The 57,105-nt window shown below is 61.4% G+C and carries 49 protein-coding genes, 1 other RNA gene and 2 pseudogenes (2 of these 52 only partly in view); 23 read left to right on the top strand and 29 right to left on the bottom strand.

What is annotated here, in order from left to right:
• Positions 1-187, bottom strand: the 5' end (the start) of a protein-coding gene (locus tag FIV38_RS07230; RefSeq protein WP_092231834.1) for a CmpA/NrtA family ABC transporter substrate-binding protein. It extends 1,040 nt beyond the left edge of the window; only the first 187 of its 1,227 coding nucleotides appear in the window; its start codon is at positions 185-187; the stop codon falls past the left edge of the window.
• Between the two features lie 245 nt (positions 188-432).
• Between FIV38_RS07230 and FIV38_RS07225 the strand changes: the two genes are divergently transcribed.
• The 4 genes from FIV38_RS07225 to FIV38_RS07210 all read left to right on the top strand — a co-directional run bounded on the left by FIV38_RS07225 (position 433) and on the right by FIV38_RS07210 (position 3,461).
• Complete coding sequence (locus tag FIV38_RS07225; protein ID WP_235860946.1) at positions 433-1,308, top strand: secretin N-terminal domain-containing protein; 876 nt, start codon at positions 433-435, stop codon at positions 1,306-1,308.
• Between the two features lie 168 nt (positions 1,309-1,476).
• Complete coding sequence (locus FIV38_RS07220) at positions 1,477-1,884, top strand: winged helix-turn-helix domain-containing protein (RefSeq protein ID WP_092231831.1); 408 nt, start codon at positions 1,477-1,479, stop codon at positions 1,882-1,884.
• On the top strand, positions 1,881-2,345 hold the full coding sequence (locus FIV38_RS07215; RefSeq protein WP_092231828.1) for a transglycosylase SLT domain-containing protein: 465 nt from the start codon (positions 1,881-1,883) through the stop codon (positions 2,343-2,345). The genes FIV38_RS07220 and FIV38_RS07215 overlap by 4 nt, the downstream gene beginning before the upstream one ends.
• 90 nt (positions 2,346-2,435) lie before the next feature.
• Positions 2,436-3,461 (top strand): quinone-dependent dihydroorotate dehydrogenase, encoded by a 1,026-nt coding sequence (locus FIV38_RS07210; RefSeq protein ID WP_092231826.1) that lies wholly within the window; start codon positions 2,436-2,438, stop codon positions 3,459-3,461.
• Positions 3,462-3,589: 128 nt separating this feature from the next.
• On the opposite strand, the gene rmf is transcribed toward FIV38_RS07210, so the two are convergent.
• Complete coding sequence (gene rmf / locus FIV38_RS07205; protein ID WP_002553055.1) at positions 3,590-3,805, bottom strand: ribosome modulation factor; 216 nt, start codon at positions 3,803-3,805, stop codon at positions 3,590-3,592.
• A 534-nt stretch (positions 3,806-4,339) separates the two neighbouring features.
• Here rmf and rlmKL point away from each other — a divergent pair.
• Both rlmKL and FIV38_RS07190 read left to right on the top strand, forming a co-directional pair.
• Positions 4,340-6,610 carry a bifunctional 23S rRNA (guanine(2069)-N(7))-methyltransferase RlmK/23S rRNA (guanine(2445)-N(2))-methyltransferase RlmL gene (gene rlmKL / locus FIV38_RS07195; protein WP_029298230.1) on the top strand — a complete coding sequence of 757 codons (2,271 nt, stop codon included), beginning with the start codon at positions 4,340-4,342 and terminating at the stop codon, positions 6,608-6,610.
• 135 nt (positions 6,611-6,745) lie between these two features.
• Positions 6,746-9,145: a sensor domain-containing diguanylate cyclase gene (locus tag FIV38_RS07190; RefSeq protein WP_092231823.1), complete on the top strand. Its 2,400-nt coding sequence runs from the start codon at positions 6,746-6,748 to the stop codon at positions 9,143-9,145.
• A gap of 104 nt (positions 9,146-9,249) precedes the next feature.
• On the opposite strand, the gene dacB is transcribed toward FIV38_RS07190, so the two are convergent.
• Positions 9,250-10,710: a D-alanyl-D-alanine carboxypeptidase/D-alanyl-D-alanine endopeptidase gene (gene dacB / locus FIV38_RS07185; RefSeq protein ID WP_092231820.1), complete on the bottom strand. Its 1,461-nt coding sequence runs from the start codon at positions 10,708-10,710 to the stop codon at positions 9,250-9,252.
• A 237-nt stretch (positions 10,711-10,947) separates the two neighbouring features.
• On the opposite strand from dacB, the gene FIV38_RS07180 reads away from it, so the two are divergent.
• On the top strand, positions 10,948-11,292 hold the full coding sequence (locus FIV38_RS07180; protein WP_003219101.1) for a YggL family protein: 345 nt from the start codon (positions 10,948-10,950) through the stop codon (positions 11,290-11,292).
• Positions 11,293-11,343: 51 nt separating this feature from the next.
• Here FIV38_RS07180 and FIV38_RS07175 read toward each other — a convergent pair whose 3' ends face one another.
• Positions 11,344-12,534: a benzoate/H(+) symporter BenE family transporter gene (locus tag FIV38_RS07175; RefSeq protein ID WP_029298221.1), complete on the bottom strand. Its 1,191-nt coding sequence runs from the start codon at positions 12,532-12,534 to the stop codon at positions 11,344-11,346.
• Positions 12,535-12,888: 354 nt separating this feature from the next.
• On the opposite strand from FIV38_RS07175, the gene FIV38_RS07170 reads away from it, so the two are divergent.
• Positions 12,889-13,653 carry a GntR family transcriptional regulator gene (locus tag FIV38_RS07170; RefSeq protein WP_029298219.1) on the top strand — a complete coding sequence of 255 codons (765 nt, stop codon included), beginning with the start codon at positions 12,889-12,891 and terminating at the stop codon, positions 13,651-13,653.
• 87 nt (positions 13,654-13,740) lie between these two features.
• Here FIV38_RS07170 and guaD read toward each other — a convergent pair whose 3' ends face one another.
• From guaD to xdhA, 4 genes are all read right to left on the bottom strand, one after another.
• On the bottom strand, positions 13,741-15,045 hold the full coding sequence (gene guaD / locus FIV38_RS07165; RefSeq protein WP_029298217.1) for a guanine deaminase: 1,305 nt from the start codon (positions 15,043-15,045) through the stop codon (positions 13,741-13,743).
• 7 nt (positions 15,046-15,052) lie between these two features.
• The gene (xdhC, locus tag FIV38_RS07160; RefSeq protein ID WP_092231817.1) at positions 15,053-15,895 is read right to left on the bottom strand and encodes a xanthine dehydrogenase accessory protein XdhC; all 843 of its coding nucleotides are present in this window, start codon (positions 15,893-15,895) and stop codon (positions 15,053-15,055) included.
• Positions 15,896-16,010: 115 nt separating this feature from the next.
• Complete coding sequence (gene xdhB, locus FIV38_RS07155) at positions 16,011-18,410, bottom strand: xanthine dehydrogenase molybdopterin binding subunit (protein ID WP_070994726.1); 2,400 nt, start codon at positions 18,408-18,410, stop codon at positions 16,011-16,013.
• Complete coding sequence (gene xdhA / locus FIV38_RS07150; RefSeq protein WP_092231814.1) at positions 18,403-19,851, bottom strand: xanthine dehydrogenase small subunit; 1,449 nt, start codon at positions 19,849-19,851, stop codon at positions 18,403-18,405. The genes xdhB and xdhA overlap by 8 nt, the downstream gene beginning before the upstream one ends.
• Before the next feature lie 267 nt (positions 19,852-20,118).
• On the opposite strand from xdhA, the gene FIV38_RS07145 reads away from it, so the two are divergent.
• The 6 genes from FIV38_RS07145 (at position 20,119) to ffs (ending at position 29,513) form a co-directional block, all read left to right on the top strand.
• Positions 20,119-20,778 (top strand): GntR family transcriptional regulator, encoded by a 660-nt coding sequence (locus tag FIV38_RS07145; RefSeq protein WP_029298208.1) that lies wholly within the window; start codon positions 20,119-20,121, stop codon positions 20,776-20,778.
• 2 nt (positions 20,779-20,780) lie between these two features.
• Complete coding sequence (smc, locus tag FIV38_RS07140) at positions 20,781-24,269, top strand: chromosome segregation protein SMC (RefSeq protein ID WP_092231811.1); 3,489 nt, start codon at positions 20,781-20,783, stop codon at positions 24,267-24,269.
• Positions 24,270-24,522: 253 nt separating this feature from the next.
• Complete coding sequence (gene zipA / locus FIV38_RS07135; protein ID WP_092231808.1) at positions 24,523-25,386, top strand: cell division protein ZipA; 864 nt, start codon at positions 24,523-24,525, stop codon at positions 25,384-25,386.
• Positions 25,387-25,474: 88 nt separating this feature from the next.
• Complete coding sequence (gene ligA / locus FIV38_RS07130) at positions 25,475-27,832, top strand: NAD-dependent DNA ligase LigA (RefSeq protein WP_092231804.1); 2,358 nt, start codon at positions 25,475-25,477, stop codon at positions 27,830-27,832.
• 192 nt (positions 27,833-28,024) lie between these two features.
• Positions 28,025-29,188, top strand: coding sequence for a zinc-binding metallopeptidase family protein (locus FIV38_RS07125; protein ID WP_092231801.1), 1,164 nt, complete (start codon positions 28,025-28,027; stop codon positions 29,186-29,188).
• 228 nt (positions 29,189-29,416) lie between these two features.
• Positions 29,417-29,513, top strand: an RNA gene (ffs, locus tag FIV38_RS07120) — signal recognition particle sRNA small type.
• A 131-nt stretch (positions 29,514-29,644) separates the two neighbouring features.
• On the opposite strand, the gene FIV38_RS07115 is transcribed toward ffs, so the two are convergent.
• Together FIV38_RS07115 and FIV38_RS07110 are read right to left on the bottom strand one after the other, a co-directional pair.
• Positions 29,645-30,547, bottom strand: coding sequence for a DUF2167 domain-containing protein (locus FIV38_RS07115; RefSeq protein WP_092231798.1), 903 nt, complete (start codon positions 30,545-30,547; stop codon positions 29,645-29,647).
• Positions 30,548-30,737: 190 nt separating this feature from the next.
• A complete protein-coding gene (locus tag FIV38_RS07110; protein ID WP_029298195.1) occupies positions 30,738-31,052 on the bottom strand; it encodes a helix-turn-helix domain-containing protein in 315 nt (104 codons plus the stop codon).
• Positions 31,053-31,510: 458 nt separating this feature from the next.
• Here FIV38_RS07110 and FIV38_RS30855 point away from each other — a divergent pair.
• From FIV38_RS30855 to FIV38_RS07100, 3 genes and pseudogenes are all read left to right on the top strand, one after another.
• Positions 31,511-31,792, top strand: a pseudogene (locus tag FIV38_RS30855) (PAS domain-containing protein); the annotation flags it as partial.
• A gap of 792 nt (positions 31,793-32,584) precedes the next feature.
• Positions 32,585-33,076, top strand: a pseudogene (locus tag FIV38_RS30850) (methyl-accepting chemotaxis protein); the annotation flags it as partial.
• Positions 33,077-33,094: 18 nt separating this feature from the next.
• A complete protein-coding gene (locus tag FIV38_RS07100; RefSeq protein WP_050492965.1) occupies positions 33,095-34,792 on the top strand; it encodes a putative bifunctional diguanylate cyclase/phosphodiesterase in 1,698 nt (565 codons plus the stop codon).
• Here the strand turns inward: FIV38_RS07100 and FIV38_RS07095 are convergent.
• Complete coding sequence (locus tag FIV38_RS07095; protein WP_092231789.1) at positions 34,765-35,532, bottom strand: substrate-binding periplasmic protein; 768 nt, start codon at positions 35,530-35,532, stop codon at positions 34,765-34,767. The genes FIV38_RS07100 and FIV38_RS07095 overlap by 28 nt on opposite strands.
• Before the next feature lie 134 nt (positions 35,533-35,666).
• Here FIV38_RS07095 and dnaX point away from each other — a divergent pair, with 134 nt between their 5' ends.
• From dnaX to FIV38_RS07070, 5 genes are all read left to right on the top strand, one after another.
• Positions 35,667-37,706, top strand: a complete 2,040-nt coding sequence (gene dnaX / locus FIV38_RS07090; protein ID WP_092231786.1) for a DNA polymerase III subunit gamma/tau — start codon at positions 35,667-35,669, stop codon at positions 37,704-37,706.
• Between the two features lie 66 nt (positions 37,707-37,772).
• Positions 37,773-38,111, top strand: a complete 339-nt coding sequence (locus tag FIV38_RS07085; protein WP_003193199.1) for a YbaB/EbfC family nucleoid-associated protein — start codon at positions 37,773-37,775, stop codon at positions 38,109-38,111.
• 139 nt (positions 38,112-38,250) lie between these two features.
• A complete protein-coding gene (locus tag FIV38_RS07080; protein WP_092231783.1) occupies positions 38,251-39,276 on the top strand; it encodes an NADP-dependent oxidoreductase in 1,026 nt (341 codons plus the stop codon).
• A gap of 58 nt (positions 39,277-39,334) precedes the next feature.
• Positions 39,335-39,937, top strand: coding sequence for a recombination mediator RecR (recR, locus tag FIV38_RS07075; protein WP_070994718.1), 603 nt, complete (start codon positions 39,335-39,337; stop codon positions 39,935-39,937).
• Between the two features lie 199 nt (positions 39,938-40,136).
• Positions 40,137-41,285: an acyl-CoA dehydrogenase family protein gene (locus FIV38_RS07070; RefSeq protein WP_092231781.1), complete on the top strand. Its 1,149-nt coding sequence runs from the start codon at positions 40,137-40,139 to the stop codon at positions 41,283-41,285.
• Positions 41,286-41,389: 104 nt separating this feature from the next.
• On the opposite strand, the gene FIV38_RS07065 is transcribed toward FIV38_RS07070, so the two are convergent.
• A complete protein-coding gene (locus tag FIV38_RS07065; protein ID WP_092231779.1) occupies positions 41,390-41,938 on the bottom strand; it encodes an adenine phosphoribosyltransferase in 549 nt (182 codons plus the stop codon).
• 90 nt (positions 41,939-42,028) lie between these two features.
• Positions 42,029-42,763 carry a fumarate/nitrate reduction transcriptional regulator Fnr gene (fnr, locus tag FIV38_RS07060; RefSeq protein ID WP_029298173.1) on the bottom strand — a complete coding sequence of 245 codons (735 nt, stop codon included), beginning with the start codon at positions 42,761-42,763 and terminating at the stop codon, positions 42,029-42,031.
• A 154-nt stretch (positions 42,764-42,917) separates the two neighbouring features.
• Here fnr and FIV38_RS07055 point away from each other — a divergent pair, with 154 nt between their 5' ends.
• Entirely contained in the window at positions 42,918-43,388 is a 471-nt protein-coding gene (locus tag FIV38_RS07055) for a hypothetical protein (RefSeq protein WP_092231776.1), read from the top strand.
• A gap of 6 nt (positions 43,389-43,394) precedes the next feature.
• On the opposite strand, the gene hemN is transcribed toward FIV38_RS07055, so the two are convergent.
• The 16 genes from hemN to ccoN (FIV38_RS06975) form a co-directional block, all read right to left on the bottom strand.
• Complete coding sequence (gene hemN / locus FIV38_RS07050) at positions 43,395-44,777, bottom strand: oxygen-independent coproporphyrinogen III oxidase (protein ID WP_029298169.1); 1,383 nt, start codon at positions 44,775-44,777, stop codon at positions 43,395-43,397.
• Positions 44,778-44,879: 102 nt separating this feature from the next.
• Positions 44,880-45,563, bottom strand: a complete 684-nt coding sequence (locus FIV38_RS07045) for a sulfite exporter TauE/SafE family protein (RefSeq protein ID WP_092231773.1) — start codon at positions 45,561-45,563, stop codon at positions 44,880-44,882.
• Positions 45,556-45,783 carry a cbb3-type cytochrome oxidase assembly protein CcoS gene (ccoS, locus tag FIV38_RS07040; RefSeq protein WP_029298166.1) on the bottom strand — a complete coding sequence of 76 codons (228 nt, stop codon included), beginning with the start codon at positions 45,781-45,783 and terminating at the stop codon, positions 45,556-45,558. Before ccoS ends, FIV38_RS07045 begins: the two co-directional genes overlap by 8 nt.
• Before the next feature lie 22 nt (positions 45,784-45,805).
• Positions 45,806-48,256 (bottom strand): heavy metal translocating P-type ATPase, encoded by a 2,451-nt coding sequence (locus tag FIV38_RS07035; RefSeq protein ID WP_092231770.1) that lies wholly within the window; start codon positions 48,254-48,256, stop codon positions 45,806-45,808.
• A gap of 114 nt (positions 48,257-48,370) precedes the next feature.
• Complete coding sequence (locus tag FIV38_RS07030; RefSeq protein ID WP_029300032.1) at positions 48,371-48,910, bottom strand: FixH family protein; 540 nt, start codon at positions 48,908-48,910, stop codon at positions 48,371-48,373.
• A 14-nt stretch (positions 48,911-48,924) separates the two neighbouring features.
• Positions 48,925-50,340 carry a cytochrome c oxidase accessory protein CcoG gene (gene ccoG, locus FIV38_RS07025; protein ID WP_092231767.1) on the bottom strand — a complete coding sequence of 472 codons (1,416 nt, stop codon included), beginning with the start codon at positions 50,338-50,340 and terminating at the stop codon, positions 48,925-48,927.
• 207 nt (positions 50,341-50,547) lie between these two features.
• Positions 50,548-50,958, bottom strand: a complete 411-nt coding sequence (locus tag FIV38_RS07020; RefSeq protein ID WP_092231764.1) for a type II toxin-antitoxin system VapC family toxin — start codon at positions 50,956-50,958, stop codon at positions 50,548-50,550.
• Positions 50,958-51,212, bottom strand: a complete 255-nt coding sequence (locus tag FIV38_RS07015) for a type II toxin-antitoxin system Phd/YefM family antitoxin (protein WP_092231761.1) — start codon at positions 51,210-51,212, stop codon at positions 50,958-50,960. The genes FIV38_RS07020 and FIV38_RS07015 overlap by 1 nt, the downstream gene beginning before the upstream one ends.
• A 157-nt stretch (positions 51,213-51,369) precedes the next feature.
• On the bottom strand, positions 51,370-52,344 hold the full coding sequence (ccoP, locus tag FIV38_RS07010) for a cytochrome-c oxidase, cbb3-type subunit III (RefSeq protein WP_029300040.1): 975 nt from the start codon (positions 52,342-52,344) through the stop codon (positions 51,370-51,372).
• Complete coding sequence (locus tag FIV38_RS07005; protein ID WP_003175465.1) at positions 52,341-52,526, bottom strand: CcoQ/FixQ family Cbb3-type cytochrome c oxidase assembly chaperone; 186 nt, start codon at positions 52,524-52,526, stop codon at positions 52,341-52,343. The genes ccoP (FIV38_RS07010) and FIV38_RS07005 overlap by 4 nt, the downstream gene beginning before the upstream one ends.
• Positions 52,527-52,531: 5 nt before the next feature.
• Entirely contained in the window at positions 52,532-53,140 is a 609-nt protein-coding gene (gene ccoO, locus FIV38_RS07000) for a cytochrome-c oxidase, cbb3-type subunit II (RefSeq protein WP_029300047.1), read from the bottom strand.
• On the bottom strand, positions 53,140-54,582 hold the full coding sequence (gene ccoN / locus FIV38_RS06995; RefSeq protein WP_057439486.1) for a cytochrome-c oxidase, cbb3-type subunit I: 1,443 nt from the start codon (positions 54,580-54,582) through the stop codon (positions 53,140-53,142). Before ccoN (FIV38_RS06995) ends, ccoO (FIV38_RS07000) begins: the two co-directional genes overlap by 1 nt.
• A 545-nt stretch (positions 54,583-55,127) precedes the next feature.
• Positions 55,128-56,051, bottom strand: coding sequence for a cytochrome-c oxidase, cbb3-type subunit III (gene ccoP, locus FIV38_RS06990; protein WP_029300050.1), 924 nt, complete (start codon positions 56,049-56,051; stop codon positions 55,128-55,130).
• A complete protein-coding gene (locus FIV38_RS06985; RefSeq protein WP_029300053.1) occupies positions 56,048-56,266 on the bottom strand; it encodes a cbb3-type cytochrome oxidase subunit 3 in 219 nt (72 codons plus the stop codon). The genes ccoP (FIV38_RS06990) and FIV38_RS06985 overlap by 4 nt, the downstream gene beginning before the upstream one ends.
• A gap of 3 nt (positions 56,267-56,269) precedes the next feature.
• Positions 56,270-56,878 (bottom strand): cytochrome-c oxidase, cbb3-type subunit II, encoded by a 609-nt coding sequence (gene ccoO, locus FIV38_RS06980; RefSeq protein ID WP_029300055.1) that lies wholly within the window; start codon positions 56,876-56,878, stop codon positions 56,270-56,272.
• 10 nt (positions 56,879-56,888) lie between these two features.
• A protein-coding gene (gene ccoN, locus FIV38_RS06975) for a cytochrome-c oxidase, cbb3-type subunit I (RefSeq protein WP_029300057.1) crosses the window boundary here: on the bottom strand, positions 56,889-57,105 show its 3' portion. The gene runs 1,208 nt beyond the window's last position; only the last 217 of its 1,425 coding nucleotides appear in the window; its start codon lies off the right edge, out of view; the stop codon is at positions 56,889-56,891.

The raw sequence follows: 57,105 nt of genomic DNA, 5'->3' as shown, positions 1-57,105 counted from the left end.
ATTGGCGCTTGAGGTTCAAGGTCAGGCCATACGGTTGGGCAAACCCCTGCGTCGCCGCGACCACCAGCGAGGCGCAATCGCTCAAGGCCATGAAGCCCAGGTCGAGGCTGCTCTTTTCCGGGGCATCGCTGCCGTTGACCCAGGCCAGGGGATTGGTTGCCTGGCTGTAGCCGACCTGATCACTCATCAACACCTACCTTCTGTGTGAAAAAAGGCGTCGCTCCGTAGGGTGTCTTACAAGCCACCTGCGGTAACGACGCCTTTGTCCTTGAGCCCGTTCCGTCATTGGCGCGGGCTGCCCTGGGCAAGGTAAAGCAAGGCACATGCCACGGCGTGTGGCATGGGGTAGGCCGTCAGGCTTTCATCAAGATTGCGCCGTGGGGGCCTTTCACTATGGCGCCCCTTCAGGCAACACCGTCCAGGAAACCCAGCGTGCTCCTTGCCCGATTTACCACAGCGACCGTCCAGGGCCTTTTGCAGCGCTGGCTGCTGGCCGCTCTGCTGATGCTCAATGCCTTGCCGGCGATGGGCGAGTCCTATCTGGCGTGGGACGAAAGCCTGCAAGGCTTCTTCGGTCGGCTTGCGGTGCCCCTCGGCCAGCCCATCGTGGTCAGCAAGTTGGCGGCGGGCAAACGTATCAGCGGGCAGTTTGATTTTGCCAACGCGCAAGCCGTCCTCGAGGCCGTGGCGTTGCAGCATGAATTGATCTGGTACAGCGACGGCCAGGTGCTGCATCTCTACGACGCTGGCGAGGCCAAGAGTTCCGGGGTAGCCCTGCGACACATGACGGTCGACCGCCTGCGCGACGTCATGGGGCGCACGGGGCTCGACGAGGCGCGCTACCCCCTGCGCAAGGCCGGCCCCCGTCTGTTTTACGTGTCGGGGCCCGCCAACTATGTCGATCACGTCATGCGCCTGGCCCAGTTGATGGACCGCCCGCGCCCGGCGCGGCGTGAGGACATGCAAAGAGTTGGGGTCATCCAGGTGCTCAACGCCGATGTAGCAGACCGCCAGTACGACAGAGGCGCGCAGACCATCACCGTACCCGGTCTCGCCACGCTCCTCGAGAAGCAGCTCGCCGAACTGGGTGGCAAGGCGCGCACCGGCATCACGGTGATTGCTTATCCGCAGGTCAACAGCCTGTTGATCAGTGGCAGTGAGCAGCAACTAAGGATGATCAGGGAACGGGTGGCGGAACTGGATGTGCCCCCGCGTTCTTTTGCCCAGGGGCAGGGCGCTTCGACATCCCTGAGCGCCGATCAGTACGAACGTGTACGGCGCGCGTTTGCCCGGGTCGGCGAGCAGTAGCGCCAGGCTTCGAAAGTTCCTACGCAAAACTCCTGCAAAACTTCGACGCATCGGGCTTTTTCCTAACGTGAAATTGATGACGGGTTTCTATAGTCGCGCCTCTCCCAGACGGTGCGTGACGCAATCCTCAGGCGCTGTGAATGCCCGCAGACAGGTACAGAGGTTTGAATGGTTGTTGCAGTTGAGGGCTTGATGACGGCGTCCCTCGCCTTTGGTCAGTGGACGTTGCAGGAGGATGGCAGGCTGACCACCGAAGGTCGCGACATTCAGCTACCGCCCAAAGAGAGTCACGTGTTGCGCCTGTTGTTGACCACGCCTGGGGTGCTGGTCACCAAGGATTGCCTGCTGGAGCATGTGTGGCCGGATATCGACGTTGCCGAAGAATCCCTGACCCGCTGCATCTACTCATTGCGCAAACAACTGGAGGGCGATCGTGGGTTGATCGCAACGGTGTATGGCCGCGGTTATCGCTTCAATGGCCGGGTGCGGGTGGTCGCGCGCCCTGGGCTGGTGCAGGCGGTGGGGGCACACACCGCTGCGTGCCCGGCCTGTGGATGGTGTGGTGAGCGGGTATGAGGCGTGCTTGCCGGCTGGGACTGATGTTATTGAGCCTGGGTGGAGTCGGTCAGGCCCAGGCGTATTGCTGGGCCGAGGCCGCCCGCCAGTACGATATCGAGCCAGAGCTGTTGCAGGCGATTGCCGCAGTAGAGTCCGGCTACCGCGCCGAAGCCATGAACCACAGCAACAACAATGGCACCCGCGATATTGGCCTGATGCAAATCAACAGCATTCATCTGCCACGCCTGCTTAAACAGGGGATTACCGAACAACGGTTATTGGATGAACCGTGCCTGTCGGTGGAGGTGGGGGCATCGATCCTGGCCGACTTTATCAAGCAGTTTGGCTACAACTGGACCGCCGTGGGCGCCTATAACGCCGGGCCGGGAGCCGGGGCCGAACGTGATGAATTGCGCCTGCGCTATGCGCGCAAGATCTGGGCGCGCTACGAAGAGTTGATGGCCTCCCGCAGCGGATGATCGACCGACGGTGTGCCATGCCTCGCGCGCACCCGCCACCCCGGCTATAATCGCCGCCACCTTTCGCCGCCATCCGAGTCAAGCCCGCCCATGTATACCCTGGCCCGCCAGCTGTTGTTCAAACTCTCCCCGGAAACTTCCCACGATCTGTCCCTGGACCTGATCGGCGCGGGCGGCCGCCTGGGGCTCAATGGCCTGGTGTGCAAGGCGCCGGCGCAAATGCCGGTCTCGGTGATGGGGCTCGACTTCCCCAACCCGGTTGGCCTGGCCGCTGGCCTGGACAAGAACGGCGCGGCCATCGACGGCTTTGCGCAACTGGGGTTCGGCTTTGTGGAGATTGGCACGGTCACGCCGCGCCCGCAGCCGGGCAATCCCAAACCGCGCATTTTCCGCCTGCCGGAAGCCGAGGCGATCATCAATCGCATGGGCTTCAACAACCTGGGCGTTGACCATCTGCTGTCGCGGGTGCAGGCCGCCAAGTACAAGGGCATCCTGGGGATCAATATCGGCAAGAACTTCGACACCCCGGTGGAACGTGCGGTGGATGACTACCTGACCTGCCTGGACAAGGTTTACGCCCATGCCAGCTATGTGACGGTCAACGTCAGCTCGCCCAATACCCCGGGCCTGCGCAGCCTGCAGTTTGGCGACTCCCTCAAGCAACTGCTCGAGGCCTTGCGCCAGCGCCAGGAAGACTTGGCGGTGCGCCATGGCAAGCGTGTGCCGTTGGCGATCAAGATCGCCCCGGACATGAGCGACGAAGAGACCGTGCTGGTGGCCCAGGCCCTGGTGGATTCGGGGATGGACGCGGTGATTGCCACCAACACCACCCTCAGCCGTGCTGGCGTTGAAGGCCTGGCCTACGGTGACGAGGCCGGTGGGCTTTCCGGCGCGCCAGTGCGCGAACAGAGCACCCATATCGTCAAGGTGCTCGCGGCCGAGCTGGCCGGGCGTTTGCCGATCATCGCCGTGGGCGGGATCACCGAGGGCAAGCACGCCGCCGAGAAAATCGCCGCGGGCGCCAGCCTGGTGCAGTTGTACTCCGGGTTTATCTACAAGGGGCCGGCGTTGATTCGCCAGTCGGTGGACGCCATCGCGGCCTTGCCAAAACCCTGATGCGAACGTCCGGCCATAAAAAAGGGCTCCTCGAAGGAGCCCCTGGGCCGAAGCCCGCCGCCCGGATGGGGCGTGCGTGGTTAAGTCGTTACATTCTTCAAGGTGGTTGTCGGAATTAAGTGCCCTGATTAGCCGACGGCGTGAAGTTCGTTGAGTCTGTGGATCCCCGCAGTGCCGGTCATACCGTCCCAGTTGTCGCCGCGTCCTTCGCGCCACCCATTAATCCAGGCCTGGCGTACCGACGGTAGAGTAAATGGGCAAAGCTCACGGGATTTGCCATGAACGCCATACTGATATCCGCGTAAAAATGCTCTTTCCAACGGATCACGCTTAAGTCTTCTCATAGGGTGTTTCCCTCACTTGTTGACTGTCTTGATATCCTTCGACCTCATGCGAGGCCGGGCAGAGTTTTTCTGCCGTTGGTGCGGCTCGCTGCCGGCGTGGCGAGCCAATGTGTCAGCGTCGTTGCGGCGCTAACCTGTGTTGAGTTCTAACCAATAGGTCACATGGATTCAATGATCGTTTTGTCATAAGCACGTAACGATAACGATGCTATAGCCATAAGCTGGGATGGCTTTTCGCCCCTTTTTTTGGCCAAAGCCAGCTATGATGTGCCCTGTATAGAGGATGGGTTTAATCCTTTAGTGAGAATACCCGCCGCCTGCAGTCGGTTATTATTCGACGAAGGGTCGGAATATTTCCTTTTGTTGCAAAAATTATCTCTCTGCGCCGGCAATCAAGGCCCACAAAGCCTGGACGCCGGGGTGGAACGGCACACATTCGTGCCACGCGAGCGCTCTTCAAGAAAAGCGCTTGATTGAAAATCGAACGCGCGATGCGTCGCCCGTTCACTTATTGCTGAAAAGCCTGGAATGCCCATGTCGGACCGTTACGAACTCTTCCTCACTTGCCCCAAGGGCCTCGAAGGCCTGCTGATCGAGGAAGCCGTCGGGCTTGGCCTTGAAGACGCCCGCGAGCACACCTCGGCCGTGCGCGGCATGGCCGACATGGAAACCGCCTACCGCCTGTGCCTCTGGTCGCGCCTGGCCAACCGTGTGTTGCTGGTGCTCAAGCGCTTCCCGATGAAGGACGCCGAAGACCTGTACCACGGCGTACTGGATATCGAATGGCAAGACCATATGGTCCCCGATGGCACCCTCGCGGTGGAATTCAGCGGCCATGGCTCGGGCATCGACAACACCCACTTCGGCGCGCTGAAGGTCAAGGATGCGATTGTCGACAAACTGCGCACCCCGACCGGCGAACGCCCGTCCATCGACAAGATCAACCCCGACCTGCGCATTCACCTGCGCCTGGACCGTGGCGAAGCGATCCTCTCCCTCGACCTGTCCGGCCATAGCCTGCACCAGCGCGGTTACCGCCTGCAGCAGGGCGCCGCACCGTTGAAGGAAAACCTCGCGGCGGCGATTCTGATTCGTGCCGGCTGGCCGCGCATTGCCGCAGAAAACGGCGCGCTGACGGACCCGATGTGCGGCGTCGGTACCTTCCTGGTGGAAGGTGCGATGATTGCTGCGGACATGGCGCCCAACCTCAATCGCGAGCAGTGGGGCTTCACCGCCTGGCTCGGCCACGTGCCGGCGCTGTGGAAAAAACTCCACACCGAGGCCAGCGAACGTGCGGCCATCGGCATGAACAAACCGCCGCTGTGGATCCGTGGCTACGAAGCTGACCCGCGCTTGATCCAGCCCGCGCGCAACAACATCGAGCGTGCCGGCCTGAGCCACTGGATCAAGATCTACCAGGGCGAAGTCGGTACCTTCGAGCCGCGCCCGGACCAGAACCAGAAAGGCCTGGTCATCTGCAACCCGCCGTACGGCGAGCGCCTGGGTGACGAAGCCAGCCTGTTGTATCTCTACCAGAACCTCGGTGAGCGTCTGCGCCAGGCGTGCATGGGCTGGGAGGCGGCGGTATTCACTGGCGCACCTGACCTGGGCAAGCGCATGGGGATCCGCAGCCACAAGCAGTATTCGTTCTGGAACGGCGCGTTGCCGTGCAAGCTGCTGCTGATCAAGGTCAACCCGGACCAGTTCGTGACCGGCGAGCGCCGCACCCCGGAACAGCGCCAGGCCGAACGTGAGCAAGCCGCTTACGATCAGGCCCCGACCGAGCCGCAAGAGCGCCAGTACAACAAGAACGGTAACCCGATCAAACCCGCGCCGGCACCGGCTCCGGTGGTCGAGCAGGCGCGCTTGAGCGAAGGCGGGCAGATGTTTGCCAACCGCCTGCAAAAGAACCTCAAGTTGCTGGGCAAGTGGGCCAAGCGCGAGGGTGTCGATTGCTACCGCGTGTACGACGCCGATATGCCGGAATACTCCATGGCTATCGACCTGTACCACGACTGGGTGCACGTCCAGGAATACGTGGCGCCCAAGTCCATCGATCCGGAAAAGGCTTCGGCGCGCATGTTCGATGCCCTGGCTGCGATTCCCCAGGCGCTGAACATCGACAAGAGCCGCGTAGTGGTCAAGCGCCGCGAGCGCCAGAGCGGTACCAAGCAGTACGAGCGCCAGAGCGCCCAGGGCAAGTTCACTGAAGTCAGCGAAGGCGGGGTGAAGCTGCTGGTCAACCTGACCGACTACCTGGATACCGGGCTGTTCCTCGACCACCGCCCGATGCGCATGCGCATCCAGAAAGAAGCGGCCGGCAAACGCTTCCTCAACCTGTATTGCTACACCGCCACGGCCAGTGTGCATGCGGCCAAGGGCGGTGCGCGCAGCACCACCAGTGTCGACTTGTCGAAAACCTACCTGGACTGGGCGCGCCGCAACCTGTCCCTCAATGGCTTCTCCGACAAGAACCGCCTGGAGCAGGGTGATGTGATGGCCTGGCTGGAAGCCAGCCGTGATGAATTCGACATGATCTTCATCGACCCGCCGACCTTCTCCAACTCCAAGCGCATGGAAGGCGTGTTCGACGTCCAGCGCGACCACGTGCAGTTGCTCGACCTGGCCATGGCCCGTCTGGCACCGGGCGGGGTGCTGTATTTCTCCAACAACTTCCGCAAGTTCCAGTTGGAGGACAACCTGGGCGAGCGCTATGCGGTCGAGGAAATCAGCGATAAAACCATCGATCCGGATTTTGCCCGTAACCCGAAAATCCACCGGGCCTGGAAAATCACCGCACGCTGATCGACCTTGAAGCCGCGGGCCCGGATTTTTCCGGGTTCGCGGCTTTTTTACGCTGGTCAAAAGTGGGCTCGATGGCTATAACTAATCTCTTAGCCAAAGTGGCGCCCCTGCACGCTGGTGTTTCGAGTTTTGCCTATGCCGTTGCAAGACGTCCGCCCGAAAATACTGGGATTTATCAGCGAACAGGCGTCGGCTTGGCTGGTAGCGTCGGTAGTATTGCTGGTGGGTGTGGTGCTCACCGTCGTGCTGGCGCTGGCCACGGCCGATTTGCATCAGCAGGAAGTCCGCCAGCGTTTTCAGTTGTTGGTCAACGAACGCTATAGCCGCCTGGAAGAGCGTTTTGAAGACCAGGAACAGCGTCTGGGCAGCCTGCGGCGTTTTTTCGTCAATTCCAATACGGTTTCCCGTGAAGAGTTCGATGGGTTCGCCCAGCCGTTGCTCATGCGCGCGCGGGCCTATGCCTGGGCGCCACGGATATTTCGCGATCAGCGCCAGGCTTTCGAACAACAAGTGTCACTCCAGCGTGGCGCGCCTTTCTCCATTCGCGAACTGAACGACAACGGGACCCTGCTGCCGGCAGGCGAGCGCGACGAATATGTGCCGGTGTTGTATAGCCAGACCCAAAGCCTGATCGGCTCGCCCCTGGGGTTTGACTTGCTGGCCCAACCACTGCGCCGCTCAACCGTCGAGCGGGCGTACCGGTCCGGGAGCATCGCCGTGTCCCAACCCATGTTGCTGGTGGGTGTGGAGCCGGCGTATGCCATGGGGGTGTTGCTGGTAGCGCCCGTCACCCGGCCGCACACCGCGCAAATGACCTACAACGAACCCTATGGTTTCGTCATGGCGGTGATCAGCATGCGCCAGTTGGTGGCCGACGGCTTGCCCAAGCCCGCGCGGGACAACCTGGTCATGCAGATTGTCGATACTTCCGACACCCAGCAGCGAGTGTTGTACGAGTCGGATAACGCCGTGGCCGATAGCGGCCTGGAGGCGATCCGCCGGCTTACCCTGGGTGATCATGTCTATGCCCTGAGCCTGCGCCCCAGTCAGGTATTTGCCCAGGCCAATCACTCTGCGGTCACCAGTATCCTGGTCATGGGTGGCTTGCTTAGCCTGTTGCTCAGTGCCTTGCTCTACGTGCTGGTCAGCCAGCGCCAGCGGGCGGTGAGGCTGGTACAACAGCGCACCGGGCAATTGCACCAGCGTGAGTATGAGTTGCGCGGCGCCCACGGCCAGTTGCGCAGTGTGCTCAATGCCGCGACCCAGGTGGCAATCATTGCCACGGATCTGCGGGGGGTGATCAACACCTTCAATGCCGGTGCCGAGCAGATGCTGGGTTATCCGGCGCAGCAGGTGCTCGGTCACATGACCCTCGAAAGCCTGCACCTGGCGTCGGAACTGGAAACCCGTGCCATGCAGCTGAGCCAAGCGCTGGGCAAACGGATCATGCCGGGCCAGGCGATGCTGGTGGAGGGGGCCGACAGCCTGCATGAGGCCCGGGAATGGACGCTGGTCCGCCAGGACGGCAGCCAGTTGACCGTGAATATGCTGGCCACGGCATTGCTTGATGACCATGGCTTATGGATCGGACACCTGGCGATCTGCCTGGATGTCACCGAGCAGAAACGCGCCTACGAGGCCCTGGCAGCACGGGATCGGTTGCTGAAAAAACTCAGTGCCCATGTGCCGGGTGGGATTTTCCAGTTCACCCTGGAGCCCAACGACAATTGGCGGTTTATCTACGCCAGCGACGGTATGCGCGATATCTATGAAATCGATCCGGGGCTGTTGCAACAGGATGCCAAGCAAGTTTTCGAACGTATTCACCCCCTCGATGCTGAACGCATCCGCGCTTCTATCCGCTTGTCAGCGCTGCAATTGAGCCATTGGCGCGAAGAATATCGGGTGCAACTGCCAGGCCGCGGCCTGCGATGGATCCGTGGCGAGGCGACGCCGGAAGAGTTACCCGGCGGCGGTACCTTATGGCATGGCTACGTGTCGGATATTTCCGATCTAAAGCGGGTGGAGGAGGAGCTGCGGGCGCTGTCGATCACCGACTCATTGACGGGTATCCATAACCGCCGCTACTTCCAGGACCGGCTGAAGGCCGAGATGAGCCGGGTGCGGCGCACGGCGGGTACGCTGGCCGTGATCATGCTGGATATCGACCATTTCAAGCGCATCAATGACCAGCACGGGCACGCTGCCGGGGATGGGGTGTTACAGGAGCTGTGTCGGCGGATCAGCCAGCGTTTGCGCCGCAGCGATGTGTTCTGTCGCCTGGGCGGCGAGGAGTTCATGGTGCTGTGTCCGAACACCGATGGCGTTCAGGCCTACAGCCTGGCAGTTGAATTATGGGAAGTGCTGCGCAGTACACCGATGGAAGGCGTTGGCACCGTGACGGCCAGTTTTGGCGTGGCCAGTTGGCGGGTCGATGACGGTGTGGATGGCTTGTTGTTGCGCGCGGATTCGGCGGTGTACGCCGCCAAGCAAGCGGGCCGGGATCGGGTTGAGTCGCAGCGGTTGCCTGCTTGACGGGTTGGTTGTGACAAGCAGGTTGTTGTGGCAAGCCCGCTCGCCACAACAAGCCTGCTTGCCACAGTAAGCCCGTTGGCAAAGCCACAATCACAACAAGCTGTTTACAGGCCCGGTGCAGCCGCCGCCAGCTTCGGCTGGCGATACAGGTCCAGCAATACCTGGTCCAGCACCGATGATGCACCCCACGGCTTCGGATCGTTGAGGATCGCCACCACTGCCCAGGTATTGCCATTGTTGTCGCGGCTGAAGCCGGCAATGGCGCGCACGGTGTTCAGGGTGCCGGTCTTGACGTGCGCTTCGCCGCGCAGGGCCGTGGTTTTCAGGCGCTTGCGCATGGTGCCGTCACTGCCGGCAATCGGCATCGAGCTGATGAATTCTGCCGCGTACGGGCTTCTCCAGGCGGCTTGCAGCATGGTCGCCATTTCCCGGGCGCTCACGCGTTCGGCACGGGACAGGCCGGAGCCGTTTTCCATCACCAGGTGCGGTGCCGTTATGCCTTTTTTCGCCAGCCACTGGCGGACCACGCGTTGCGCCGCCTTGGCATCGTCGCCGTCGGCATCGTTGCGGTATTGCGCGCCGAGGCTGAGGAACAGTTGCTGGGCCATGGTGTTGTTACTGTATTTATTGATGTCGCGAATGATCTCTGCCAGGTCCGGGGAGAACGCACGGGCCAGGACCTTGGCGGTTTTCGGCACCGGGGCCAGTACGTCGCGGCCCTGGATAGTGCCGCCCAGCTCTTTCCAGATCGCCCGCACGGCACCGGCGGTGTAGGTGGCATGGTCGAGCAGCGACAGATACGTCTGCGAGCTGCAGCCGTCGCCCAACTGGCCGCTGACCGTCACGGTGACGCTGCCATCGGCGGCGGTGACCGGGTTGTAGCGCACGTCACCGGTGCACTGCTTGGCGTTGGTGGCCTTGACCTGATTGTCGATCTGGATGCTGGCAATCGGCGGTTCGACCGAAACCAGCACCCGGCCCGAGTCATTGCGGGTGACGAAACGCAGGGCCTTGAGGTTGACCAGCAGGGCGTCCGGCTTGACCAGGAACGGTTTGTTGGCATCGTTGCCGTCGTCGTTGAATTCCGGCAATTGCGGCTGGATGAAGAAACCACGATCCAGTACCAGGTCGCCGGTCACTTGCTGTACGCCATTGGCGCGCAGGTCGCGCATCAGCAACCAGAGTTTCTCCATGTTCAACTTGGGATCGCCACCGCCCTTGAGGTACAGGTTGCCCCGCAGGACGCCGCCGCTCAGGGTGCCGTCGGTGTAGAACTCGGTCTTCCACTGATGGTTGGGGCCGAGCATTTCCAGGGCGGCGTAGGTGGTGACCAGCTTCATGGTGGATGCCGGGTTGACCGAAACGTCAGCGTTGAACACCGTGGCGGTGCCGGGGCCATTGAGCGGAATCATCACCAGGGACAGCGCATTGTTCTGCAGCTTGGCTTTCTGCAGGGCTTCCTGGACTTTAGGTGGCAAGGTGGTATTGATCGGTGCGGCGGTGACGGAGAGGGCCAGGGGCAAGAGGAAACTGGCGAGTAACAATGGACGCAAGGATTTGACCATAAGAAGTAAGACCCTACTGCATAGGAGGGTGAATGTAGCGGGGGCTATGTAAGAAAATCCCCCAGTGGTCATGAAAGTGTCGGCATTATGCCCCAAGGTGGGGCTACTTGTGCCTCAACGATAGCTGCAAATGGCGGTTTTTTTTAGCCCTGACGTGCCACCCGTCTTGGATTGCCGGGCATTCAGCGCCTTAAACTGGTAGAGTGCCGGCCGTTAATACTTAAGAGGATTGTTCCAATGGCGACTAACCGTTCCCGGCGTCTGCGCAAAAAACTGTGCGTTGATGAATTTCAAGAGCTGGGTTTCGAACTGAACCTGGACTTCAAAGAAGGTTTGGACGATGAAGCGGTTGACGCTTTCCTCGAAGCATTCCTGACTGAAGCGATGGACGGCAATGGCCTGGACTACGTTGGCGGTGATGACTTCGGTCTGGTCTGCAAAGCCACCCGTGGTTCGGTCAACGAAGAGCAGCGTGCCGCTGTTGAAGCGTGGTTGAAGGCTCGTCCAGAGCTGACCCGCGTTGAAGTCAGCGCACTGCTGGACGCCTGGCACCCAGAAAAGCCGATCAACCCGGCTGTCTGATGGCATGAAAAAGCGACCCGCCCGGGTCGCTTTTTCGTTTCAGGGTATTTATCAGGCCTTGCGCCAGTTCAGAATCACCAGCGTCAACACCCCCGCCACAATCCCCCAGAATGCCGAACCGATGGAGAACAGCGTCAGCCCCGACGCCGTGACCATAAAGGTGATCAGCGCTGCTTCCCGTTCCTTGGGCTCATTCATGGCAACGCTCAGGCCATTGATGATCGAGCCAAACAGCGCCAATGCCGCGATCGACAGCACCAGCTCCTTTGGCAGTGCGGCGAACAAGGCCGCCAATGTGGCCCCAAATACCCCGGCGACCCCGTAGAAAATCCCGCACCACACGGCGGCGGTGTAGCGCTTGTTGCGATCCTCATGGGCGTGGGGCCCGGTGCAGATGGCCGCACTGATGGCGGCCAGGTTGATACCGTGGGAGCCAAACGGGGCCAGCACCAGCGAGGCCAGGCCGGTGGTGGTGATCAGCGGTGAGGCCGGCACGTCGTAGCCATCGGCACGCAGGACCGCGACCCCCGGCATGTTCTGCGAGGTCATCGCCACCACGAACAGCGGAATACCAATGCTGATGGTCGCCGCCAGGGAGAAGTGCGGTGTGGTCCATACCGGCGTCGCCACTTCCAGGCTGAACCCGCTGAAGTCCAGTAGCCCCATCAATCCGGACAAGGCGGTGCCGATCAGCAGCGCGGCCAGCACGGCATAACGGGGCGACAGGCGCTTGATGATCAGGTAGGTAAAAAACATGCCCAGCACCAGGGCGGTGCGGTGCTGCGCGGCGACGAAAATCTCGCTGCCGATCTTGAACAGAATCCCGGCCAGCAGCGCGGCGGCCAGTGAAGCGGGAATCTTCTTGACCAGCTTTTCAAAGCTGCCGGTGAGGCCGCAGATCGTCACCAGCACCGCACAGGTGATGTAGGCGCCGATCGCCTCGCCGTAGCTGACCCCGCCCAGGCTGGTAATCAACAGTGCCGCGCCGGGGGTCGACCAGGCGATGGTGATGGGCGTGCGGTAACGCAGGGACAAGCCGATGCTGCACACCGCCATGCCGATGGAAATTGCCCAGATCCATGAGGAGATTTGCCCGGTGGTCAGGCCGGCGGCCTGGCCGGCCTGGAACATCAGCACCAGCGAGCTGGTGTAGCCGGTCATCATGGCGATAAAGCCGGCAACGATGGCCGAGGGCGAAGTGTCGGCCAGTGGGCGCAGGGGCGCCTGGGTCGCGTCGGTCATGGAAAAGTCTTCCTTGTACCCGGCAACTTGTAGGCGCCGGCTTGCGGGCGAAGATCTTCAACGATGGCGCGGGCATTCTGGTGGAAGGCGGCGCTCTCAGGTTCTTCGCGAGCAAGCTCGCTCCTACAGGGGCATCGGGGCAGCATTGATGGGTGGGGAAATCGTGGAATCAAGCCTAAACTCAAACGTAACTGACTGTTGCAATACAGCCGGCCGCGCAAACAGCCGTACAGTGTGTTGGCGCAACGGGTTGTGTACAATGTGCGCTGTTTTTACGCGATACTTGCCAGCGACCCGCTGTACCTTTATTACAGTCAACGTCAATTCGCCGCCGTTCTCCCGACCCGAGTGCCCATGAACGAACAGTTGCAGCCCCTCAAGAAACAGCCGCGAGCCGGTAAGGCCGGTCGCAGTGGAACCCAGGACGATATCGTTTACGCGCATATCTTCGAGGCCATCCTCGAACAACGCCTGGCGCCCGGTACCAAATTGAGTGAAGAAGCACTGGGCGAGATCTTTGGCGTCAGCCGCACCATCATCCGCCGCGCCTTGTCGCGCCTGGCCCATGAAGGCGTGGTGTTGCTGCGCCCCAATCGTGGTGCGGTCGTGGCAAGCCCTAGTGTCGAGGAAGCCCGCCAGGTGTTCCTGGCCCGGCGTTTGGTGGAGCGGGCGATCACCGAACTGGCGGTGCAGCATGCATCGACCGAAGAGCTGGCCGAACTGCGCCAGATGGTCAACGACGAGCGCGACAGCTTCTCCCGCGGGGATCGCGGCGCGGGTATCCGGTTATCCGGCGAGTTCCACCTGAAACTGGCCGAGGCGGCAAAGAATGCCCCGCTGATCAGCTTCCAGCGCAGCCTGGTGTCCCAGACCTCGCTGATCATCGCCCAGTATGAAAGCGGTAACCGCTCGCACTGTTCCTATGACGAACACACCCAGTTGATCGACGCGATCGAGGCCCGGGATTCGGCGTTGGCGGTGAACCTGATGATGCATCACATGGATCACATCGACAGCAAGCTCAACCTCGATGAGGAAAGTGCGTCGGATGATTTGCATGCGGTGTTCTCGCATCTGCTGCAAACCAAGAAGCCGGGCCGCTCCTCAATCAAGCTGTAAACCCGATCAAGCTGTGTAGGGGCTGGCTTGCCAGCGATGCAGGCACCGCGGTGTATCTGTTCACCGCGGTGAAGCCCCTACAGGGGATCAGCGTTGGTGCACCAGATTGCCCGCTGCATACGTCTGCATCACCGCCCGATCATCCCCCAGCGTCATCAGTACAAACAACGTCTCGGCAATGTTATTGGCCTGCTTCAAGCGATAGCTGAGCAGGGGCGTGGCGTTGTAGTCCAGTACCAGGAAATCTGCATCGGTGCCCGGCTGCAAGGTGCCGATCTTGTCTTCCAGGCGCAGCGCTTTTGCACCGCCCAAGGTCGCCAGGTACAGCGATTTGAACGGGCTCAGCCGTGCGCCCTGCAATTGCATGACCTTGTAGGCTTCGTTCAGCGTCTGCAGCAGCGAGAAGCTGGTGCCGCCCCCCACATCGGTGCCCAGGCCCACATTGAGTTTGTGCTTCTCGGCCATCGGCAGGTTGAACAAGCCGCTGCCCAGGAAGAAGTTCGACGTCGGGCAGAACGCCACGGCTGAACCGGCTTCGGCCAGCCGCGCGCACTCGTCGTCGCACAGGTGCACGCCGTGGGCGAATACCGAGCGCTCCCCCAGCAGCTTGTAGTGGTCGTACACATCCAGGTAGCCACTGCGCTCTGGGAACAACTCCTTGACCCATTGCACTTCCTGCAGGTTTTCACTGATGTGAGTCTGCATGTACAGGTCCGGGTATTCCCCCAGCAATTGGCCGGCGAGGGTCAGTTGTTCCGGTGTGCTGGTGGGGGCGAAGCGCGGTGTTACGGCGTAGTGCAAGCGGCCCTTGCCGTGCCAGCGCTCGATCAGCGCCTTGCTTTCCTGGTAGCCGGACTCGGCGGTGTCGGTCAGGTAGTCCGGTGCATTGCGGTCCATCATCACCTTGCCGGCGATCATGCGCAGGTCGAGCTTCTCGGCGGCTTCAAAGAATGAGTTCACCGATTGCGGATGCACGCTGCCGAACACCAGGGCAGTGGTGGTGCCGTTGCGCAGCAGTTCCTTGATAAAGATATCCGCGACTTCTTCGGCGTGGGCCTTGTCGGCGAACTGGCTTTCGCAAGGGAAGGTGTAGGTGTTCAGCCAATCCAGCAGTTGTTCGCCGTAGGCACCGACCATGCCGGTTTGCGGCAGGTGGATGTGGGTGTCGATCAGGCCGGGAGTGATCAGCGCATCCTGGTAATGGGTGATTTCGATGTCGGCGGGCAGCGTCGGCAGCAGGTCGCTGGCGTGCCCGAGGGCACTGATCTGGCCGTTGTCGATCACCAGCAGGCCGTCTTCGAAATACTCATAGGAGGCTTCGATCCCGACGATGGCCGGGTCGGCGAGGCTGTGCAGGATGGCGGCACGGTAGGCTTTGCGAGTCAAAGGCATGGTCGTCTCAATTGATAGCTTGGCTGCGGCGCGAAATCGGCAGCAGTTTGGCAATGGGTTCGGCACTCGCGGTGTGCTGGCCGAAGTTGGCGTTATAGGTGGCGATGATCTCGCCGGCGATGGAGATGGCGATTTCCACCGGCAGTTTGCCCTTCACCTCGGTGAGGCCCATGGGGCAGCGCATGCGTTGCAACTGCGCGGCCTCGAAGCCGCGCTCACGCAGGCGGTGTTCGAACTTGACGCGCTTGGTCTGCGAACCGATCAGGCCAAAGTAGGCAAAGTCATTGCGTTTGAGCAGGGCGGCGGTCAGTTCCAGGTCTAGCTGATGATTGTGGGTCATGACGATGCAATAACTGCCGGCGGGCAGGTCGGCAATTTCATCCACCGGCTCTTCGCTGACGATTTTACGCACGCCCTGGGGGATATGCTCCGGGAATTCCTGCTCCCGCGAATCGATCCAGCGCACCCGGCACGGCAGGCTGGCCAGCAGCGGCACCAGCGCGCGGCCGACATGGCCGGCGCCGAATACGGCAATCTGCGCCTGCACCTGGCCCATGGGTTCGAACAGCAGCACGGTTACGCCGCCACAGCACTGGCCGAGGCTGGCGCCCAGACTGAAGCGCTCCAGGTGGGTGTTGTGCTGGCCACGCACGAGCATGTCGCGGGCGATCTGCATGGCCTTGTATTCCAGGTGGCCGCCGCCGATGGTGTCGAAGGTGTGGGTGGCGCTGACGACCATCTTGGAGCCTGAGTTGCGCGGCGTGGAGCCCAGCTCTTCGATGATGGTCACCAGCACGCAGGGCTCGCCCTGGGTTTGCAGGTTGGCGAGGGCACTGATCCAGTTGTTCATGTCTACCTCAACATTTCTGTTGTCAGTTCGGCCGTCATCGCGGGCAAGCCCGCTCCCACAGGGGAATGCATGCCAAATGTGGGAGCTGGCTTGCCTGCGATGGCAGCACCTCGGTCTAGAGCGAAGCCATCTCGGCCTGTGCCTCAACCGCCTTCGCCGCCTGCAACTGGCGCATCTGCTCACAGCCCCACAACACCCGCTCCGGCGTGGCCGGCGCATCGATCTTGGGTTGATGGCGATAGTCACCCAGGCTCGCAACGGCATCCTTGATCGCGCACCACGAGGCAATCCCGAGCATGAACGGCGGTTCACCCACGGCCTTGGAGTGGAACACCGTGTCTTCCGGGTTCTTGCGGTTTTCCACCAACTTCACCCGCAAATCCAGGGGCATGTCCGCCACCGCTGGGATCTTGTAGCTGGCCGGGCCATTGGTCATCAGCTTGCCCTTGTTGTTCCACACCAGCTCTTCCATGGTCAGCCAGCCCATGCCCTGGATAAAACCGCCCTCGACCTGGCCGATATCGATGGCCGGGTTCAGCGAGGCGCCCACATCGTGGAGGATGTCGGTGCGCAGCATCTTGTATTCGCCGGTCAGGGTATCGACGATCACTTCGCAGCAAGCCGCGCCGAAGGCGAAGTAGTAGAACGGTCGGCCCCGTGCCTGGCTGCGGTCGTAGAAGATTTTCGGGGTCTTGTAGAACCCGGTACTCGACAGCGAGACCTGGGCGAAATACGCCTGCTGGATCAGCTCCTCAAAGGTCAGGATCTGCTCGCGCACCCGCACATGGCCGTTGTGGAACTCAACGTCGGCTTCGCTGACGTCGTATTTGCGCGCGGCAAATTCCACCAGGCGTTGCTTGATGGTCTCGGCGGCGTTCTGCGCGGCCTTGCCGTTAAGGTCGGCACCGCTGGAGGCGGCGGTCGGCGAGGTGTTGGGCACCTTGTCGGTATTGGTCGCGGTGATCTGCACCCGGTCGATTTCCACCTGGAAAATCTCGGCCACCACCTGCGCGACCTTGATGTTCAAGCCCTGGCCCATTTCGGTGCCGCCGTGGTTCAGGTGGATGCTGCCGTCGGTGTAGATATGGATCAACGCGCCGGCCTGGTTGAGGAAGCTGGCGGTGAACGAAATGCCGAACTTGACCGGGGTCAGCGCCAGGCCTTTTTTCAGGATCGGGCTGTTGGCGTTATAGCGGCGAATGGCCTCGCGGCGCTCGGCGTATTGGCTGCTGGCTTCCAGTTCGGCAGTCATCTCTTCGAGCATGTTGTGCTCGACGGTCTGGTAGTAATGGGTGACGTTGCGCTCGGTCTTGCCATAGTAGTTGGCCTTGCGCACGGCCAGCGGGTCCAGCGCCAGATGGCGGGCGATGGCGTCCATCACTTCCTCGATCGCCACCATGCCTTGCGGGCCGCCGAAGCCGCGATACGCAGTGTTGGACGCGGTGTTGGTCTTGCAGCGATGGCCGTTGACCGTGGCGTCGCCCAGGTAATACGAGTTGTCGGAGTGGAACATCGCACGGTCGACAATCGAGTTGGACAGGTCCGGTGAGCAACCGCAGTTACCGGCCAGGTCCAGGTTGATCCCGTGCAGGCGCCCGGTGTCGTCGAAGCCCACGTCGTATTCGATATAGAAGGGGTGGCGCTTGCCGGTCATCAGCATGTCTTCGACCCGCGGCAGGCGCATCTTTGTCGGCTGGCCGGTCAGGCGCGCAACCACCGCACACAGGCATGCCGGGCTGGCGGCCTGGGTTTCCTTGCCGCCGAAACCACCGCCCATGCGGCGCATATCGACGACGATCTTGTTCATCGACACGTCCAGCACTTCGGCCACCAGCTTCTGCACTTCGGTGGGGTTCTGGGTGGAGCAGTAGACGATCATGCCGCCGTCTTCGGTGGGCATCACCGAGGAGATCTGGGTTTCCAGGTAGAAGTGTTCCTGACCACCGATATGCAGGGTGCCCTGGATACGGTTTTTCGCGCTCGCCAGGGCGCCTGCCGAATCACCGCGCTGGTGGGTGTGGCTGTCCAGCACGAAGTGTTTTTTGCGAAAGGCCTCGACCACATCCAGCACCGGCTCCAGGTCTTCGTATTCGATCACCGCCGCCATGGCGGCCTTGCGCGCGGTCTCCAGGTCGCGGGCGGCGACGGCCAGCACCACCTGGCCGACAAACTGCACGGTATCGATGGCCAGCAACGGGTCGCCGGGCATCAGCGGGCCGATGTCTTTCAGGCCCGGCACGTCTTCGTGGGTGATGACGATCCGCACACCCTCGAAGGCGTAGCACGGCGCGGTGTCGATACTGAGGATACGGGCGTGGGCGCGGTCGGACATGCGCGCATACAGGTGCAACTGGTTGGGGAATTCCAGGCGGTCATCGATGTACTGCGCTTCGCCCGACACATGCTTGGCGGCGCTGTCATGCTTGACGCTGCGCCCGACCCCGGACGTCAGGTCCTGGGCAAACAGGGTGGCCATTTCGGCTTGGGTTTTTACCACGGCGTGATGATTAGACATAAGCGGTCACCCGAGTCTCGATGTGCGGTGTTTGCAGCTCGATGAAGTATTTACGCAGCAGGTTCTGCGCGCTGAGCAGGCGGTATTCCTTGCTCGCACGGAAGTCCGACAGCGGGGTGAAATCTTCGGCCAGGGCGGCGCAGGCTTTCTCCACCGTGGCGCTGTTCCAGGTGGCGCCGATCAGTACCGCTTCGCAGTGTTGCGCACGTTTGGGCGTGGCGGCCATACCGCCGAAAGCCACGCGGGCATCGCTGATCACGCCGTTGTCGAGCTTCAGGTTGAAGGCCGCGCATACCGCAGAAATGTCATCGTCCAGGCGCTTGGAAACCTTGTAGGCGCGGAACAGCGCATGGCCCTTGGGCACGATGATTTTCTCGATGAACTCGCTGTCCTGGCGGGCGGTGACGCGGTAGTCGATGAAATAGTCTTCCAGGGCCAGGGTGCGGCGCACGTTGCCCTTGCACAGCACGATCTGCGCGCCAAGGGCGATCAGCAGCGGCGGCGAGTCACCGATGGGCGAGGCGTTGCCGATATTGCCACCGAGGGTGCCCTGGTTGCGGATTTGCAGAGACGCGAAGCGGTGCAGCAGGTCGCCGAAATCGGGGTATTCGTGGTGCAACGCGCTGTAGCAGTCGGAGAGGGCGGTGGCGGCGCCGATTTCCAGGCGGTCGTCAAAGGTCTCGATGCGTTTCATGGCTTCGATGTTGCCGACGTAAATCATCACCGGCAGCGTGCGGTGGAACTGGGTGACTTCCAGCGCCAGGTCGGTGCCGCCGGCCAGCAGCCGGGCTTGGGGATAGGCGTCGTAGAGGTCGGCCAGGTCGGCGACGGTCAAGGGCACCAGGCAGCGCTTGTCGCCGCTGTTCAGCTCACCGGTTTGCGTCGGTGCGATGGACTTGAGGCGGGCAATGGTTTGCGCCTCACGGCTGTCGAACTGGTCCTGGGGCTTGTTGCAACAGGCTTGTTCGGCGGCGGCCAGGATCGGGCGGTAGCCGGTGCAGCGGCACAGGTTGCCGGCCAGGGCTTCGTGGGCCTTGGCGCTGTCCGGGGCGTCGCTGTTTTTTTGCAGGGCAAACAGCGACATCACAAAACCTGGGGTGCAAAAGCCGCATTGCGAGCCATGGCATTCGACCATGGCCTGTTGCACGCTGTGCAGTTGGCCCTGGTGCTTGAGGTCTTCGACAGTGATCAGTTGCTTGCCGTGCAGGGACGAGACAAAGGTCAGGCACGAATTGAGGCTGCGATAGCGAATCTGTTCGGCGCCTTGCTCGTCGGTCTGCAGCTCACCCACCACCACAGTGCAGGCGCCACAGTCGCCGCTGGCGCAGCCTTCCTTGGTTCCGGATTTGCCCAGGTGCTCACGCAGATAGTTGAGCACAGTCAGGTTCGGGTCCAGGGCATGCTCGCTACGGAGCTCCTGGTTTAGTAAAAACTGGATCACGGAAGGCCTCGCAGACTCATTATTGTTGTTAACCGCTTTGCGCCGAATCTAGTCATGTCTGACTTTTCGGTCAACGATTTTCTGACCGAAAGGTCAAGAAAGTGCGATTGCAACACCTTTGATTATGGTTCAGATCCTTGTAACCGCCGTTTCAAGCGGTGCCTGGGCTTTATCGTCTGCTTATTTCATGCCAAATTCGGCGTTGTCGGCCCAGCGATTGCGCTACACTGCCGCCCTTGTACCGATAGAAGATTTTGAAGGGAAAACATGACGTTCAAGGCGCCGGACAGTCTCGCCGAGCAAATCGCTCACCACCTTGCCGAGCGCATTATTCGCGGCGATCTCAAGCCTGGGGAGCGGATCCAGGAACAGAAAGTCACGCTGGCACTCAATGTCAGCCGTGGCTCAGTGCGCGAAGCCTTGCTGATCCTCGAGCGCCGGCACCTTATCGCCATCTTGCCGCGCCGTGGGGCACACGTCACCGAGCTCACCGCGCACAAGGTGCAGAGCCTGTGCACGCTGATGAGCGAGCTGTACATCCTGCTGGGCAACGCGGTCGCCGAAGGCTGGCAGACCCAGGCCGACATGGCGCCCTTCGTGCAGATCCAGCAACGGCTGGTGAGCAATTTCGAGCGCGAGGACATCCGCGCCTTCGTCGAAGAATGCTTCAATGTGATGCGCGCCGCGTACCCCTTCGCCAATAACCCGTACCTGCAGGAAACCGTCGAGAACCTGCAGCCGGCGATGAACCGCGCCTATTACCTGGCCCTGGATCAGCGCAAGGCCTCCATGAGCGAGTACCTGGCGCTGTTCGAGCAACTGCTCGCCGCCGTACTGGCCCGTGACCTGCCGCAGATTCGCCAGGTGCTGTCGGCCTACTGCCAGCGCAGCAGCTCGTTGGTTATCGCAGCCCTGGCGGACGCCTAAGCGTGCGGCTCAAGTGCATCAAACTGGCGGGGTTCAAATCCTTCGTCGACCCGACCACGGTGAACTTCCCCAGTAATATGGCGGCAGTGGTCGGGCCCAATGGTTGCGGCAAGTCGAACATCATCGACGCCGTCCGTTGGGTGATGGGCGAGAGCTCGGCAAAGAACCTGCGTGGCGAGTCGATGACCGATGTCATCTTCAACGGTTCCACCAGCCGCAAGCCGGTGAGCCAGGCCAGCATCGAACTGGTGTTCGACAACTCTGACGGCACGCTGATTGGCGAGTACGCTGCGTATGCGGAAATTTCCATCCGCCGCAAAGTCACGCGCGACAGCCAGAACAGTTACTTCCTCAATGGCACCAAGTGCCGGCGCCGGGACATTACCGATATTTTCCTCGGCACCGGCCTGGGCCCGCGCAGCTACTCGATCATCGAGCAGGGCATGATCTCCAAGCTGATCGAAGCCAAGCCCGAGGACCTGCGCAACTTTATCGAGGAAGCGGCCGGCATCTCCAAGTACAAGGAGCGCCGTCGCGAGACCGAAAACCGTATCCGCCGCACCCACGAAAACCTGGCACGCCTGACTGACCTGCGCGAAGAGCTGGAGCGCCAGTTGGAGCGCCTGCACCGCCAGGCCCAGGCCGCCGAGAAATACCAGGAATACAAAGGCGAAGAACGCCAGCTCAAGGCGCAACTCTCGGCGCTGCGCTGGCAGGCCTTGAATGACCAGGTGGGCCAGCGCGAAGCGATCATCGGCACCCAGGAAATCAGCTTCGAAGCCCTGGTGGCCGAACAACGCAACGCCGATGCGAGCATCGAACGCCTGCGCGACGGTCACCATGACCTGTCCGAGCGCTTCAACCTGGTGCAGGGCCGCTTCTATTCGGTGGGCGGCGACATTGCGCGGGTCGAGCAGAGCATCCAGCACGGCCAGCAGCGCTTGCGCCAGTTGCAGGATGACCTCAAGGAAGCGGAGCGGGCGCGGCTGGAAACCGAATCCCACCTGGGCCATGACCGCACCTTGCTGCTGACCCTCGGGGAGGAGCTGGACATGCTTACCCCCGAGCAGGAAATCACCAGCGCCGCCGCCGAAGAAGCCGCCGCCGCCCTGGAAGAATCCGAAACTACCATGCACGGCTGGCAGGAGCAGTGGGACGCTTTCAACCTGCGCTCCGCCGAACCGCGTCGCCAGGCTGAGGTGCAGCAATCACGCATCCAGCAACTGGAAACCAGCATGGAACGCTTGGCCGAGCGCCAGCGCCGGGTCCTGGAGGAGCGCGCGTTGCTCGCCTCTGCTCCGGAAGACGCGGCGATCATGGCGCTGAGCGAGCAGTTGGCCGAAAGCGAAATGACCCTGGAAGAGCTGGAGGCCAGCGAAGAACAGCAAGTTGAGCGGCTGGAACAATTGCGCCAGGAGCTGCAACAGGCGACCCAGGCGCAGCAACAGGCCCAAGGGGATTTGCAGCGCCTCAATGGGCGCCTGGCCTCACTCGAGGCCTTGCAGCAAGCCGCATTGGACCCAGGCACCGGCACCGCCGAATGGCTGCGCGACCAGCACTTGGCCGAGCGCCCGCGCCTGGCTGAAGGCTTGAAGGTTGAAGCCGGTTGGGAACTGGCCGTGGAAACCGTGCTGGGTGCGGACTTGCAGGCCGTGTTGGTGGACGATTTCGGCGGTTTTGATCTGGCGGGCTTTGCTCAAGGCGATTTGCGCCTGCTCAGCCCCGCAGCCGATGGCACTCGTGTGCCGGGCAGCCTGTTGGATAAAGTCGAGGCGCAGATTGATCTGTCGCCATGGCTGGGCCTGGTAAAACCCGTGGATTCCCTGGAGCAGGCCTTGGCGTTGCGAGGCCAGTTGGCCTCTGGCGAGAGCCTGATCAGCCGCGACGGCTACTGGGTTGGCCGGCACTTTTTGCGGGTGCGTCGCGCCAGTGAAGCCGAAAGTGGCGTATTGGCCCGTGGCCAGGAAATCGTCAACCTGAGTGCCGAGCGCGAAGAGCGCGAGGCCACTCTTGAGGCCTTGGAAACCCAACTGCAAACCATGCGCGCCACCCAGCGCCAACAAGAGACCGGCCGCGAACATTTGCGTCGCCTGTTGCAGGACGAAGCGCGCCAGCAGGGCGAATTGAAAGCCCAGCTTTCCGCCAGCAAGGCCAAGGCCGAACAATTGACCCTGCGTCGTACCCGGCTCGATGAAGAAGTGGCCGAGATGGGCGAGCAGCGCGCCCTTGAACACGAGCAAGTCGGTGAAGCGCGCCTGCAGTTGCAGGAGGCCCTCGACAGCATGGCCCTCGACACCGAGCAGCGCGAGCTGTTGCTGGCCCAGCGTGACAGCCTGCGCGAGCGCCTCGACCGGGTACGCCAGGAAGCGCGCCAGCACAAGGACCACGCCCATCAGTTGGCCGTGCGCCTCGGCTCGTTGCGCGCCCAGCACGACTCCACGCGCCAGGCTCTGGAACGCCTGGAGATGCAATCCGAACGGCTGACGGAAAAACGCGAGCAACTGAGCCTCAACCTGGAGGAGGGCGAAGCGCCGCTGGAAGAGCTGCGCTTGAAGCTCGAAGAGTTGCTCGACAAACGCATGAGCGTCGACGAAGAACTCAAGACTGCACAAATCGCCATGGAAGACGCCGACCGCGAACTGCGCGATGCAGAAAAGCGCCGGACCCAGGCCGAGCAGCAATCGCAATTGATCCGCGGCCAACTCGAGCAGCAGCGCATGGAATGGCAAGCCCTCACGGTGCGCCGCAAAACCTTGCAGGACCAATTGCTGGAAGATGGCTATGACCTGCACGGCGTACTCAATACCTTGACCGCCCAGGCCAACGAGAAAGAAGCCGAAGAAGAACTTGAGCGCATTGCTGCACGTATCCAACGACTCGGCGCGATCAACCTCGCGGCCATCGATGAATACCAGCAGCAGTCCGAGCGTAAACGTTATCTGGATGCCCAGGACGCCGATCTGGTGGAAGCCCTGGACACTTTGGAAAACGTCATTCGCAAGATCGACAAGGAAACCCGTAACCGCTTCAAAGATACCTTTGATCAGATTAATAGCGGTTTACAGGCCTTATTCCCAAAAGTTTTCGGTGGTGGCAGCGCTTACTTGGAACTGACGGGCGAAGATCTACTCGATACAGGGGTAACGATCATGGCGCGGCCTCCGGGCAAGAAGAACAGCACCATCCATTTGTTGTCCGGCGGCGAGAAGGCCCTGACTGCATTGGCGTTGGTATTTGCCATCTTCAAGTTGAACCCGGCGCCGTTCTGCATGCTCGATGAAGTTGACGCGCCGCTGGATGACGCTAACGTTGGACGGTATGCCCGCCTGGTTAAAGAGATGTCCCAGACGGTGCAGTTCATCTATATCACCCACAACAAGATCGCCATGGAAATGGCCGATCAATTGATGGGGGTGACCATGCATGAGCCGGGCTGTTCGAGACTGGTGGCAGTGGATGTCGAAGAGGCGATGGCGATGGTGGAAAGTTAGCCGCAAGTTGCTAGCTTCAAGCGGCAATAGCGTCGGCTTGAAGCTTATGGTTTGTAGCTTAATTCCTGCGTCAGCCGACACATTTTGCGCCAACTGTGTAAAGTTATCTTTGGTCGTGCTAGTTTAATGTCAATTTTTCGTATGCGTGGGCAAAACGTCAGTCAGAACATAGAGTTGGCGCCACGTTTTAAAGCGGTTTGCACGGTGCTAAACCCCTTATTTTTCAGCATTTTTTATAGAGGCAAGGGATTACATGGAAATCGGTCTGCGCGAGTGGCTGATCGTCATCGGCATTGTTGTAATAGCCGGTATTCTTTTTGATGGCTGGCGCCGTATGCGCGGCGGCAAGGGCAAGCTGAAATTTCGCCTGGACCGTAACCTGTCGAATTTGCCCGACGACGACGGCGCTGCCGAGCTGCTAGGGCCGCCCCGTGTCCTGGATACCCATAAAGAGCCACAGCTTGACGAGCATGACTTGCCGTCGATGAGCGCGCCGGTGCGTGAAGCCCGCGAGCCGTCGTCCAAGCGCGGCAAGCGTGGCAGCGCTGCCGTGGCCGAGCCCCATCAGGGTGACCTGAACCTCGACGTCGACGAAGGCCCGAGCTTCAGCAGCCGTGACGGCGACTTCCCGGATGAAAGCCCGGCCAAGAGCGCGCCGCGTGAGTCCACCAAGGATCAGCCGGCAGCTGAAGAAGTGCTGGTAATCAGCGTGATCTGCCGCGACTCGGCCGGCTTCAAGGGCCCGGCGTTGTTGCAGAACATCCTGGAAAGCGGCCTGCGTTTTGGCGAGATGGATATTTTCCACCGTCATGAAAGCATGGCGGGCAATGGCGAAGTGCTGTTCTCCATGGCCAATGCGGTCAAGCCGGGCACCTTCGACCTGGACGATATCGACCTGTTCAGCACTCCGGCGGTGAGCTTCTTCCTTGGCCTGCCAGGCCCGCGTCATCCGAAACAGGCGTTCGACGTCATGGTGGCCGCAGCCCGCAAGCTGTCCCAGGAGCTCAACGGCGAGCTCAAGGACGACCAGCGCAGCGTGCTGACCGCCCAGACCATCGAGCACTACCGTCAGCGCATCGTCGAGTTCGAGCGTCGTGCCCTGACACAGAAACGCTGAGGATTGGTCTTCAGCGTTGTCAGTAGAATTAAGCGCACTAACATATTGAGCAGCTTCGGCTGCTCTTTTGCTTTCTGAGAGAACACCCATGACCGCCGCCCATACCCGCATCCTCGAACTGCGCGCTGAACTGGATCAGCACAACTACCGTTACCACGTACTCGACGAACCGAGCATCCCGGACGCCGAGTACGATCGGTTGTTCCACGAACTCAAGGCGCTGGAAGCCGAGCATCCGGACCTGGTGACCCGCGACTCGCCCACGCAGCGGGTCGGTAGCGCGGCGTTGTCTGCGTTTACCCAGGTGCGCCACGAGATCCCGATGCTCAGCCTGGGCAACGCCTTTGATGAAACCACCATGCTGGAGTTTGATCGCCGGGTCACCGAGGGCCTCGACCTGCCGGTGGGCGATCTGTTTGGCGGTGGGGCGGCGGTGGAATACAGTTGTGAGCCCAAGCTTGATGGCCTGGCGGTCAGCCTGCTGTATCAGGACGGCGAACTGGTGCGCGGCGCGACCCGCGGCGATGGCACCACCGGCGAAGACATCAGCGTGAATGTGCGCACCGTGCGCAATATCCCGTTGAAGCTACACGGCACAGGTTGGCCGGCGACCCTGGAAGTGCGCGGCGAAGTATTCATGTCCAAGGCCGGTTTCGAGCGCTTGAATGCCACGCAGCTGGAAGTCGGCGGCAAGACCTTCGCCAACCCGCGTAACGCGGCGGCGGGCAGCCTGCGCCAACTCGATTCGAAGATTACCGCCAGCCGGCCCTTGGAGTTCTGCTGCTACGGCGTGACCACGGATATCAGTGACACCCATATCGGCAACCTGCAGCAGTTGCAGAAGTGGGGCATGCCTATCAGCCATGAGCTGAAGCTGGCCAAGGGCATCGAGGATTGCCTGGAGTACTACCGCGATATCGGTGAGCGGCGTAACAGCCTGCCCTATGAAATCGACGGGGTGGTGTTCAAGGTCAACAGCATTGCCTATCAGCGTGAACTGGGCTTCCGCGCCCGCGAGCCGCGCTGGGCCATCGCCCATAAGTTTCCGGCAATGGAAGAACTGACCGAGTTGCTGGACGTTGAATTCCAGGTCGGCCGCACCGGCGCCGTGACGCCGGTAGCGCGTTTGAAGCCGGTCAAGGTGGCTGGCGTCACCGTGTCCAATGCGACGTTGCACAACATGGACGAAGTGGCGCGCCTGGGCCTGATGATCGGTGACACGGTGATCATCCGCCGTGCGGGGGATGTGATCCCACAGGTCGTGTCGGTGGTTGCCGAGCGTCGCCCGGAAAATGCCCGCGCGGTACAGATTCCTGAGAACTGTCCGGTGTGTGGATCCCACGTGGAGCGCACCCAACTGGTCAAGCGCAGCAAGGGCAAGGAAACCGTCAGCGAAGGCGCGGTGTATCGCTGTGTCGGGCGCCTGGCCTGTGGTGCGCAGCTCAAGCAGGCGATTATCCATTTCGTTTCGCGACGGGCGATGGATATCGATGGCTTGGGCGACAAGACCATCGAGCAGTTGGTCGATGAAAAGCTTATTGGCTCGCCGGCTGACCTGTACAAGCTCAAGTACGAACAGATCATCGACCTGGAAGGCTTTGCCGATGTTTCCAGCAAGAAGCTGATCGCCGCCATTGAAAACAGCAAGACCCCGACCCTGGCCCGGTTTATCTACGCCTTGGGCATTCCCGATGTGGGTGAGGAAACCGCCAAGGTACTGGCGCGCTCCCTGGCGTCCCTTGAGCGCGTGCAGCAAGCTTTGCCGGAAGTGCTGACGTACTTGCCGGATGTGGGCCTGGAAGTGGCTCACGAGATTCATAGCTTCTTTGAAGACAGTCACAACCAGCAGGTGATTGGCGCGCTGCTGTCGCCGGACGAATGCGCGCTGGTGTTGCAGGATCAGGGCGAACTGAGCGCCGAGTTTGCCGCCAGCACCACCTTGGGCGGCTTTCTTGACAAGTTGCATGTGCCTTCCGTGGGGCCGGGGGCTGCGCAGAAACTGGCGGACAAGTTCGGCTCCCTGGAGGGCGTTATCCAGGCCGACTGGCTGGACATGCGCCAGGCGCTGCCGGAGAAGCAGGCCAAGGCGGTGCGGGAGTTCTTTGATAATCCGGAGAATGCCCGCCGTGCGTTGGCTATCGAGCAGCAGCTCAAGGACTTCGGCATGCACTGGCAGAGCGAGAAGAGGGTGGTCGAGGGCTTGCCTGAGGCGGGTCATACCTGGGTGCTGACGGGCTCGCTGGAGTTGATGAGCCGCGACGTGGCCAAGGAAAAGCTCGAAAGCCTGGGCGCCAAAGTGGCGGGTTCGGTCTCGGCGAAAACCCATTGCGTGGTCGCAGGGCCGGGCGCCGGGTCGAAGCTGGCCAAGGCCAGTGAGCTGGGGTTGAAGATCTTGGACGAGGAGGCTTTCGTCGCCTTCCTGGCCAAGCACCACATCACTGTCTGATACCGGCCCGATCTTGTAGGAGCGAGCTTGCTCGCGAAAAACCTCAACGATAACGCGGGGTATTTGGTTCCCCGTGGCGGTCTCAGGTTCTTCGCGAGCCAGTTCGCTCCTGCAAGGGGCTGATTGCATCCACTTTGAACGATCTTGCGTGGGGAATGATCTAGTCTTGGGCACGCCCCTGGAGAGATCGCCATGTTCCGCTACTTCGAGCAACTCAGTTCGCGCATTGCTGCGCCGTTCACGGCGGGCCCGTCGCGCAACAGCAAGGTGTGGCAGTGCCGTTGCGGGCAGTCGCTGTTCTTTCGCAACAGCCAGTGCCTGGCCTGCTCGGCGCTGCTGGGCTACTTGCCCCAGCAAAGCCGGCTGTCGTCCCTGCAGCCAGGGCCCGTCGTCGATACTTGGCTCCAGGACGACAACCTCGACGCCGGTGCCTTTCGCCGCTGCGCCAACCTCGACACCCCGGCCGCCTGCAACTGGCTGATCCCGGCGTACAGCACCGCGCCGCTGTGTGTGGCGTGCAGCCTCAATCGCACCATCCCCGACCTGTCGATCCCGGAAAACCACGAGCGTTGGCGCAAAGTCGAAACCGCCAAGCGCCGACTGGTGGCGCAACTGATCAGCCTGGGGTTGCAAGTCATCCCCAAAACGGTTGATGAAGACAGCGGCCTGGCATTTGACTTCGTGGGCATCGACCTGGAAGGCAAGGCTCCCACAACAGGGCATGCCAATGGCCTGATCACCCTGGATATCAAGGAAGCCGACGACGAGCATCGTGAGAAAATCCGGGTGCAGATGCGGGAGCCGTACCGCACCTTGCTCGGCCATTTCCGGCATGAGGTGGGCCATTATTACTGGGATCGCCTGATCGCCGGCAGCCATTGGCTTGAACCCTTTCGCAACCTGTTCGGCGATGAGCGCGCCAGCTATGCCGACGCCCTCGACCAGCACTACCAGAACGGCCCGCGCCCAGACTGGCAGCAAACCTGCGTCAGCGCCTATGCCACCATGCACCCATGGGAGGACTGGGCGGAAACCTGGGCCCACTACCTGCACATGATGGACGCGGTCGACACGGCCCTGGGGTTTGGCATGAGTGCGCGGGAAATGGACCTGGACTATCAGCCGTTTCCCCTCACGACCCTCTATGACCCTGAGCATCCTGGCGGGGCGGCGTTTCTGTCATTCGTCAACGCCTGGATCGAGCTGGCTGGCATGCTAAACGAACTGTCCCGCAGCATGGGGCAGCCGGATTTCTACCCGTTCGTGCTGCCGCCGGCGGTGATCGCCAAGCTGCACTTCATTCACCTGGTGATCCAGGAAGAGGGCGGCCGGGCCGACGAAGCCGTTCATCTGTAGGCGCGAGCATGCTCGCGAAGATCGTTAACGATAACGCGGGCATTCTGGATGAATGTGGAGCACCCGGATTCTTCGCGAGCAAGCTCGCTGCTACAGGGCTTCTGCGAAACCAGTGGGCAAGTACTTGAACCTCATAAGATTTTTAATCCTGAACTGACGGTTGTAACTTCCGATGAGATCGGTACAATGGCCCCGCTTGCCGAGAGGCCAGCGTCGTTATGGTGACCCCATCGGTCCCCCCGCAACGATTACCCGTGAACCTGGTCAGATCCGGAAGGAAGCAGCCACAGCGGGAACATTGTGTGCCGGGGTGTGGCTGGTGGGGTTGCCTCCATAACGCTCTCCTGTTTGCATCCATTTTCAATCCGATAGAATTTTTCGCCTGTCCCAGCCTGTTCTGCCAGGGGCAAGGTAGCCGTACGCCGCGATTTCTCGCGGCGTTTTCGTATCTGGCAATCAGCCCTTGTTGCGATTGAAGAACTTGCGCGCGCCAGCCAGCAACGCCACCACACCAATCACCAGAAATTTCTTCGCCGCCAGCAGGAAGATGCCGATCTTGGCAAACAGCCCGGCTTTGCCGGCTATACCGCCTGCGACCAGCGCTGCCAGGCCGTAAGAGGCCAGTTTGTCAGTGCTGGGGTTGTAGTCGGTGTAAAGATTGCCGTCGGTGAAGTTGGTGAAAGCCAGGACTTTGGGCAGTTCCTGTTTGATGGTAGGCAGGTCGGCCATGGCGGCGACGGCGTTGAGTTCCAGCACGCCCTCGCGGCCCAGCACGCGGATGCTGTAGTTGAGGGTGTTCTGGTCGGCGTCGTCGGCTTTCAGTTCGCGGGCCCAGTACATTTTGTGGGACTGTTGGTCGTAGTGCGGCGGTTCGGCCCAGCCCAGCAGGTGCAGGCCGGCGTAGCCCTGTTTCTGGCGTTCCTGATTGTCTTGGGCATCGTCTTCCTGCATTTGCTTGAGCAGTTCGGCGTAGTCGATTTTTGCCGCGTCTTCGTCGGAAATATGCCCGTCGTCCTTGTAGCTGACGATGACGCCCCAGCCGCGTGCGGACAGCGGGCTGACGGCCTTGGGTATGATCATGCCCAAGGTGTTGAAACCTGGAGGGTTGCCCCAGCCATCGGTGAGCAGGCGTTCGGTGTCCTTGGGGTCGAGGTAGTAGAACTCGTCGTTGAGCTTGAGCGTGGCGATGCCGCCGGGCAGGGTGACGGTGCCGGTCTGCTGCTTGAGGGAGGCGAGGAAGTGTTCGGCGGTTTCGGCAGGTGCGCTGGCTTCGACCGGCGCTGGCGCTGTGGTGGCATAGATCGGCGCGCCAGGCAGGCTCAAGGCGGCAGCCACCACCAGTAGGCGGAGGTAGTTCATGGTAGTCCCTTACATTTTGAAATAATTGCGCGGAAGGATACCGAATCCGCCTGTGCCGCGCGAGCAGGCTGGCAAAAGGCGTGGCCCAGCGCCTGCCAGGAGAGGGGCTGTCCGGTCGGATCATGTCAGTAGGCAAAGAGCAAAGAACAGGTTGCATCAGCGACCTGCTCTCTTTTATGTCGTACGAGCTCTAAGGCTTGGACAAGGCCTGGTCTACCGCCGCTATCAGCTTTCCCAGATCCTTCGGGGTGGCCTTATGAATGACACCGAACAGATAAGCGCGCTGTTCTTCCTCATCGCCCAGATCGGCAAAAAAGACTTTCAGCTTCACTCCCAGAGCCTCTGCAAACAAGAAGAGAGCGTCAACGCTGGGTGTATAGGTGCCGGTTTCGAAGCGGCTAATGGTTTTAGGGTCAAAACCGGTTTTCTCACCTAGTTCAGCCTGAGTAAGCCCCGCTACCTTTCGATAGCGTCTGATGGCTGGACCCAAACTTGAAATTTGCATCGCTCAATTCCCATTTAGAATCAAGAACTTAACGATAAATATTGGCATTAGACAACGGCACGCACCATCACCTTTTCTTGCAAAATGTGATGTAATTCGTAGAATCGGCGTTTAGGACAAGTATTTGGCGGTGTCGTTTCACAGGGCATCTTTATGAAACAGGAAATCATTGCTTTCTCCTCACTTTCATAAAGGTAGTTGCAAAACAGTGGCTTGGCCCCAGCGCCAAGCTCCCTTTTGCGCGCCCATGCAGCCCCCGCCTCTCACACCAGACGCTCGAATTAAAGCCTAGTTGATCTTCGTCAAGTCGAAGGTCAGGAGCTGGGCAAAACCTGGTTTGGCCGCCGAATGGGGCCAGCCAGCCGATTGACGGTTTACCCGTCTGGAAATACCCCTCTACCTGCCGGATCTACCCGATCCCGGGCCGGTAGATCGAATGCTGTCCATGGAGCTTTAAAGTGCGCGTCAATTTGCCGGTCACCACAGTTGAACAGACTTTCGGGGAGCAGCAACGGCTCATTTCCGCTACTGATATCAATAGCCACATTACCTACTGCAACGCCGAGTTTGCTGCCATGAGCGGCTTCACCCAGGCTGAACTGATCGGCAGCACCCACAACCTGGTACGCCACCCAGACATGCCGCCTGCGGTCTTCGAACTGATGTGGCGCTACCTCAAGGCCGGCCAGAGCTGGATGGGCGTGGTCAAGAATCGCTGCAAGAATGGCAACTTCTATTGGGTCAGCGCCTATGTGACGCCGATCCTCGAAGATGGCCGGTTGGTGGGCTACGAGTCGGTACGGGTCAAGCCAACGCGTGAGCAGGTCAAGCGGGCCGAAGCGCTCTACGCCCGCTTGCGTGCCGGGCGTTCGGCGGTTTCGCTGCAGCAACGCCTGGGCCAGGTCTGCAATGCCCTGGCCATCCCCGCCCTGGCAGCGGTGCTCGCTGGCGGTGCGGTGCAATGGCTGCCCGCTGGTTGGGCGCAGGCATCCACCGCACTGCTGTTTCTCGGCCTGGGCGCTTGGGCTCACCTGCGTCTGGGGCGGCAGCTCAGCCAGATCGTCGAGCATACCCCCAACACCTTTTCCGACCCCATCAGCGCCATGACCTACAGCGATGCGCTGGGTCCGGCCGCGCAATTGGAGATGATCCTGATCAGCGAAGAGGCGCGTTTGAAAACCGCCCTCACGCGCCTCAGTGACCTAGCCACCCAGATGGCCGAGGCGGCGACCGATTCCAGTGTGTTGTCGGGCAATACCGAGTCGGCGCTCCTGGAACAGCGCGCCGAGACCGATATGACTGCCGCCGCCATGACTGAAATGGCCGCGTCCATCGCCGAAGTGGCGACGCATGTACAGCAGACTGCCAGCGAAGCCCGCACCGCCAATGACCTGGCCGGGCAGGGCAGCCATGTCGTCGGTACCACACGCGAGGCGATCCAGCTGTTGGCGGCCACCGTCACCCAGATCAACCAGGCGGTGGGCCATCTGGCCGGCCAGACCCAGGAAATCCGCGTGGCGGCGAGCATGATCCAGGCCATTGCCGACCAGACCAACCTGCTGGCGCTGAATGCCGCCATCGAAGCGGCGCGGGCCGGTGAGCAGGGGCGTGGCTTTGCCGTGGTGGCCGATGAAGTGCGGGCACTGGCGGGCAAGACGCGGGAGTCGACCGAGCAGATTCAGGGCATCATCCAGAATCTGCGCGCTGGCGCCGAAGAAGCAGTGGAAATTGCCAGCACCGGCATTCACGAAGCCGAGCAGGGCGTGCAACAAGTGTTGCAAGCGCAACAGGCACTGCTGGGTATTCGCCAGGCAGTGGAGCGCATTAGCGGCATGAGCCAGCAAATGGCTGCAGCCTCACAGGAACAATCCCACGTCGCAGAGGATGTTTCACAACAGATCAATAACGTCGCGGCCACGGTACAAAAGACAGCGGGCAATGCCAACGCTGCAGTCACCCGTGGCCGCGAACTTGAAAGCATCTCTTCCGGGTTGCGTGCCCTGGTCGAGCGGTTCAACCGCTAGCCACCTAGAGCCTCATTCATGGATGAGAAATACCGCAGGGCCGTGGATGCCGCCGCCATTTTCTCCGAGACAGACCTCACCGGCCGCATCACCTACGTCAACGACCAATTCTGCGGCATGTCCGGCTACAGCCGCGACGAGTTGCTGGGGCGCAACCACCGGATCCTCAGTTCCGGGTTGCACCCTGCCGGGTTTTTCCAGGGTATGTGGCGCACCATCACCGAGGGCAAGGTCTGGCGCGGGGAGATCTGCAACCGCGCCAAGGATGGTTCGCTGTATTGGGTCGACAGCACCATGGTGCCGTTGGTCGATGAGCGTACCGGCAAGGTGCAGAAGTTCGTGTCGATTCGTTTTGATGTCAGCGAAAAGCGCCAGCTGTTGCAGACTCTGCAATGGCGGGTCGGTCACGATGTGCTGACCGGCCTGCCCAACCGCGCCTATCTTTCCGAATTACTCGTGCAGTCTTTGGAGTTCTCCCGCAGCGAGCACATTCCCCTGGCGGTGTGCATGCTCGACCTGGACGGCTTCAAGGCGGTCAACGATGGCTATGGCCATGCCTCTGGCGACCTGTTGCTGGTGGAGGTCGCCAGCCGCCTGCGTGACATCATTCGTGGTGAAGATGTGGTCGCCAGGCTCGCCGGTGACGAATTCGTATTGATCCTGCGCTACGTGCGCGACGCCGAAGAGTTGAACCGCGCATTGCGGCGCATCCTCACGGCCATTTCCGAGCCGTACTCGATCCTGGGCGCGCAGATCAACGTGTTTGCCAGCATCGGCGTCACGCTGTTCCCGTTGGATGACGAGGATGCCGATACGCTGCTGCGCCACGCCGACCAGGCCATGTATGTGGCCAAGCAAAGTGGCCGTAACCGCTACCAGTTGTTTGACGTGTCCCTGGAGCAGGAGGTCAAGGCCACCCACCAGACCGTGCAGCAGATTCGTCAGGCCCTGGCGGCGGGGGAGTTGTGCCTGCACTTCCATCCCAAGATCAATTTGCGCCACGGCCAGGTCGTGGGGTTCGAAGCATTGCTGCGCTGGCAGCACCCGATACGCGGGCTGGTATCGCCCAAGGATTTCCTGTCGTTGATCGAGCAGACCGACCTGATCGTCGATGTCGGCGAATGGGTCATGGACCAGGTGCTTGCCCAAATGCGCCAGTGGCAGGAAGCCGGACATCGCTGGCCGGTCAGCGTGAATATCTCGGCGCGGCATTTCCAGCGCGCGGATTTTGTCGAGCGCCTGCAACAACTGCTGGCCCAGCACCCCGACGTGGCGCCACACATGCTGGACCTGGAGATTGCCGAATCGGTGGCCATCGATCACATCCAGCGGGTCACCGAGCACCTTGCGGCCTGCCAGGCGCTGGGGGTGCGTTTTTCCCTGGATGATTTCGGCACCGGCTATTCGTCCCTCAGCTACCTCAAGCGCCTACCGACGCAGACCATCAAGATCGACAAGTCGTTTGTACGCGATATCCTCCATGACAAGGACGATTTGGCCCTGACCCAGGCTGTGATCGGCCTGGCCCGGGCATTTGGTCGTGAGGTGATCGCCGAGGGCCTGGAAACCCTGGAGCACGGCCAACTGCTGCTGCGCATGGGCTGTGAAGTGGCCCAGGGTTACTACTTCGCCCAGCCGATGCCGGCTGCCGAGGTGCCGGCTTGGGCGGCGGGGTTTGATCTGCTCAACTATGGCGCCGGCGCAGGTGAAAGCTGACGTCCACCGTCGCCGGTATAGAGCTTGATGATTTCGTCAATTTCCCCTGACATCTTCATGCGCAGCAGCGTGCGCAAAATCCGTTGCACGGGCAGGGCCGGGTCGTTACGCACGTAGCAACCCAGGCTTTGCTCCTCGACCACCGCCACCACGTGCAGCCCCCGGCCTGGCGGCAACTGCTGATTAAAGCGCTCCAGGGTCCATTCGTTGGTCACCGCGTACTTGAAGCGGCCCGCCACCAGCTTGTGCAGCACTTGCTCCTCGCTGCGGGCGTCGTCGCGCTTGAGTTGGCCCTTGGCGAACAGCGGTTCAAGGGTTGGGTAGGTGTAGTTGAGCACTGTGCCGATATTCTGTGTTGCCAGCTTCGTCACATTCACCGAAAGCGGCGGGACATGGGCGCTGACCATCACATTGCGCTGGACCCATAACGGAATGCTCCAGACATAATCGCCAGACAGGTTGTTGAGCCACGCCTGTGCGACGTAGCAGCGCACATCGACCTCGCCGCGTTCCATGGCCGGGGCGATGCGGGCCCGGGCCAATACCTGGAATTGGGCCGGGTGGCCCACCTGGTTTGCCAGGCTCAACATCAGGTCATGCAAAATGCCTTGGGTCGGCTGGCCCCCGTCGATCTGCACCATGGGCATGGCCCAACTGTCGGAAATGGCAAAGCGCAACGGGGCGGGCGCCGCCAGGCTCAGTGAGGTGATCATCCATAAAGCGCCCAGGACTACGCGCATAAACTCTCCGGGATCAGCCCTTTGCAGGGCATGCCACTACCAGCTTAGTCAGATTAGGCGAGCGTGCCGGATGCAATTTCCCCCCTGCTCCGCTAGCATTACCGGCTCCCGCTTCCCAGTTGCGACGGTTTTCGATGAGTTATCAGGTTCTTGCACGTAAATGGCGTCCGCGCTCGTTCCGCGAAATGGTCGGCCAGACCCATGTGCTCAAGGCTCTGATCAATGCCTTGGACAGCCAACGGCTGCACCACGCCTACCTGTTCACCGGCACGCGCGGGGTGGGCAAGACCACCATTGCGCGGATCATTGCCAAATGCCTGAACTGTGAAACGGGCATCACTTCGACCCCCTGCGGTACCTGCTCGGTATGCCGGGAGATTGACGAAGGGCGCTTTGTCGACCTGATCGAGATCGACGCCGCAAGCCGCACCAAGGTCGAGGACACCCGCGAACTGCTGGACAACGTGCAGTACGCCCCCAGCCGCGGGCGCTTCAAGGTCTACCTGATCGACGAAGTGCACATGCTCTCCAGCCATTCCTTCAACGCCCTGTTGAAGACCCTGGAGGAGCCGCCGCCCTACGTTAAGTTCATCCTGGCCACCACCGACCCGCAGAAACTTCCTGCAACGATCTTGTCGCGGTGCCTGCAGTTCTCTCTCAAGAACATGACCCCCGAGCGTGTGGTCGAGCATTTGACCCACGTGCTCGGTGTGGAGAACGTGCCGTTCGAAGACGACGCGCTGTGGCTGCTGGGCCGCGCCGCCGATGGCTCGATGCGTGACGCCATGAGCCTGACCGACCAGGCCATTGCCTTCGGTGAAGGCAAGGTAATGGCCGCCGACGTGCGCGCCATGCTCGGCACCCTTGATCACGGGCAAGTGTTTGACGTGCTGCATGCGCTGATCGAAGGCGACGCCAAGGCGTTGCTTGAAGCGGTGCGCCATCTGTCGGAGCAGGGCCCGGACTGGAATGGCGTGCTTTCGGAAATTCTCAATGTGCTGCACCGCGTCGCGATTGCCCAGGCGCTGCCTGAAGGGGTCGATAACGGCCACGGTGACCGCGACCGCGTGCTGGCCCTGGCTCAGGCATTGCCAGCCGAAGATGTGCAGTTCTACTACCAGATGGGCCTGATCGGGCGCCGTGACCTGCCGTTGGCACCCGATCCGCGCGGCGGGTTTGAAATGGTCATGCTGCGCATGTTGGCGTTTCGCCCCGCAGACACCGCCGACGCGCCGAGACAGCCGCTAAAGCCAGTGGGGATCAGCCAGGCCACAGTTGATTCCGCCAAATCAGTGGCTGGCGCGGCGGTCGTCGCGCCAGAACCTGTGGCAGTCGCCCCAGCCCCGGTCGCGGTCGAGCCTGTGGTGCCTGTAGTGGCGCCGGCGCCGGCTGCCGAGCCTGCGCCCGCGCCGGTGGTCGACCTGCCCTGGAATGAGCCGGTAGAGACCGTGCTCGAGCAGGCACCTGCCGAAGAGCCTGTCCTGGAAACCATCGCCGAGCAGCCCGAACTGACGCCGATGCCCACGCCAACCCCCGACAGCGTGGTGCCGGACGCGCCGGAGTGGGTCTCGGCACCGGTACCCGAGCCAACCATTGCCGACGTGGACGCCGCCACCCCGGGCATCGACCTGGATGACGAACCGCCGCTGGATGAAGACTACATCGAGCCGGACGTGGATTCGGCCTACAGCTACCTGGACGACCTGGCCAGCGAGCACACCGCCGAGCCTGCGCCCGAGCCCGAGGCGGAACCTGCCGCCATGCCGGCCACCGGCCTGGCCCTGCAATGGTTGGAGCTGTTCCCGAAATTGCCGATCTCCGGGATGACCGGGAGCATCGCCGCCAACTGCACGCTGATCGCCGTCGATGGCGATCACTGGCTGTTGCACCTGGACCCGGCCCACAGTGCCCTGTTCAACGCGACCCAGCAGCGCCGGCTCAACGATGCCCTGAACCAGTTCCACGAACGCACCCTGACGGTGACCATCGAGCTGATCAAGCCCGAGCAGGAAACCCCGGCCCAGGCCGCCACCCGTCGCCGGCTCAACCGCCAGCTCGAGGCCGAGGAGTCGATCCAGGCCGATCCGCTCATCCAACAGATGATGGAGCAGTTTGGCGCGGTGGTGCGACACGATACTATTGAGCCCGTCGAAGCCCAGGCCGCAGCGGGCTGATAATTGAAGGCGTCGTGCCCCGAGGCACGGCGCCGTATTGATCCACGTACTTTTGAGGTGATTCCCATGATGAAAGGTGGCATGGCCGGCCTGATGAAGCAGGCGCAGCAAATGCAGGAAAAAATGGCCAAGATGCAGGAAGAACTGGCCAACGCCGAAGTCACCGGTAAAGCCGGTGGCGATATGGTCAGCGTGGTGATGACCGGTCGTCACGACATCAAGCGCGTGAGCATCGACCCAAGCGTATTGCCGGGCGTTGGCGAAGACGACCTGGAAATGCTCGAGGCCCTGTTCGCCGCGGCCGTCAACGACGCCGTGCGTAAGATCGAAGCCAACAGCCAGGACAAAATGTCCGGTGTGACCGCGGGCATGCAACTGCCGCCGGGCATGAAGCTGCCGTTCTGATCGGTGACATGCAACAAAAAATGCCAGGCCTCGTGCCTGGCATTTTTGTTTGTGTCGGTCAAAATCGAACGTCAGTATTGCAACAGCTGTCTGCACCCTATACCGCTGAATTCAATCACCGATAAAAGGAGCCTTGCTGATGACTCAAGCCATGACCCTTAACCAGCGCATCGTCCTGGTATCCCGCCCGCAGGGTGCACCCGTGCCAGAGAACTTCCGCCTGGAGCGCGTGGCGCTGCCTGACCTGGCAGACGGCCAGGTCCTGCTCAAGACCCTGTTCCTGTCCCTTGACCCCTACATGCGTGGGCGTATGAGCGACGCACCGTCCTACGCCGCACCGGTAGAAATCGGCGAGGTAATGACCGGCGGTGCTGTCAGTCGCATCGAACAGTCGCGCAACCCCAAGTTCGAGGTGGGCGACCTGGTGGTCGGCGCCACGGGTTGGCAAAGTCACAGCATCAGTGACGGCCGCAACCTGATCCCCGTGCCCAAGGGGCTGCCAAGCCCGTCCATGGCCCTTGGCGTACTGGGCATGCCTGGTATGACGGCCTATATGGGCCTGATGGATATCGGCCAACCGAAGGCCGGGGAAACCCTGGTGGTGGCGGCAGCCTCGGGCGCGGTGGGTTCTGTGGTCGGCCAGGTGGCCAAGCTCAAGGGGCTGCGCGTGGTGGGCATCGCGGGCGGCGCCGACAAGTGCCGCTATGTGGTGGAGGAGCTGGGTTTTGACGCTTGCATCGATCACAAGAGCGCAGATTTCGCCGATGAGCTGGGCCAGGCCTGTTTCAACGGGGTGGACATCTATTACGAGAACGTCGGCGGCAAGGTATTCGACGCCGTACTGCCTTTGCTCAACCCCAAGGCGCGGATCCCGCTGTGCGGCCTGATTGCCGGTTACAACGCCCACGAAGCCCCCACCGGGCCCGATCGGCTGCCGGCGTTGCAACGGACCTTGCTGACCAAGCGCGTGCGCATCCAGGGCTTTATCGTGTTCGACGACTATGGCGACCGCCATCCGGAATTTATCAGCGCCATGGCGCCCTGGGTGCGTGACGGCAAGGTCAAGTTCCGCGAAGACGTGGTCGATGGCCTGGAGCAGGCACCCGAGGCATTTATCGGGCTGTTGGAAGGACGTAACTTCGGCAAGTTGGTCGTGCGTATTTGACGCTTATCCGAGGCGCGGGTATAAACCGCGTCTCGTTGTTTTGTCGGACTTTTGCCCCATGAGCTTCAGCCCCCTGATTCGTCAACTGATCGACGCCCTGCGCACCTTGCCGGGCGTGGGCCAGAAAACCGCCCAGCGCATGGCGCTGCAACTGCTGGAGCGTGACCGCAGCGGTGGCTCGCGGCTGGCCCAGGCCTTGAGCCAGGCCATGGAAGGCGTGGGCCATTGCCGCCAGTGCCGCACCCTGACCGAAGAAGAACTGTGCCCGCAATGCGCCGATCCTCGTCGTGATGACACGCTGCTGTGTGTGGTCGAAGGCCCGATGGACGTGTACGCCGTGGAACAGACCGGCTATCGCGGGCGCTACTTTGTGCTCAAGGGCCACCTTTCGCCCCTCGACGGCCTGGGGCCGGAGGCGATTGGCATCCCGCAACTGGTGGCGCGCATTGAAGAGCAGGGCACCTTCACCGAAGTGATCCTGGCTACCAACCCAACGGTGGAAGGCGAAGCCACTGCGCATTACATCGCGCAACTGCTGACCAACAAAGGCTTGATCACTTCGCGCATCGCCCACGGCGTTCCGCTGGGTGGCGAGCTGGAGTTGGTGGACGGCGGCACCCTGGCGCACTCGTTTGCCGGTCGCAAACCTATCGCCCTCTAACACCCACCACAAATCCCCTGTGGGAGCGGGCTTGCTCGCGAAAGCGGTCGATCAGTCAATACATTTAGCGACTGATGCCCCGCTTTCGCGAGCAAGCCCGCTCCCACAGGGGATTTTTGCTGTGGTCGAAATTTCCGTTTGGCTTGATAACCAAGCAAGCGCTTGGTAAGTTCGCTCCACCTCTCCGTGGAGCTTGCCGATGCCTGCCTATCAGGAATACTTCGATCCCAGCCACCAATTGGTCCGCGACAGCGTGCGCCGTTTTGTCGAGCGCGAGATTCTGCCGGGCATCGAGCAATGGGAGGAGGCCGAGCACTTCCCGCGCGACTTGTACCTCAAGGCCGGTGCGGCGGGGATTCTGGGCATCGGTTACGCCGAAGCCCTGGGCGGTAGCCACGAGGGCGACCTGTTCGCCAAGGTCGCCGCCAGCGAAGAGTTGATGCGTTGTGGTTCTGCAGGCGTGGTGGCGGGGCTGGGCTCGCTGGATATCGGCCTGCCGCCCATCGTCAAATGGGCCCGTCCCGAGATCCGCGCGCGCGTGGCTCCCCAGGTCTTGTCTGGCGAGAAGATCATGGCCTTGGCCGTCACTGAGCCGGGGGGGGGTTCTGACGTGGCCGGCCTGCAAACCCGAGCCGTGCGTGAGGGCGACTGTTATCGGGTCAGTGGCAGCAAAACCTTTATTACCAGCGGCGTGCGCGCCGACTACTACACCGTGGCTGTACGTACTGGCGGGCCGGGCTTTGGCGGCATCAGCCTGTTGCTGATCGAGAAGGGCACGCCAGGCTTCACCGTCGGCCAACCGTTGAAGAAAATGGGCTGGTGGGCGTCGGATACTGCCGAATTGTTCTTCGACGATTGCCAAGTGCCGGTAGGCAACCTGATCGGCAGCGAGAACATGGGCTTTGCCTGCATCATGGGCAATTTCCAGAGCGAACGCCTGGCCCTGGCGTTGATGGCCAACATGACGGCGCAGATGGCGCTGGAAGAGAGCTTGAAGTGGGCTGGGCAGCGGGAGGCCTTTGGCAAACCGATCGGCAAGTTCCAGGTGCTCAAGCACCGCCTGGCGGAGATGGCCACGGCGGTCGAGGTTTCCCGGGAGTTCACTTACCGCCAGGCGGCGAAGATGGCCGCGGGCAAGAGTGTGATCAAGGAGATTTCCATGGCCAAGAATCTTGCCACCGACACGGCTGACCGGGTGACGTATGACGCGGTGCAGATTCTTGGCGGGCTGGGTTATATGCGCGGCAGCCTGGTGGAGCGGCTGTACCGGGACAATCGGATTTTGTCGATTGGTGGCGGCACTCGGGAGGTGATGAACGAGATCATCAGTAAGCAGATGGGGTTGTGATTGATAGGGTTCTCAGGGGCCTCATCGCGGGCATTCCAAAGTTGGAACTCGGTCCAATGTGGGAGCGGGCTTGCCCGCGATGAGGCCCGCCCAGACACAGCAAATCAGCGCTCAGTCAGCCCAAACTGGGTCAAGCAGAACGTTGGAATTCCCATATCCTCCAACCGCTGCGAACCCCCCAACTCCGGCAGATCAATAATCGCCGCCGCCTCGAAAATCCGCGCCCCCATGCGTCGCGCCAGATTAGCCGCAGCAATCAAAGTGCCACCTGTGGCGATCAGGTCATCGAACATCAGCACCGAATCCCCTTCACACAGGCTGTCGGCGTGCACTTCGAGGAAGGCTTCACCGTATTCGGTCTGATAGCCCTCGGACAGCACGTCCGCTGGCAGCTTGCCCTGCTTGCGGAACAGGATCAGTGGTTTGTTCAGTTGATAGGCAATCACCGAACCGATCAAAAAGCCCCGGGCATCCATCGCGCCGATATGGCTGAACTCGGCTTCTACATAACGGTGGATAAAGGTGTCGGCCACCAGGCGCATGGCCTTGGGCGACTGGAACAGCGGCGTGATATCGCGAAAGATCACCCCAGGCTTGGGGAAGTCGATGACGGGGCGGATCAGGGATTTGATGTCGAAGGAGTCGAAAGCCATCGTCGGGAGTCCTGGGGGCAAAGACTCACCAGTATACCTGCGGCCTGGCCGGTTGGCTTGGCCGCAAGTGTCGCATCCCGCGTGCGGCGGTCAGCCGTCGAGGGAGCCGCCGGCCAGTGCGCAGAGCTGGATCGGGTCGAGGATATGAACTTCCTTGCCCTCGGCGGCAATCAGTTCGTTTTGCTGGAAGCGGGTGAACACCCGGGAGACGGTTTCCACCGCCAGGCCCAGGTAATTGCCGATTTCGTTGCGCGACATGCTCAGGCGGAACTGGTTGGCCGAGAAACCACGGGCGCGGAAACGTGCCGACAGGTTGACCAGGAAGGTGGCAATCCGTTCGTCGGCGGTTTTTTTCGACAGCAGCAGCATCATTTGCTGGTCATCCCGGATTTCCCGGCTCATCACGCGCATCAACTGGCGGCGCAACTGTGGCAGTTGCAGGGCCAGTTCATCCAGGCGTTCGAACGGAATCTCGCACACCGACGTGGTTTCCAGGGCCTGGGCCGACACCGGGTGGATCTCGGTGTCCATGCCCGACAGCCCGACCAGTTCGCTGGGCAAGTGGAAGCCGGTGATCTGCTCTTCGCCGCTATCGCTCAAGCTGAACGTTTTCAAGGCGCCCGAGCGTACTGCATAGACGGAATCGAACTGGTCACCCTGGCGAAACAAAAACTCGCCTTTCTTCAGTGGGCGACCACGTTTAACGATTTCGTCCAGCGCATCCATGTCTTCCAGATTCAGTGAAAGTGGCAAGCAGAGGGGCGCCAGGCTGCAATCCTTGCAGTGAGCCTGGCTGTGAGCGCGCAGTTTAACTGGCTCGGACATTTCTTAAATCCTTGTGGGAAAACACACATAAGACGTAAGGGTACCGCACTGAGGGACTATCAGGCCAGCCTGTACAAAAAACCGGCAGGGGTATAAAGAATTTTGCACAGCGGCCGATGGACTGCTAACGACCAAGAGCTTGGAGGCTCACGATATGCTTTCCATCGACGGCAATCTCCCGTCCCGCACCATGGTGCCGACTTTGCTTGAGCCGAAAAAAGCCAGCGCTGTTGGCACTGAGGCCCAAACGCCAGCGCTCGGTGAAACCAAGCCTGCCGAAGGCGTAAGCGTGACCTTTTCCGGTGCGTCGCTCAAAGCCGCCAACGCCGAGAAAGCGGCCAACAACGATATCGAAGAAAGCGGGCTGGACGAGAACGTGCAGAAGCTGCTGAAGATGATTCGCCAGTTGAAGCAGCAGATCGCAGAAAAGATGGCAGAGATGTCGTCGATCATGGCCGACAAGCGCCTGAGCCCGGATCAGGCCCAGGCGAAACTGGGTGGCGTGCAAGCGGCATTGGGCGGCCTGCAAGCCGCGCTGACCTCCGCCTATGCGTCCTTGAGCGAAGCGATGAAGAACCTGAGTGCCGAGGATGCGATGAAGGCCGCCTCGTTGATGGCCAAGTAACCCGGCTCAGATCACCCGGGAAAATCGTTGCCTATTCTGTTGCTCCAGATAGGCATCGAACACCATGCACACCGAGCGCACCAGCAGGCGTCCGGCCGGCAGTACGCGAATGCCCTCGGCGTCCAGTTCGATCAGGCCGTCATTGGCCATCGCTTCCAGTTGCGGCCAGAGTTCGGCGAAATAGCCGCGAAAATCCACGGTAAATGCCTGCTCGATGCTTTCGAAGTCCAGGCTGAAGTGACAGATCAACTGCTGGATCACCGCGCGCCGCAAACGATCGTCGGCCGTGCAGAGCAGGCCGCGACTGGTGGCCAATTGCGCCCCAGCCAGGGCGTTCTGGTAATGACTCAGGTCGCTGCTGTTCTGGCAGTACAAGTCACCAATCTGACTGATGGCCGATACCCCAAGCCCGATCAAATCACAGTGCCCATGGGTGGTGTAGCCCTGGAAATTGCGCTGTAGGGTGGCCTCTTCCTGGGCAATAGCCAGTTCGTCATCGGGCAGGGCGAAGTGGTCCATGCCGATGTAGTTGTAGCCGGCCGCCGTCAACTGTTCGATGGTTTCCTGCAGCATCTGCAACTTGACGGCGGGGGCCGGCAGGTCGTCGCTGTTGATCCGCCGCTGGGGCAGGAAACGTTCCGGCAGGTGGGCGTAGTTGAACACGGAGAGCCGGTCGGGTTGCAGGCTGATGACCTCGGCCACGGTGCTGGCGAAATGCTCCGGTGTCTGCTTGGGCAGGCCGTAGATCAAGTCGATATTGATCGAGCGAAACTGCAGGGTGCGCGCGGCATCGATCACCGCGCGGGTTTCTTCCAGGCTTTGCAGGCGATTGACCGCCCGTTGCACCTCGGGGTCCAGGTCTTGCACGCCGATGCTCACGCGGTTGAAGCCCAGTTCACGCAGCAGGCCCATGGTGGCCCAGTCGGCTTCCCGTGGGTCTATCTCGATGCCGTAGTCGCCGGAGTCGTCATCCAGCAAGTTGAAGTGCTGGCGCAGTTGCGCCATCAACTGGCGCAACTCGTCGTGGCTGAGAAAGGTCGGCGTGCCGCCGCCAAAATGCAGCTGCTGTACTCGCTGGTTGGGGTCCAGGTGGCAGGCGACCAGTTGAATTTCTTGCTCCAGGCGCTGCAGGTAGGCCTGGGCGCGACCGCGGTCCTTGGTGATGACTTTGTTGCAGGCGCAGTAGTAGCAAATGTTCGCGCAGAACGGCACGTGCACATACAACGACAGCGGGCGCACGGCCTTGCGGCTGTCGCGCAGGGCGTGCAGCAGGTCGAAGGTGCCGACCTGGCTGGTGAATTGTACGGCGGTGGGGTAGGAGGTGTAGCGCGGCCCCGCGAGGTCGTAGCGATGAATCAGATCTGTGTCCCAACGAATGGCGTCGAGCATGCGGGCATTCCCCGGATTGGCTAGTGGGCCGAGTCTAGGGGCATGGCTGGGCGGTCATCTTGATTTGTATCAACGGGGAGCGGCGCTATGCCACATGGCCTTTTAGTGGCCCATAAGCCAGTGCTGATGGGGGCCGGGTAGGGTCCAGATACCGAACACAATCACCAACAGGCCACCGGCCATGCGCACACTGCGCTTGCGCAACAGCGCGGTGACGCGTTCTGCCGCCAGCCCGGTGGCGAGCAATACCGGCCAGGTGCCGAGCCCGAAGGCCAGCATCAACAGCCCGCTATCCAAGGCGTTGCCCTGGCTGGCAGCCCACAGCAATGTGCTGTAGACCAGGCCGCACGGCAGCCAGCCCCACAGCGCGCCCAGCAGCAAGGCGCGGGGCAGGCTGGACACCGGCAGCAAACGGTTGGCAAACGGCTGGATATGGCGCCACAGGCCGCGCCCGAGGCTTTCGATACGGGTCAGGCCGCTCCACCAGCCGGCCAGGTACAGGCCCATGCTGATCAACAGCAGGCCGGCAAGGATGCGCATGAACATCGCCGCCGGGCTGTTGGCCACCGCCCAGCCGGCCAGGCCGATCAATACGCCGGCGCAGGCATAGCTAAGGATGCGTCCCAGGTTGTAGGCCAGCAGCAGGCGAAAACGCCGGCTGCGCTGCTCCGGGGGGATCGCCAGGGTCAGCGCGCCCATCAAGCCACCACACATGCCCAGGCAGTGGCCGCCGCCCAACAGGCCGAGGATCAGCGCGGAAACCAGCAGCGGCGCGAGGTCAAGCATGGGGCGGTGCCGGCTCGTCAGGCTTGCTCGGTGGCTGGGCATGGCTGCTGGCCTCGTCGACAGCGGCCAGGTGCTTGGGGTCCTGGTCGTCGAACAGCACGCTGTGGGCTGGCCCGTCGAGGTCGTCATACTGGCCGCTGTCCACCGCCCAGAAGAAGATGTAGATGGCGATGGCGACGATCAGCAGCGCCGCTGGAATCATTACATAAAGAGCTGGCATCGCTACTCCATGCCCGTGCGGCTCAAGCCGGCAGCGGACGGGACTGTGGGGTGGCGCTCGCAGCGCTGGTGCGCGGCAGGCGAGTCAGGCGCAGGGCATTGAGCACCACGGTCAACGAGCTGAGGGACATGCCGATCGCGGCCCAGATCGGCGTGATCCAACCGAGGGCGGCGAACGGCAACATCAGGCCATTGTATAGCCCGGCCCACAGCAGGTTTTCAATGATTACGCGGCGCGTGCGCCGCGCCAGGCTGAAAGCTTGTACCAGGGCGTCGAGGCGGTTGGACAACAGCACCGCATCGGCGCTGGTTTTCGCCAGGTCAGTGGCCGAACCCATGGCCACGCTGATATCAGCGGCGGCCAGTACCGGCACGTCATTCACGCCATCACCGAGCATCAACACCTTGCGGCCTTCCTTGTGCAACTGTTGCAGCACCAGCAGCTTGTCATCGGGGCGCAGGCCGCCATGGGCTTCGTCGATGCCCAGTTCGGCGGCGACGCTGGCGACCATCGGCGAGCTATCACCCGATAGCAGCAAGGTGCGCCAACCCCGCGCCTTGCACGCGGCCAGCAGCGCCGGTGCATCGCTGCGCAGGCGATCATCCAGGACAAACCAGGCCAGGGCGCCGCTGGTATCGCCCAGCAGCAACCATTGGCCAGCGTCTTGCGGCGATTGAGGAATCGCGCAGCCACTCAATTCACAGACAAAGCCGGGCTGGCCGATGCGCAGCAGGCGTTCGCCGACCCGGCCCTCGAGCCCCAGGCCCGGGGTGCTGAGCACTTCGTCAGCCGCCAGTGGGGCGCGGCCAAAGGCCCGGGCAATCGGGTGTTCGGAGCGGTTTTCGAGGGCGGCGGCCAGGGCCAGGGCCAGATCGCTGCTCATGCTGCCCAACGGCCGGATGGCACGCAGGGCCAGGCGGCCTTCGGTGAGGGTGCCGGTCTTGTCGAAAATCACCGTGTCGATCTGATTGAGGCCTTCGAGCACATGGCCGCGGGTCAGCAGCAGGCCGAGTTTGTGCAGGGTGCCGGTGGCGGCAGTCAAGGCGGTGGGAGTTGCCAGCGACAAGGCGCAGGGGCAGGTGGCAACCAGCATCGCCAGGACAATCCAGAACGCCCGAGAAGAATCCAGCTCCCACCACAGCAGGCCAATCAGCGCGGCGGCGATCAGCGAGCAGAGCAGGAACCATTGGGCGGCGCGGTCGGCGATTTGCGCCAGGCGCGGTTTTTCTGCCTGGGCCCGCTCCAGCAGGCGCACGATGGCCGACAAGCGGGTGTCATGGCCCAGGGCGCGTACTTCAACGGTCAACGCGCCTTCGACGTTGAGGGTGCCCGCGGTGACGGTGTCGCCGGCCTGTCGTGGTTGTGGCAGGTATTCGCCGGTAAGCAGCGACTCATCGATACTCGATTGGCCATCGAGGATCACCCCGTCTGCGGGCAGAATCGCGCCCGGGTGCACCAGCACTCGGTCGCCCAGGGCCAGTTCGGTGAGCAGGATACGATCGCTCTGGCCATCGGCTTTGAGGCGCAGGCACGAGGCTGGCAGCAGGTTGACCAGTTGGGCGGTGGCGGCAGCCGTGCGTTCCCGGGCGCGACGCTCCAGGTAGCGCCCGGCCAGCAGGAACAGCGCGAACATGCCCACGGCATCGAAATACAGCTCGCCCACCCCGGTGATCGCGGTCCAGATCCCCGCCAGGTAGGCGCCGCCAATGGCCAGCGAGACCGACACATCCATGGTCAGGTGGCGGGTGCGCAGGTCACGCATGGCGCCCTTGAAAAACGGTGCACAACTGTAGAACACGATGGGGGTGGTCAGAAACAGCGCCACCCAGCGCAGGATCTCGTGTAGCTCTGGGCTCAGGTCGATATTGAACTCCGGCCAGGTGGCCATCGTCGCCATCATCGCCTGGAACCATAGCAGGCCGGCCACGCCCAGTTGGCGCAAGGCCAAGCGGTTTTCACTGGCCAACTGTTCAGCGGCACGGTCGGCTTGATAAGGGTGGGCAGCGTAGCCGATATGGCGTAGCTCGCTGAGCACCTGGCTCAACGGCAATTGCCCATCGGCCCAGCGCACATGCAGGCGGTGGTTGGACAGGTTCAGCCGCGCCTCGGCCACGGCCGGCAGGCTGCGCAGGTGTTTCTCGATCAGCCAGCCACAGGCGGCGCAACTGATGCCTTCCATCAACAGCGTGGCTTCGGCCAGGTCGCCGTCGTGGCGCACGAAAGGCTTTTGCACATCGGCGCGGTCGTACAGCGCCAGCTCGTCGACCAACTGCACGGGCAACGCCTCTGGGTTGGCTGAGGCCTCGCTGCGGTGTTGGTAATAGCTTTCCAGCCCACCTGCGACAATTGCTTCGGCCACCGCCTGACAGCCCGGGCAGCAGAGCTCGCGGGGCTCGCCGAGGATCACCGCAGTGAAGCGGCTGCCGGGCGGGACGGGGAGGGCGCAGTGGTAGCAGGGGATTGGGGTGGTCATGGTTTTGGATCTGTGTGGGCGGGGAGGGCCTCATCGCGGGCAAGCCGGCTCCTACAAGGTTATCGCACACTCCCTGTAGGAGCCGGCTTGCCGGCGATGCGCGAAGCGCGGCTGTCAGTTCTTCAGGTCTTCAGCACCCTGCAACGGCTCGTCACCCAACTTCAGGTCGGTGCCATGGCTGACTTCTTCCTCTTCAAACATGCGCCAGGTCCTGTCGCCTTCCACCCCCAACAGCTCGACGAAGCGCCGGCCTTCGACCTTGTCAGTGACCTGGCCGATATAGCGACCCGGCTCGCTCTCGCTGCGGGTGAGCATGACCTTGCGGTCTTTCTCCGGCTGGGTCGGCGAAATCAGGTTCAATTCCAGTGTGGTCGGCCCGCTGTTGCCGGTGAGGTGCAACTCGACTTCGCCGGTCAACTCATCCAGGTGCATCGTGGCGCGCATTTGCAGGGTCTGGGCCAGCAGTTCGCGGTCCAGGGAGCGGTTGATGCCCTTGCCCGCCTCGTAGTAGTTGTCGTTGACCAGGTTGTCCGGGTTGTTGACCGCGATGGTCACCATGGACAAGGTCAGCGTCACCGAGCAGGCCAGGATGGCAATGATGATCCAGGGCCAGAGGTGCTTGTACCAGGGGCTTGCGGCAGTTGCTACGGGCATTGTTCTGCTCTCTTTTAACGAATTTGTGGGCCGATGAACCGGCTCTTGGCTTCAACGTGGACGCTGTCATCATCAGCATCCTTGAGGATGAATTTCACCTCGTTGGTGGACGACGGCATTTGTTCCGGCGCGCTCGACAGTTCCACCGGCATGGTGAAGATTTCCCCGGCGGCGACCTTGATCTCGCGCTTGCCTTGCAGCTTGAGGTCCGGCAGGCCCGTGGCGTCCAGCACGTAGGTGTGGTCGTGCTGGTCCTTGTTCATGATCTTCAGGCTGTAGACGTTCTCGATCCGCCCTTCGGCGTTTTCGCGGTACAGCACGCGGTCCTTGCTGACGTCGAAACCCACCAGCGAGCGCATGAAGAACGCCGCGGCCAGCAGGCTGATCATCGCCAGCAGCACCAGCGCGTAGCCGATCAGGCGCGGGCGCAGCTTGTGGGTCTTTTGCCCCGACAGGTTATGTTCGGTGGTGTAGCTGATCAACCCGCGAGGGTAATCCATCTTGTCCATGATGGTGTCGCAGGCGTCGATGCAGGCGGCGCAGCCAATGCACTCGATTTGCAGGCCGTCGCGGATATCGATGCCGGTAGGGCAGACCTGCACGCACATCGTGCAGTCGATGCAATCCCCCAGGCCCTGGGCCTTGTAGTCGACACCTTTCTTGCGCGGGCCACGCACTTCGCCGCGGCGCGGGTCGTAGGACACGATCAGGGTGTCCTTGTCGAACATCACGCTCTGGAAGCGCGCATACGGACACATGTAGATGCACACCTGCTCACGCAGCCAGCCGGCGTTGCCATAGGTGGCGAGGGTGAAGAAGCCGACCCAGAAGTACGACCAGCCATCGGCCTGGCCGGTGAAGAACTCGAACACCAGTTCGCGGATCGGCGAGAAGTAGCCGACAAAGGTCATGCCGGTGACAAAGCCGATCAGCAGCCACAGCGTGTGCTTGCTGAGTTTACGCAGGAACTTGTTGGCGCTCATCGGCGCCTTGTCCAGCTTGATCCGCTGGTTGCGGTCGCCTTCGGTGACCTTCTCGCACCACATGTAGATCCAGGTCCACACGCTTTGCGGGCAGGTGTAACCGCACCAGATACGCCCGGCGTACACCGTGATAAAGAACAGGCCAAAGGCCGAAATGATCAGGATCCCCGACAGCAGGATGAAATCCTGGGGCCAGAATGTCGCACCGAAAATGAAGAATTTGCGCTCTGGCAGGTTCCACCAAACGGCCTGGTGCCCGCCCCAGTTCAGCCACACCGTACCGAAGTACAGCAGGAACAAGCCGGCACCGCCGAGCATCCGCAGGTTGCGGAACATCCCGGTGAAGGCGCGGGTGTAGATTTTCTCCCGCGAGGCGTAGAGATCGACGGTGTCGCTGGTTTTTTTGGCAGGCGGGGTAACGTCATGTACCGGAATCTGGTTGCTCATCATTGCATCCCACGGCAGTGGAGATTTGCCTCGGCCAGTACGTGCCAGCCGGGGTCAAAATAGGGGTCTTGCAGTGGCGTAATGATACGCCTGTAGCACCGGTGAACGGGTGCGACCTTTGGTCGCGTTGGGGGAAATCAATTGATGGTGTACGTGACTTGAATCAATTGACAGCGTGAGTATGGACAGTTTTTCAGGGCCCGTAGGTCATTCGTCCCATGGGTTGATCAATGTCACACCGCTGCTTTGGAAGTCGGTGACATTGCGGGTGACCACGGTCAGGCCGTGAACCAGAGCGGTTGCGGCGATCAGCGCGTCACCTTCGTTAGCACGATCCGGCACATGCAGGCTGGCGCAGCGTAATGCCACGGCAGCGTCAATTGGCAGGATTCTGGCATCGAAGGCCGGCATGACATGGCGTTTGAGCCAGGTGCGCAAGACCTTGCCCTGCGCGGGGTCACGGCGCTCCATTTGCAGCACCCCAGTCTCCAGTTCTTTCAAGGTAATCGCCGAAATATACATACGCGGTGCGGCGACGGTTTTGGCCCAGGCCACCACATTTTTGTCGGCCTGGGGTTTGCGTAACTCGGAAATGACATTGGTATCGAGCAGATACATCAAGAGAGGTCCACGGGTCGATGGATAATCACGGCACGCTCGGTTTCAAACTCGATGTCCGCCGCTTCGGGCATCACCAACAGGTCAACGATATCGGCGTTGATGCCTGTCAATTTTTGGTAGTCCTCAATACTTAGCAGTACATGGGCAGGCTTGCCTCGGTCGGTGATAAAAACCGGTCCTTGGCGCGCGGCTTTTTTGGCACCGCTTGTGTCTTGGTTGAATTCGCGGCTGGAGATGGTCGTAATTGGCATGGGGCGCCTCCCAGTAGGGTGGGTGAATGTAGTTACGTTACTACGTCGCAGTGAAGCGCTACAAGCTTCAAGCTACAAGCGGTCGATGTGTTTCACCGGCAATAAAAAGCCCCTGTCACCGCTAGGGTGACAGGGGCTTTTTATTGCGGCTTGCCGCTTACTTCTGCTCTTGCTGCTCTTTGTGCGACAGGCTGTAAACATACGCCGCCAGCAAGTGCACCTTGTCATTACCCTGCAATTGCTCCTGCGCAGGCATCTGGCCCTGGCGGCCGTAACGGATGGTCTGCTGCAGTTGGGCGAAGCTGGAGCCGTAGATGAACGCGCCCGGGTGGGTCAGGTCAGGTGCGCCCATCGCTGGCGTACCTTTGCCGGCCGGGCCGTGGCAGGCCACGCAGTTGGCGGCGAACAGCTTCTCGCCGTTGGCTACGTCGGCCTTGGCGCCTTCCGGCAGCTTGCGGCCATCGAGGTTGGTCAGCACGAAACCGGCGACGTCAGCTACGCCTTGTTCACCGATCACTTCAGCCCAGCCCGGCATCACCGCGTGACGGCCCGCCATGATGGTGGCCTTGATGGTTTCCGGCTCGCCGCCCCAGCGCCAGTCGGCGTCGGTCAGGTTGGGGAAGCCATAGGCACCCTTGGCGTCGGAACCGTGGCATACCGAACAGTTGGAGGCGAACAGGCGGCCACCCATCTTCAGGGCTTGCGGATCCTTGGCCACTTCCTCAATGGGCATGGCGGCAAACTTGGCGAAGATCGGTCCGAACTTAGCGTCGGAGCGGGCCATTTCCTTTTCCCACTCGTGCACACCGGTCCAGCCGCTCTGGCCATTGGCGAACGGGGTTTGCTTCTCGTTGTCGAGGTAGGCATAACCCGGCAGCAGGCCCTTCCAGTTACCCAGGCCCGGGTACAGCACCAGGTAGCCCAGGGCGAAGATGATGGTGCCGACGAACAGCATGAACCACCACTTAGGCAGTGGGTTGTCGTATTCCTCGATGCCATCGAACGAGTGGCCAACCGTCTCGTCCGTTTGCTCGGCGCGCTGGCCCTTGCGGGTCGACAGCAACAGCCAGGTCAGGGCAAAAATGGTACCCAGACTGAGGACTGTGACGTACAGACTCCAGAACGTAGTCATTCTTTGTTACTCCTAGAAGCTTGCTCGACGTGCTTGATGGCTTCGGGATCATCCGCAAAAGGCAGCAAGGTCGCGTCTTCAAACTCTGACTTGCGCTTGGGGCTGAACACCCACAACGCCAGGCCGATAAAGGCCACCATCACGACAACGGTGCCCAGGCCTCGAATCATCCCGATATCCATTCAGATCACCGTTTGCTTTTGATGATGGTGCCCAGGCCTTGCAGATAGGCCACCAGCGCGTCCATTTCGGTCTTGCCCTTGACGGCTGCCTGGGCACCGGCGATGTCTTCGTCGGTGTAAGGCACGCCTAAGGTGCGCAAGACTTCCATTTTCTTGGCAGTGTCTTTGCCGTCGAGCTTGTTTTCCACGAGGAACGGGTACGCCGGCATTTTCGACTCGGGCACCACGTTGCGCGGGTTGTACAAGTGCGCACGCTGCCAGTCATCGGAGTAACGACCACCCACGCGGGCCAGGTCCGGACCGGTACGCTTGGAACCCCACAGGAACGGGTGGTCCCACACGCTTTCACCGGCAACCGAGTAGTGGCCATAGCGTTCGGTTTCAGCACGGAACGGGCGGATCATCTGCGAGTGGCAGCCGACACAGCCGTTGGCGATGTACACGTCGCGGCCTTCCAGTTCAAGGGCGGTGCGCGGCTTCATGCCTTCGACCGGCTTGTTGGTCACGTCCTGGAAAAACAGCGGAACGATCTGGGTCAGGCCGCCGATACTCACGGCGATGACCATGAAGAAGGCCAGCAGGCCGATATTCTTCTCGACTACTTCATGCTTCATCAGTGAGCTCCCACGACGGCGATCTTGGTGGCGGCTTCAGCCTCTACAGGGTTGGAGGCACGCACGGTGCGCCACACGTTGTAGGCCATGAACAGCATGCCGCTGGCGAAGAACGCACCACCGAGGGCACGTACGATGAAGCCAGGATGGCTGGCTTGCAGCGCTTCAACGAAGGAGTAGGTGAGGGTGCCGTCATCGTTGATTGCACGCCACATCAGGCCCTGGGTGATGCCGTTGACCCACATCGAAGCGATGTAGAGCACGGTGCCGATAGTGGCCAGCCAGAAGTGGGTGTTGATCAGGCTGGTGCTGTGCATCTGCGCCCGGCCATAGAGCTTGGGAATCATGTGGTACAGCGCGCCGATGGAGATCATCGCGACCCAGCCCAGAGCGCCGGCGTGTACGTGGCCGATGGTCCAGTCGGTGTAGTGGGACAGCGAGTTGACGGTCTTGATCGCCATCATCGGCCCTTCAAAGGTCGACATGCCGTAGAACGCCAGCGATACCACCAAAAAGCGCAGGATCGGGTCGGTGCGCAGCTTATGCCAGGCGCCCGAGAGGGTCATCATGCCGTTGATCATGCCGCCCCAGCTCGGAGCCAGCAGGATGATCGACATGGCCATGCCCAGGGACTGTGCCCAATCCGGCAGTGCGGTGTAGTGCAAGTGGTGGGGACCGGCCCAGATATACAGGGTGATCAGCGCCCAGAAGTGCACGATGGACAGGCGATAGGAGTAGATCGGACGCTCGGCCTGTTTCGGCACGAAGTAGTACATCATCCCCAGGAAGCCGGTGGTCAGGAAGAACCCTACGGCGTTGTGGCCGTACCACCACTGGATCATCGCATCGGTCGCACCGGCGTAGGCCGAGTAGGACTTGAAGAAACTCACCGGCAGGGACGCGTGGTTGACGATGTGCAGCATCGCCGTCACCACGATGAAGGCACCGTAGAACCAGTTGCCGACGTAGATGTGCTTGGTCTTGCGCTTGACGATGGTGCCAAAGAACACGATGCCGTAGGTCACCCAGACGATCGCCAGAAGGATGGCAAGGGGCCATTCCAATTCCGCGTATTCCTTGGTGGTGGTGAAGCCCATTGGCAGGGTGATGATGGCGCCGACGATTACTGCTTGCCAGCCCCAGAAGGTGAAGGCGGCGAGGCCGTCGGAAATCAGTCGCGTCTGGCAGGTTCGCTGCACGACATAGTAGGAAGTGGCAAACAGTGCACATCCGCCGAAGGCGAAGATCACCAGGTTGGTGTGCAGTGGGCGTAGGCGTCCAAACGTCGTCCATGGCAAGTCGAAGTTCAACTCCGGCCAGACCAGTTGCGAGGCGATGAAGACACCGAGCCCCATGCCAAGGATCCCCCAGACCACCGTCATGATGGCGAACTGGCGGACTACCTTATAGTTATAAGCAGTCGGACTGATTGCTGTGCTCATTCTAAGGTTCCACGGTTTAGGTGTTTTATTAGGATAAAAATCGGCCGCAAGTATGGACAATGCGAAGTGCCATTGCAACGTAACGCTGACCTGCGTCAATGCGTTTCAAGCCAGATTCTGCGCCCTTTCCCTATTTAGCGTAAGGACAAAATCAAAAATGAAAAGCTGACGGGTTGGACAGGAATTTTGAGGGGGCGCAGGTACTTGCAACGCGATGCGTAGGGACACGTTGCCAAGGTGACGAATGGTCGGTGGCGCGACAGCCGGTAACTGTCAGCCCTTGCGCCTGTCACCCTGCTGGAATGTCTGACTCATCGAGTGCAAGTCGAGCTGCGGCCGATCAACGCCGGCCCACTGTCGAAACAAGCGTAGACCCGATTGGCGAGAGGGGAAAGGTGTGCTTTAGAAGGGTGTGACAATCTGGCGCAGGGCGCAGCGGTTAATAGCGAGCTGCAAGCGGCAAGTTTGAAGCGGGGAGGGAGAGGGTTGAAAAGGCTGCAAGAGCCGAGTTGAGAACTCTTCTCTTGCAGCTTATTGCGTGAAGCTTACTTCTGATCTTTCTGCGACAGGCTGTAGACGTAGGCCGCCAGCAGGTGGACCTTGTCGTTGCCTTGCAGCGCTTCCTGCGCCGGCATCTGGCCTTGGCGGCCATGGCGGATAGTCTGTTGCAACTGCGCAAGGCTGGTGCCGTAGATGAAACCGGCAGGCTGCGTCAGGTTCGGCGCGCCCATGGCTTCAACACCGTGGCCTTCTGGGCCGTGGCACGCCACGCAGGTGGTATCGAACGCTTGTTTGCCAGCAGCCAGGTCGACTTTGCTGTCAGCCGGCAGCGGCAACTTGGCCAGGTCGTGACGCACGTAAGCGGCGACGTTTTTCACCCCGTCTTCACCCAGCACTTCACCCCAGGCCGGCATCGCGGCATGGCGACCGTTCATGATGGTCAGCTTGATTGCATCAGCCGAACCACCCCAGCGCCAGTTGTCGTCCGCCAGGTTCGGGAAGCCGTAGGCGCCCTTGGCGTCGGAGCCGTGGCACACCGCGCAGTTGGAGGCAAACAGGCGGCCGCCCATTTTCAACGCTTGCGGGTCCTTGGCCACTTCTTCCACGGGCATGGCGGCGAATTTGGCGAAGATCGGCCCAAACTTGGCGTCGGCCTTGGCCATTTCCTTGTCCCATTCCTTGGTCTGGGTCCAGCCGTCTTCATAGCCCGGCAATACGCCTTTCCAGTTGCCCAGGCCCGGATAGAGGATCAGGTAGCCGACGGCAAACACGAGGGTGCCGGCGAACAACATGAACCACCATTGGGGCAGGGGGTTGTCGTACTCCTCAATCCCGTCGAACGCGTGGCCCATGGTCTGGTCGACGCTGCCCTTGGTCTCGCCCTTGCGGGTGCCGAACAACAGCCAGGTCAGGCCGATCAGGCTGCCCAGGGTCAGTACACAGATCCATGTACTCCAAAAGGTAGTCATGGCCGAATGCTCCTTGTTACAGGCTCTTCTTGAGCGTCGGATGGGGTGCCAATGGCGTCAGGCTTAGGCTCATCGGCAAATGGCAGCAGGCAGGCCTCGGCGAACTCCGGGTTGCGCTTGGAGTTGAACACCCACAGCGACAGGCCGATGAAGGCAATTGCCACCACCAGCGTGCCGAGGCCGCGGATCATTCCGGTATCCAGTTCAAAACCCATGGTTCACCTCTTGCTCTTGATTGCAGTGCCGAGCACTTGCAGATAGGAGACCAGGGCGTCCATTTCGGTCTTGCCCTTGAGGCTGTCCACGGCCGCGGTGATGTCCGCGTCGGTGTACGGCACGCCGAGGGTACGCATGACCTTGAGCTTGGTTTCGGTGTGGCTGCTGTCGACCTGCGCGGTGACCAGCCAAGGGTAGGCCGGCATCTTCGACTCAGGCACTACGTTGCGCGGGTTGTACAAGTGCGCGCGGTGCCAGTCGTCGGAGTAGCGGGCGCCAACCCGGGCCAGGTCCGGACCGGTACGCTTGGAGCCCCACAGGAACGGGTGGTCCCAAACGCTTTCGCCGGCGACCGAGTAGTGGCCATAGCGTTCGGTCTCGGCGCGGAACGGCCGGATCATTTGCGAGTGGCACTGTACGCAGCCTTCGCGGATGTAGATGTCACGGCCTTCCAGTTGCAGCGCGGTATAGGGCTTCATGCCTTCCACCGGCTTGTTGGTCACGTCCTGGAAGAACAGCGGGACGATCTGTGTCAGGCCGCCGATACTCACGGCCAGCACCATCAGCAGCATCAGCAGGCCGACGTTCTTTTCAATCGTTTCGTGTTTCATCATCGACTCCTCAGGCCATCTGCGCCGCAGCGGCTACTTCGGCAGGTTGTGCCGAACGCACGGTGCGCCAAGTGTTGTAAGCCATCAGGAACATGCCGCTGAGGAAGATCGCACCGCCCACCAACCGCACGATGAAGCCTGGGTGGCTGGCCACCAGGGTTTCGACGAAGGAGTAGGTCAAGGTGCCGTCTTCGTTGACCGCACGCCACATCAGGCCCTGGGCAATG

It is taken from the genome of Pseudomonas proteolytica, from assembly GCF_007858275.1.
Classification (GTDB): Bacteria; Pseudomonadota; Gammaproteobacteria; order Pseudomonadales; family Pseudomonadaceae; genus Aquipseudomonas; species Aquipseudomonas proteolytica.
This window is presented reverse-complemented; position numbering and strand designations above follow the sequence as displayed.

Bases quoted from the DNA above. Each gene is read 5' to 3' on its own strand.
- FIV38_RS07220 (WP_092231831.1), top strand. From the start codon at position 1,477: ATGGTTGTTGCAGTTGAGGGCTTGATGACGGCGTCCCTCGCCTTTGGT.
- FIV38_RS07215 (WP_092231828.1), top strand. From the start codon at position 1,881: ATGAGGCGTGCTTGCCGGCTGGGACTGATGTTATTGAGCCTGGGTGGA.
- FIV38_RS07210 (WP_092231826.1), top strand. From the start codon at position 2,436: ATGTATACCCTGGCCCGCCAGCTGTTGTTCAAACTCTCCCCGGAAACT.
- rmf (WP_002553055.1), bottom strand. From the start codon at position 3,805: ATGAGAAGACTTAAGCGTGATCCGTTGGAAAGAGCATTTTTACGCGGA.
- rlmKL (WP_029298230.1), top strand. From the start codon at position 4,340: ATGTCGGACCGTTACGAACTCTTCCTCACTTGCCCCAAGGGCCTCGAA.
- FIV38_RS07190 (WP_092231823.1), top strand. From the start codon at position 6,746: ATGCCGTTGCAAGACGTCCGCCCGAAAATACTGGGATTTATCAGCGAA.
- dacB (WP_092231820.1), bottom strand. From the start codon at position 10,710: ATGGTCAAATCCTTGCGTCCATTGTTACTCGCCAGTTTCCTCTTGCCC.
- FIV38_RS07180 (WP_003219101.1), top strand. From the start codon at position 10,948: ATGGCGACTAACCGTTCCCGGCGTCTGCGCAAAAAACTGTGCGTTGAT.
- FIV38_RS07175 (WP_029298221.1), bottom strand. From the start codon at position 12,534: ATGACCGACGCGACCCAGGCGCCCCTGCGCCCACTGGCCGACACTTCG.
- FIV38_RS07170 (WP_029298219.1), top strand. From the start codon at position 12,889: ATGAACGAACAGTTGCAGCCCCTCAAGAAACAGCCGCGAGCCGGTAAG.
- guaD (WP_029298217.1), bottom strand. From the start codon at position 15,045: ATGCCTTTGACTCGCAAAGCCTACCGTGCCGCCATCCTGCACAGCCTC.
- xdhC (WP_092231817.1), bottom strand. From the start codon at position 15,895: ATGAACAACTGGATCAGTGCCCTCGCCAACCTGCAAACCCAGGGCGAG.
- xdhB (WP_070994726.1), bottom strand. From the start codon at position 18,410: ATGTCTAATCATCACGCCGTGGTAAAAACCCAAGCCGAAATGGCCACC.
- FIV38_RS07145 (WP_029298208.1), top strand. From the start codon at position 20,119: ATGACGTTCAAGGCGCCGGACAGTCTCGCCGAGCAAATCGCTCACCAC.
- zipA (WP_092231808.1), top strand. From the start codon at position 24,523: ATGGAAATCGGTCTGCGCGAGTGGCTGATCGTCATCGGCATTGTTGTA.
- ligA (WP_092231804.1), top strand. From the start codon at position 25,475: ATGACCGCCGCCCATACCCGCATCCTCGAACTGCGCGCTGAACTGGAT.
- FIV38_RS07125 (WP_092231801.1), top strand. From the start codon at position 28,025: ATGTTCCGCTACTTCGAGCAACTCAGTTCGCGCATTGCTGCGCCGTTC.
- FIV38_RS07115 (WP_092231798.1), bottom strand. From the start codon at position 30,547: ATGAACTACCTCCGCCTACTGGTGGTGGCTGCCGCCTTGAGCCTGCCT.
- FIV38_RS07110 (WP_029298195.1), bottom strand. From the start codon at position 31,052: ATGCAAATTTCAAGTTTGGGTCCAGCCATCAGACGCTATCGAAAGGTA.
- FIV38_RS07100 (WP_050492965.1), top strand. From the start codon at position 33,095: ATGGATGAGAAATACCGCAGGGCCGTGGATGCCGCCGCCATTTTCTCC.
- FIV38_RS07095 (WP_092231789.1), bottom strand. From the start codon at position 35,532: ATGCGCGTAGTCCTGGGCGCTTTATGGATGATCACCTCACTGAGCCTG.
- dnaX (WP_092231786.1), top strand. From the start codon at position 35,667: ATGAGTTATCAGGTTCTTGCACGTAAATGGCGTCCGCGCTCGTTCCGC.
- FIV38_RS07085 (WP_003193199.1), top strand. From the start codon at position 37,773: ATGATGAAAGGTGGCATGGCCGGCCTGATGAAGCAGGCGCAGCAAATG.
- FIV38_RS07080 (WP_092231783.1), top strand. From the start codon at position 38,251: ATGACTCAAGCCATGACCCTTAACCAGCGCATCGTCCTGGTATCCCGC.
- recR (WP_070994718.1), top strand. From the start codon at position 39,335: ATGAGCTTCAGCCCCCTGATTCGTCAACTGATCGACGCCCTGCGCACC.
- FIV38_RS07070 (WP_092231781.1), top strand. From the start codon at position 40,137: ATGCCTGCCTATCAGGAATACTTCGATCCCAGCCACCAATTGGTCCGC.
- FIV38_RS07065 (WP_092231779.1), bottom strand. From the start codon at position 41,938: ATGGCTTTCGACTCCTTCGACATCAAATCCCTGATCCGCCCCGTCATC.
- fnr (WP_029298173.1), bottom strand. From the start codon at position 42,763: ATGTCCGAGCCAGTTAAACTGCGCGCTCACAGCCAGGCTCACTGCAAG.
- FIV38_RS07055 (WP_092231776.1), top strand. From the start codon at position 42,918: ATGCTTTCCATCGACGGCAATCTCCCGTCCCGCACCATGGTGCCGACT.
- hemN (WP_029298169.1), bottom strand. From the start codon at position 44,777: ATGCTCGACGCCATTCGTTGGGACACAGATCTGATTCATCGCTACGAC.
- FIV38_RS07045 (WP_092231773.1), bottom strand. From the start codon at position 45,563: ATGCTTGACCTCGCGCCGCTGCTGGTTTCCGCGCTGATCCTCGGCCTG.
- ccoS (WP_029298166.1), bottom strand. From the start codon at position 45,783: ATGCCAGCTCTTTATGTAATGATTCCAGCGGCGCTGCTGATCGTCGCC.
- FIV38_RS07035 (WP_092231770.1), bottom strand. From the start codon at position 48,256: ATGACCACCCCAATCCCCTGCTACCACTGCGCCCTCCCCGTCCCGCCC.
- FIV38_RS07030 (WP_029300032.1), bottom strand. From the start codon at position 48,910: ATGCCCGTAGCAACTGCCGCAAGCCCCTGGTACAAGCACCTCTGGCCC.
- ccoG (WP_092231767.1), bottom strand. From the start codon at position 50,340: ATGAGCAACCAGATTCCGGTACATGACGTTACCCCGCCTGCCAAAAAA.
- FIV38_RS07020 (WP_092231764.1), bottom strand. From the start codon at position 50,958: ATGTATCTGCTCGATACCAATGTCATTTCCGAGTTACGCAAACCCCAG.
- FIV38_RS07015 (WP_092231761.1), bottom strand. From the start codon at position 51,212: ATGCCAATTACGACCATCTCCAGCCGCGAATTCAACCAAGACACAAGC.
- ccoP (WP_029300040.1), bottom strand. From the start codon at position 52,344: ATGACTACGTTCTGGAGTCTGTACGTCACAGTCCTCAGTCTGGGTACC.
- FIV38_RS07005 (WP_003175465.1), bottom strand. From the start codon at position 52,526: ATGGATATCGGGATGATTCGAGGCCTGGGCACCGTTGTCGTGATGGTG.
- ccoO (WP_029300047.1), bottom strand. From the start codon at position 53,140: ATGAAGCATGAAGTAGTCGAGAAGAATATCGGCCTGCTGGCCTTCTTC.
- ccoN (WP_057439486.1), bottom strand. From the start codon at position 54,582: ATGAGCACAGCAATCAGTCCGACTGCTTATAACTATAAGGTAGTCCGC.
- ccoP (WP_029300050.1), bottom strand. From the start codon at position 56,051: ATGACTACCTTTTGGAGTACATGGATCTGTGTACTGACCCTGGGCAGC.
- FIV38_RS06985 (WP_029300053.1), bottom strand. From the start codon at position 56,266: ATGGGTTTTGAACTGGATACCGGAATGATCCGCGGCCTCGGCACGCTG.
- ccoO (WP_029300055.1), bottom strand. From the start codon at position 56,878: ATGAAACACGAAACGATTGAAAAGAACGTCGGCCTGCTGATGCTGCTG.